Annotated in this window: 49 protein-coding genes (1 of these 49 running past the window's edge); 17 read left to right on the top strand and 32 right to left on the bottom strand. The window is 36.1% G+C overall.

Going from position 1 to position 57,671, the window contains the following annotated elements; genetic code table 11:
* Positions 1 to 285, top strand: partial view of an acetylornithine/succinylornithine family transaminase gene (locus KBF89_04565; GenBank protein ID MBP9115597.1) — the final stretch only. The gene continues 888 nt to the left of window position 1, outside the view; only the last 285 of its 1,173 coding nucleotides appear in the window; its start codon lies off the left edge, out of view; it ends in the stop codon at positions 283 to 285.
* A 43-nt stretch (positions 286 to 328) separates the two neighbouring features.
* Here KBF89_04565 and KBF89_04560 read toward each other — a convergent pair whose 3' ends face one another.
* Positions 329 to 1,204, bottom strand: a complete 876-nt coding sequence (locus KBF89_04560) for an HAD hydrolase family protein (protein ID MBP9115596.1) — start codon at positions 1,202 to 1,204, stop codon at positions 329 to 331.
* Positions 1,183 to 2,103: a nucleoside hydrolase gene (locus KBF89_04555; GenBank protein MBP9115595.1), complete on the bottom strand. Its 921-nt coding sequence runs from the start codon at positions 2,101 to 2,103 to the stop codon at positions 1,183 to 1,185. The genes KBF89_04560 and KBF89_04555 overlap by 22 nt, the downstream gene beginning before the upstream one ends.
* Positions 2,104 to 2,226: 123 nt before the next feature.
* Here KBF89_04555 and KBF89_04550 point away from each other — a divergent pair, with 123 nt between their 5' ends.
* Positions 2,227 to 3,309, top strand: coding sequence for a hypothetical protein (locus tag KBF89_04550; protein MBP9115594.1), 1,083 nt, complete (start codon positions 2,227 to 2,229; stop codon positions 3,307 to 3,309).
* On the opposite strand, the gene argJ is transcribed toward KBF89_04550, so the two are convergent.
* Positions 3,306 to 4,499: a bifunctional glutamate N-acetyltransferase/amino-acid acetyltransferase ArgJ gene (argJ, locus tag KBF89_04545; protein ID MBP9115593.1), complete on the bottom strand. Its 1,194-nt coding sequence runs from the start codon at positions 4,497 to 4,499 to the stop codon at positions 3,306 to 3,308. The two genes, KBF89_04550 and argJ, sit on opposite strands and share 4 nt — an antisense overlap.
* Before the next feature lie 87 nt (positions 4,500 to 4,586).
* On the opposite strand from argJ, the gene KBF89_04540 reads away from it, so the two are divergent.
* Together KBF89_04540 and KBF89_04535 are read left to right on the top strand one after the other, a co-directional pair.
* Complete coding sequence (locus tag KBF89_04540) at positions 4,587 to 5,606, top strand: N-acetyl-gamma-glutamyl-phosphate reductase (protein ID MBP9115592.1); 1,020 nt, start codon at positions 4,587 to 4,589, stop codon at positions 5,604 to 5,606.
* Positions 5,603 to 6,127, top strand: coding sequence for a GNAT family N-acetyltransferase (locus KBF89_04535; protein ID MBP9115591.1), 525 nt, complete (start codon positions 5,603 to 5,605; stop codon positions 6,125 to 6,127). The genes KBF89_04540 and KBF89_04535 overlap by 4 nt, the downstream gene beginning before the upstream one ends.
* Here the strand turns inward: KBF89_04535 and KBF89_04530 are convergent.
* Positions 6,124 to 6,444, bottom strand: coding sequence for a hypothetical protein (locus KBF89_04530; GenBank protein ID MBP9115590.1), 321 nt, complete (start codon positions 6,442 to 6,444; stop codon positions 6,124 to 6,126). The genes KBF89_04535 and KBF89_04530 overlap by 4 nt on opposite strands.
* 108 nt (positions 6,445 to 6,552) lie before the next feature.
* Here KBF89_04530 and xth point away from each other — a divergent pair, with 108 nt between their 5' ends.
* Positions 6,553 to 7,389, top strand: coding sequence for an exodeoxyribonuclease III (gene xth / locus KBF89_04525; GenBank protein ID MBP9115589.1), 837 nt, complete (start codon positions 6,553 to 6,555; stop codon positions 7,387 to 7,389).
* Here the strand turns inward: xth and KBF89_04520 are convergent.
* The 4 genes from KBF89_04520 to lysS form a co-directional block, all read right to left on the bottom strand.
* Positions 7,386 to 8,423 carry an aminotransferase class V-fold PLP-dependent enzyme gene (locus tag KBF89_04520; protein MBP9115588.1) on the bottom strand — a complete coding sequence of 346 codons (1,038 nt, stop codon included), beginning with the start codon at positions 8,421 to 8,423 and terminating at the stop codon, positions 7,386 to 7,388. The genes xth and KBF89_04520 overlap by 4 nt on opposite strands.
* A 4-nt stretch (positions 8,424 to 8,427) precedes the next feature.
* Positions 8,428 to 8,961: a hypothetical protein gene (locus tag KBF89_04515; protein MBP9115587.1), complete on the bottom strand. Its 534-nt coding sequence runs from the start codon at positions 8,959 to 8,961 to the stop codon at positions 8,428 to 8,430.
* 66 nt (positions 8,962 to 9,027) lie between these two features.
* Positions 9,028 to 10,518 (bottom strand): Asp-tRNA(Asn)/Glu-tRNA(Gln) amidotransferase subunit GatB, encoded by a 1,491-nt coding sequence (gene gatB, locus KBF89_04510; GenBank protein MBP9115586.1) that lies wholly within the window; start codon positions 10,516 to 10,518, stop codon positions 9,028 to 9,030.
* 91 nt (positions 10,519 to 10,609) lie between these two features.
* Complete coding sequence (gene lysS / locus KBF89_04505; protein MBP9115585.1) at positions 10,610 to 12,283, bottom strand: lysine--tRNA ligase; 1,674 nt, start codon at positions 12,281 to 12,283, stop codon at positions 10,610 to 10,612.
* Positions 12,284 to 12,569: 286 nt separating this feature from the next.
* On the opposite strand from lysS, the gene KBF89_04500 reads away from it, so the two are divergent.
* Genes KBF89_04500 through KBF89_04485 form a run of 4 tightly spaced genes read left to right on the top strand, consistent with a single transcriptional unit; the run spans position 12,570 to position 17,539 of the window.
* Positions 12,570 to 13,733: a hypothetical protein gene (locus KBF89_04500; GenBank protein MBP9115584.1), complete on the top strand. Its 1,164-nt coding sequence runs from the start codon at positions 12,570 to 12,572 to the stop codon at positions 13,731 to 13,733.
* A 13-nt stretch (positions 13,734 to 13,746) separates the two neighbouring features.
* Positions 13,747 to 15,099 carry a hypothetical protein gene (locus KBF89_04495; GenBank protein ID MBP9115583.1) on the top strand — a complete coding sequence of 451 codons (1,353 nt, stop codon included), beginning with the start codon at positions 13,747 to 13,749 and terminating at the stop codon, positions 15,097 to 15,099.
* Positions 15,080 to 16,114 (top strand): pyridoxal-phosphate dependent enzyme, encoded by a 1,035-nt coding sequence (locus KBF89_04490; GenBank protein MBP9115582.1) that lies wholly within the window; start codon positions 15,080 to 15,082, stop codon positions 16,112 to 16,114. The genes KBF89_04495 and KBF89_04490 overlap by 20 nt, the downstream gene beginning before the upstream one ends.
* On the top strand, positions 16,115 to 17,539 hold the full coding sequence (locus KBF89_04485) for an amidase (GenBank protein ID MBP9115581.1): 1,425 nt from the start codon (positions 16,115 to 16,117) through the stop codon (positions 17,537 to 17,539).
* On the opposite strand, the gene KBF89_04480 is transcribed toward KBF89_04485, so the two are convergent.
* Genes KBF89_04480 through KBF89_04470 form a run of 3 tightly spaced genes read right to left on the bottom strand, consistent with a single transcriptional unit; the run spans position 17,523 to position 20,814 of the window.
* Positions 17,523 to 18,512, bottom strand: coding sequence for an LD-carboxypeptidase (locus KBF89_04480; GenBank protein MBP9115580.1), 990 nt, complete (start codon positions 18,510 to 18,512; stop codon positions 17,523 to 17,525). The two genes, KBF89_04485 and KBF89_04480, sit on opposite strands and share 17 nt — an antisense overlap.
* Positions 18,512 to 19,789 (bottom strand): mandelate racemase/muconate lactonizing enzyme family protein, encoded by a 1,278-nt coding sequence (locus tag KBF89_04475; protein ID MBP9115579.1) that lies wholly within the window; start codon positions 19,787 to 19,789, stop codon positions 18,512 to 18,514. The genes KBF89_04480 and KBF89_04475 overlap by 1 nt, the downstream gene beginning before the upstream one ends.
* 32 nt (positions 19,790 to 19,821) lie before the next feature.
* Positions 19,822 to 20,814, bottom strand: coding sequence for a Gfo/Idh/MocA family oxidoreductase (locus KBF89_04470; protein ID MBP9115578.1), 993 nt, complete (start codon positions 20,812 to 20,814; stop codon positions 19,822 to 19,824).
* A 186-nt stretch (positions 20,815 to 21,000) separates the two neighbouring features.
* On the opposite strand from KBF89_04470, the gene KBF89_04465 reads away from it, so the two are divergent.
* Positions 21,001 to 22,311 carry a nucleotide sugar dehydrogenase gene (locus tag KBF89_04465; protein MBP9115577.1) on the top strand — a complete coding sequence of 437 codons (1,311 nt, stop codon included), beginning with the start codon at positions 21,001 to 21,003 and terminating at the stop codon, positions 22,309 to 22,311.
* On the opposite strand, the gene KBF89_04460 is transcribed toward KBF89_04465, so the two are convergent.
* The 5 genes from KBF89_04460 to gatC form a co-directional block, all read right to left on the bottom strand.
* Entirely contained in the window at positions 22,207 to 22,434 is a 228-nt protein-coding gene (locus KBF89_04460; GenBank protein ID MBP9115576.1) for a hypothetical protein, read from the bottom strand. The genes KBF89_04465 and KBF89_04460 overlap by 105 nt on opposite strands.
* Positions 22,435 to 22,501: 67 nt before the next feature.
* Positions 22,502 to 22,978 (bottom strand): hypothetical protein, encoded by a 477-nt coding sequence (locus KBF89_04455; protein MBP9115575.1) that lies wholly within the window; start codon positions 22,976 to 22,978, stop codon positions 22,502 to 22,504.
* Between the two features lie 52 nt (positions 22,979 to 23,030).
* Complete coding sequence (locus KBF89_04450; GenBank protein MBP9115574.1) at positions 23,031 to 23,465, bottom strand: hypothetical protein; 435 nt, start codon at positions 23,463 to 23,465, stop codon at positions 23,031 to 23,033.
* A gap of 38 nt (positions 23,466 to 23,503) precedes the next feature.
* Positions 23,504 to 24,979 carry an Asp-tRNA(Asn)/Glu-tRNA(Gln) amidotransferase subunit GatA gene (gatA, locus tag KBF89_04445; GenBank protein ID MBP9115573.1) on the bottom strand — a complete coding sequence of 492 codons (1,476 nt, stop codon included), beginning with the start codon at positions 24,977 to 24,979 and terminating at the stop codon, positions 23,504 to 23,506.
* A 1-nt stretch (position 24,980) separates the two neighbouring features.
* Positions 24,981 to 25,283 carry an Asp-tRNA(Asn)/Glu-tRNA(Gln) amidotransferase subunit GatC gene (gene gatC, locus KBF89_04440; GenBank protein ID MBP9115572.1) on the bottom strand — a complete coding sequence of 101 codons (303 nt, stop codon included), beginning with the start codon at positions 25,281 to 25,283 and terminating at the stop codon, positions 24,981 to 24,983.
* A 43-nt stretch (positions 25,284 to 25,326) separates the two neighbouring features.
* Between gatC and KBF89_04435 the strand changes: the two genes are divergently transcribed.
* Positions 25,327 to 25,740, top strand: a complete 414-nt coding sequence (locus KBF89_04435; GenBank protein MBP9115571.1) for an SCP2 sterol-binding domain-containing protein — start codon at positions 25,327 to 25,329, stop codon at positions 25,738 to 25,740.
* A gap of 150 nt (positions 25,741 to 25,890) precedes the next feature.
* Here the strand turns inward: KBF89_04435 and KBF89_04430 are convergent, their stop codons facing one another.
* From KBF89_04430 to KBF89_04420, 3 genes are all read right to left on the bottom strand, one after another.
* Positions 25,891 to 26,169: a hypothetical protein gene (locus KBF89_04430; protein MBP9115570.1), complete on the bottom strand. Its 279-nt coding sequence runs from the start codon at positions 26,167 to 26,169 to the stop codon at positions 25,891 to 25,893.
* Positions 26,170 to 26,384: 215 nt separating this feature from the next.
* Complete coding sequence (locus KBF89_04425) at positions 26,385 to 27,236, bottom strand: SDR family NAD(P)-dependent oxidoreductase (protein ID MBP9115569.1); 852 nt, start codon at positions 27,234 to 27,236, stop codon at positions 26,385 to 26,387.
* Positions 27,237 to 27,249: 13 nt separating this feature from the next.
* Positions 27,250 to 29,136: a PASTA domain-containing protein gene (locus KBF89_04420; GenBank protein ID MBP9115568.1), complete on the bottom strand. Its 1,887-nt coding sequence runs from the start codon at positions 29,134 to 29,136 to the stop codon at positions 27,250 to 27,252.
* A 97-nt stretch (positions 29,137 to 29,233) separates the two neighbouring features.
* Here KBF89_04420 and KBF89_04415 point away from each other — a divergent pair, with 97 nt between their 5' ends.
* Positions 29,234 to 29,677 (top strand): hypothetical protein, encoded by a 444-nt coding sequence (locus KBF89_04415; protein MBP9115567.1) that lies wholly within the window; start codon positions 29,234 to 29,236, stop codon positions 29,675 to 29,677.
* Between the two features lie 5 nt (positions 29,678 to 29,682).
* On the opposite strand, the gene KBF89_04410 is transcribed toward KBF89_04415, so the two are convergent.
* The 3 genes from KBF89_04410 to ligA form a co-directional block, all read right to left on the bottom strand.
* Positions 29,683 to 33,831 carry an SMP-30/gluconolactonase/LRE family protein gene (locus KBF89_04410; protein ID MBP9115566.1) on the bottom strand — a complete coding sequence of 1,383 codons (4,149 nt, stop codon included), beginning with the start codon at positions 33,829 to 33,831 and terminating at the stop codon, positions 29,683 to 29,685.
* 202 nt (positions 33,832 to 34,033) lie between these two features.
* Positions 34,034 to 35,107: a redox-regulated ATPase YchF gene (gene ychF, locus KBF89_04405; protein MBP9115565.1), complete on the bottom strand. Its 1,074-nt coding sequence runs from the start codon at positions 35,105 to 35,107 to the stop codon at positions 34,034 to 34,036.
* 50 nt (positions 35,108 to 35,157) lie between these two features.
* Positions 35,158 to 37,194, bottom strand: a complete 2,037-nt coding sequence (gene ligA / locus KBF89_04400; GenBank protein MBP9115564.1) for an NAD-dependent DNA ligase LigA — start codon at positions 37,192 to 37,194, stop codon at positions 35,158 to 35,160.
* Between the two features lie 88 nt (positions 37,195 to 37,282).
* Between ligA and KBF89_04395 the strand changes: the two genes are divergently transcribed.
* A complete protein-coding gene (locus tag KBF89_04395; GenBank protein MBP9115563.1) occupies positions 37,283 to 38,341 on the top strand; it encodes a hypothetical protein in 1,059 nt (352 codons plus the stop codon).
* 106 nt (positions 38,342 to 38,447) lie between these two features.
* On the opposite strand, the gene KBF89_04390 is transcribed toward KBF89_04395, so the two are convergent.
* The 4 genes from KBF89_04390 to KBF89_04375 all read right to left on the bottom strand — a co-directional run bounded on the left by KBF89_04390 (position 38,448) and on the right by KBF89_04375 (position 43,879).
* Complete coding sequence (locus KBF89_04390) at positions 38,448 to 39,518, bottom strand: asparaginase (protein MBP9115562.1); 1,071 nt, start codon at positions 39,516 to 39,518, stop codon at positions 38,448 to 38,450.
* Between the two features lie 16 nt (positions 39,519 to 39,534).
* Positions 39,535 to 40,587: a tRNA 2-thiouridine(34) synthase MnmA gene (gene mnmA, locus KBF89_04385; GenBank protein ID MBP9115561.1), complete on the bottom strand. Its 1,053-nt coding sequence runs from the start codon at positions 40,585 to 40,587 to the stop codon at positions 39,535 to 39,537.
* A gap of 1 nt (position 40,588) precedes the next feature.
* Positions 40,589 to 41,743 carry an aminotransferase class V-fold PLP-dependent enzyme gene (locus KBF89_04380; GenBank protein ID MBP9115560.1) on the bottom strand — a complete coding sequence of 385 codons (1,155 nt, stop codon included), beginning with the start codon at positions 41,741 to 41,743 and terminating at the stop codon, positions 40,589 to 40,591.
* A gap of 192 nt (positions 41,744 to 41,935) precedes the next feature.
* Positions 41,936 to 43,879 (bottom strand): hypothetical protein, encoded by a 1,944-nt coding sequence (locus KBF89_04375; protein ID MBP9115559.1) that lies wholly within the window; start codon positions 43,877 to 43,879, stop codon positions 41,936 to 41,938.
* An 89-nt stretch (positions 43,880 to 43,968) separates the two neighbouring features.
* Between KBF89_04375 and KBF89_04370 the strand changes: the two genes are divergently transcribed.
* From KBF89_04370 to moeB, 4 genes are all read left to right on the top strand, one after another.
* Positions 43,969 to 44,220: a hypothetical protein gene (locus KBF89_04370; protein MBP9115558.1), complete on the top strand. Its 252-nt coding sequence runs from the start codon at positions 43,969 to 43,971 to the stop codon at positions 44,218 to 44,220.
* Positions 44,221 to 44,346: 126 nt separating this feature from the next.
* Positions 44,347 to 47,439, top strand: coding sequence for an EAL domain-containing protein (locus KBF89_04365; GenBank protein MBP9115557.1), 3,093 nt, complete (start codon positions 44,347 to 44,349; stop codon positions 47,437 to 47,439).
* A 69-nt stretch (positions 47,440 to 47,508) separates the two neighbouring features.
* Positions 47,509 to 48,096 carry a hypothetical protein gene (locus KBF89_04360; protein MBP9115556.1) on the top strand — a complete coding sequence of 196 codons (588 nt, stop codon included), beginning with the start codon at positions 47,509 to 47,511 and terminating at the stop codon, positions 48,094 to 48,096.
* A 21-nt stretch (positions 48,097 to 48,117) separates the two neighbouring features.
* Positions 48,118 to 49,257 (top strand): molybdopterin-synthase adenylyltransferase MoeB, encoded by a 1,140-nt coding sequence (gene moeB, locus KBF89_04355; protein ID MBP9115555.1) that lies wholly within the window; start codon positions 48,118 to 48,120, stop codon positions 49,255 to 49,257.
* Positions 49,258 to 49,260: 3 nt separating this feature from the next.
* On the opposite strand, the gene KBF89_04350 is transcribed toward moeB, so the two are convergent.
* From KBF89_04350 to KBF89_04325, 6 genes are all read right to left on the bottom strand, one after another.
* The gene (locus KBF89_04350; GenBank protein ID MBP9115554.1) at positions 49,261 to 49,692 is read right to left on the bottom strand and encodes a cupredoxin domain-containing protein; all 432 of its coding nucleotides are present in this window, start codon (positions 49,690 to 49,692) and stop codon (positions 49,261 to 49,263) included.
* 20 nt (positions 49,693 to 49,712) lie between these two features.
* Entirely contained in the window at positions 49,713 to 51,161 is a 1,449-nt protein-coding gene (locus tag KBF89_04345; protein MBP9115553.1) for a leucyl aminopeptidase, read from the bottom strand.
* 169 nt (positions 51,162 to 51,330) lie between these two features.
* Positions 51,331 to 52,014 (bottom strand): hypothetical protein, encoded by a 684-nt coding sequence (locus KBF89_04340; GenBank protein MBP9115552.1) that lies wholly within the window; start codon positions 52,012 to 52,014, stop codon positions 51,331 to 51,333.
* Positions 52,015 to 52,111: 97 nt separating this feature from the next.
* A complete protein-coding gene (locus tag KBF89_04335) occupies positions 52,112 to 54,493 on the bottom strand; it encodes an EAL domain-containing protein (protein ID MBP9115551.1) in 2,382 nt (793 codons plus the stop codon).
* Positions 54,494 to 54,616: 123 nt separating this feature from the next.
* Positions 54,617 to 56,392, bottom strand: coding sequence for a lipoyl synthase (gene lipA, locus KBF89_04330; protein MBP9115550.1), 1,776 nt, complete (start codon positions 56,390 to 56,392; stop codon positions 54,617 to 54,619).
* 16 nt (positions 56,393 to 56,408) lie between these two features.
* Positions 56,409 to 57,671, bottom strand: a 1,263-nt coding sequence (locus KBF89_04325; GenBank protein MBP9115549.1) for a 2-oxo acid dehydrogenase subunit E2, incomplete at its 5' end; no start/stop codon positions are given.

Below are 57,671 nucleotides of genomic sequence, written 5' to 3'. Positions count from 1 at the left end.
AGCTTTGCATCGCATACAGATAAAATAGGTAAAATATTTATAGATAGCCTGATTGAGTCTGGTTTATTCTCCGAAGTTCGAGGCCTAGGCCTATTGATTGGTGCAGATATCAATATAGATGTTGTTGGTGTCGACGCCCACCAATATGTTAAAAATGCGTTGAAGAACGGATTGATCATAAATGCAACAAGCGAGAAAACTATCCGTATAGCTCCTCCATTAACATTTAAGGAAGAACATATTTTTAAAACAGTCGAAATTTTAAAGAAATCTGTTGCTAGCTAATAAAGTAAATAGAAAATAGTATTATTTTTTATAACTTAACGCACTAAAGTGAGGCTACAGGTGCTTGTAGAGAAACAACTCCACTAATACCAGCAAGAATATCGTTAACACCTTCCAATGCTGGCAAATCTGAAACTTTAAAAGAACCAACATTTACTTCATCTGTAATTTTTGCTACGCCATTGGGTTCTCCATTAAGAATTTTAGGATCTCCTACAAAACAGGAATGCAAAGATGGATTATCTGTGCCCATCCAATCTGACATTGAGTCGCCTATCATCCAAATACCTTCAGGTTTTAAAGGATCATTTTCCAAAACCCATTGAAGTGCTAAACGTTTGCCAGTTCGAAAATCTGCAATTGGATGTAATCCCAGATAATTATGTTCTGGTGAACAATCTATCCCAAATTCAACACCTGAGTTTGAAAAAATAATTGTTAATTCTTCAGAAACCATTCGAATTAGATCGCGAGAACCAAAGAGCGAGAAGCTGTTTGTTCTATTAGCGCCAATTGCCCATTGAGTATTAGTGTCAATTTCTTCTCCACCAAACTCAGGAGCGACAATATCATTCGCTCGTGTGATTTTTTTCCTATCAGCAAATTTCTGTGCAGTAGTTACAGCAACTTCTAATAAACTTGATGGAAATTCTTTAAGTGAGATTATTTCGCTACCATTGAAATATAGATTTCCGTTTTCAGCCAAAATTGGTGTAGTTGGATCAAGACCTAATCGTTTAGACAATACTTTTAGCTGCTCTAACGGGCTGTCTGAACATAATCCTATTATAACTTTTTTAGATTTAAGTTCATCAACTAATTTTCTAAAATCACTTAAATGTTGTTGGTTAAAGTTTAAATTTTTTTGAGAGTCACCAATTAAAGTTCCATTTAAATCTATGAAAATATAGTGTGCCATATCTTGTCCTCAATCCGTTTTGCATCTTTCAATTCCATTGCTATATTACAATCTGGTCGTGAACTGTCAAAAACAGTTCGTCCTCGCTCTTGACCATCTAAAACGACTCTCACACCAGATTCTTCCCATTTTGCATCTGATTGATTAAATAATAACCATATTGCTAATGGGTCGTGTAAACATAAAGTATCTTCTCGTTGATGGTTATATTTTTCAAACCAGGCATGCATAGCATTTTTGAGCCACCAGGTTGTTGCATCATGAACTTTAATTGCTTCTACTTTTTCGTATCCCCAAGATACTTTTCGTGTTACATCTAATGGCACTAGAATAGTAGTATTTATAGGTTGTTCAAAATATGAATCTGCGCCTACAGGATCAAAAGCAATGTTAGTTTCAGAATAATCTGTTTCATTGCCGGGTTCATTAAATACGCCACCCATGATAGAAATAGTTGATAGGTTAATACGATCTTTAAATATTGGGTGTTTATGAGAAAATGCGCTCAATGTTCCAAGAGAAATTCCGCTATTATATGAAGCCAAATTATTATTATTCGAATTTTCACAATATTGTACTTCGCTAGCAGAATAGGAATTACTATCTATATGAATATTCCACACACCATCTGGTCCGTGGAAATAATCAGGAAAAGGTCGCTCAATATGTCCATTTTCCGGTAATTCCGAATTTGGCGCCATAAGCCAATTTGGAGCACAATATTTTATAAATTCAGCAGCATTTTTTGCTATGAGCTCTACTGGGCCATTACCAAAACAAGGCAATAAAGCATGATTTGCTACTGGGGACAATTTAGATAGAAGTGCGAGAGCGATAATATCATCGATACCAGGATCTGTACTTACTATTAATTTCTCATTAAAAATCTGATTTTCCACGCAAATATAATAACTTATATTAACCAATAGAGCAAAATCAGCATCACTAAACCGATTAGGAAAAATACGTCTAAATAGCATATAATATTTGCCAAAATTTTAGACACCATAAAGAGACAATTCATGCAGACTATAGATATCAGCCAATCCGTAATAAGTACGAAGCCCAATACATTTACGTTCCTACTTAGAGATGACACCGTCGAGGTCGTAGAGGACTTCGAAAAGCGTGCCATTGCGCTAGGTCATAATTTTAGTGATGAAATGCGATCCCAACTTCATCTTGCGTATCAAGAATTTATGGAGGGGCTCATTAAAGTTTATAAGGATAATTCTGATGTTCGTAATACAATAATTGAAGTAGTTGAAGCAAGCGTTGTCAATAAAATCAGAAATCAGAAAATTGCTGATTTCATCAGTACATGTGATGATGAATGTGTTGTGGTGACTATGGATCCACTTTGTAACTTCCCCGACACTATCCCTTTTGCTGTTTCAAGATTGTTTAATAGTACTGGGTCAGTCTCAACTAAATTAACAAATCGTCCGGGTAGCGTTCCTATATTTGAGCAGATCGATGCAATTCGCACTGCGTCTAGAGGTAAAAAAATAATTTTGGTAGAAGACGATCTATTTTCAGGGTCGACAATAAACCGTACAATGGCATTATTTAGAGGTGACGCTGCGAATGGCGGAGAAATCGAAATAGATGTAGCAGCGGTATTCCCAGGTATTCAAGTAATAACAGATGTTCCGTTAGCCTTCGGTGATGAAATCCATGTAGACCCAGTTTATAGCGTTTATATACCTGCGGGATGTAAAATTGATGTTTTAGTTAATGTTGGAGATCCACGAGATTTCTTAGTTGGTGGAGATGGATTAGTCACTGAAGTTGGTCGCATGCCATATGTCCGACCATTTATTTCCCCTAACGCGAGGGCTTCAGTACCTCACGACAGAGAAATTATTTTTTCATTAGAAGTCCTAAGATTAACTAAAAGATTTTATAGTGTAGCTGAGGAAACAACAGGAGTACTTTGGCCAGCAAATATCTGTGAACCTGCAGCTTCAAATGGCCTAATCCATCATGGCTTTGTAGAACAAGATAGAACTCATGATACAAGTATGACAGATGTTATTGAAAAAATACAAAGACATCCTCTTCTTGAACTGAACAATCCTGAACCTGCACTATCCGATTTCTAGGAAGTACCCATATTTTCTTCGATATATCCAAAGGTTAAATCGTTAGTCCATATCCATCCGGTGCCATACCCAACGCCTAAATCTACATTTAATACGATTTCTCGATTTTTCATATATTCACGAATTTTCTCACGCTGTTCGTCGCTATAATTATCAATAATAGACTCACCATTTTTTAACACTATATGATCACCATAAGAAATCGACAATTTCGTAAAATCATAATCGATTGAACTGGCACCTAATTCAGAAGCAACTCTCCCCCAATATGGATCGTTACCAAACCAAGAGCATTTTACTAACTGACAATTAGCAACTCTTCGTGCACCATGGTTTGCCTCATCATCATTTTTTGCACCTATAACATTTATGCATACAGTATGTGTAGAGCCTTCAGCATCATCACACATTTGTTTAGCTAAAGATTGGCATACCTCAAGCATCGCATCCGCAAAATCATCTATGTTTATCTCGTCTGTTTTAGCACTTGAAAAAACAAGTACAGTATCATTTGTCGACTGTGCTCCGTCGACTGTAAGTTTATTAAAACTTCTTCCTACTGCACTAGAAAGACTTGATTGTAAATCGCTTAATTTTACACTTGCATCAGTTGTAATGAATCCAAGCATAGTTGCCATATTTGGTTGAAGCATCGCTGCGCCTTTTGCTATTGCACCAAGAGTGAATTCAGTACCATTTTTATCCGTATATTTTTTCAGGAAAGTTTTTTCTAGCGTATCAGTAGTCATGATTGCTTTACTAGCAAGTTCACCACCATCAACACTTGATTCTTTTATCGCTTGTGGAATTGAATTGACAATATTTTCTATTGGTAATTGATAGCCAATTAATCCTGTTGAACAGACGCCAACTTGCGATACATCAATATTTAAAGTCGAGCTGACAGCTTTAGCCATTTTTGATGCATTTATATATCCAGTTTCGCCAGTTGCAGCATTGGCATTTCCACTATTTATAATCACGCCTACTAAATTCCCACCACTCTTAGCAAGATGTTCACGAGTAAGCGTAACCGGCGCTGCACAAAGTTTGTTGGAAGTAAAAACTCCAGCAGCCATAACAGGTTTATTGTCAAGTGACCCAATATATGTTAGATCGAGTTTGTCTTCGGGTTTGATACCACCATGGATACCAATCGCTTTAAATCCAGCCACACCAGTTACAGTCATTACAGCTCCTTATAAAAAAATCTAATTAATTATACAATTTTGACGCAGTTTATACCGAATATCTTTATATCAAGTTAGACTTTATATATGGAAAAAGTAAATGTTGGTATTATTGGTGGTTCTGGATATACAGGCGTTGAACTTCTTCGCATCCTTTCAACACACCCAAATTTTGATGTGAACTATATAAGTGCAAATTCCTATGCCGGGCAATCCATTGCTAAAACATATCCGGCATTAGCAAGCGCTTATAAAGAGTCTAAATTTGAGACTTTTGACCTAGAACAAGTTAATAAAAATGATCTCCTATTTTTTTGTATGCCACATGGAAAGTCACAAGATATAATTAATCAATGCAAAGATGTTAAATATATTGTTGATTTGAGTAGCGATTTTCGCCATAAAGATAAAGACATCTATGACCAATATTATGGTGCAACCCATTTGTACCCAGAAATGTTAAAAGATTTTATTTATGGATTGCCAGAATTATATAGAGATGATATAAAAGATGCAAAAAAAGTTGCTGCAGCTGGTTGTTATCCGACAGCATCTATACTAGCCATCAAACCGTTTATTGACACAGATTTTATTTCTAAAGATAGAATAATTATCAATGCATTTTCAGGTTTATCCGGTGCAGGAAAAGAACCTACAGAAACAAATATTTTTTGCAATATTAGTGATAATACCTTTGCGTATAAACTCAGCAATCACCGTCATACTCCTGAAATAGAAACACATATTGACTCACAAGTTTTATTCACACCGCATTTAATTCCTACGAGCAGAGGAATATTAACTACATCTTACGGGTCTATCAACAAAAAAGTTAAGCAAAATGATATAAATGAGATGCTTGCTGAAAAATATGATAATGAAAAATTTGTTCATGTTTTAGATGCTCCTCCACAAATTAAATCAGTTTTAGGCACAAATATGGTCCATGTATATGCCCACCTAGATGAGCGAACAGAGCAAATAATAATGATGAGTGCTATAGATAACCTATATAAAGGCTCGAGTGGTCAAGCAGTTCAATGTGCAAATCTGATGTTAAATATTGAAGAAGATACGGGCTTGTTAGTTTCCGGAATGTACCCATGAACAATGGTGCTTTAAGTAAATTTTCTTTACATTCAGTAAACAAAGAAGATATATCTATATGTTGGGATATACTTTCAAAAGATGTTTCGATATTACCAGCGTCTTGGCCAAAGCATAGAAAGCTCTTCACGAATTGGATATTAAACACTGATGATGAATTGTATAATTTCAGAAATACAATATTTAATGACAATAATCACTTAGTTGGCATTATTTGTGCCGAACTTGTTGACGAAAAAAGCGAAAAAAAATTCATGCTTGGAAGACCAGGAGAAGTTAATATCTCTTATGTTACATTTCCTGAATTCGCCAGACAAGGTATAGCCTCATTTGCTTTAGGAGAAATGACGAACCTAGTTTGTAAAGCTGGTTATGCTCCGATATTGCGAATTGCGATTTGGAATAAGGCATCTGCAAAAGTCGCTCAAAAATGTGGTTACAAAAAATCTAACTCAGCAGTTGTGATACAAGATTATTTTGATGAAGAGCCAACAATACTAGATGTTTATAGGTTTGATTAACCAATGACCATTGGCATGCCAGTAGATGTCAATGGGACTTGTTTCGCACTGTAACCAGAGCTAAAGCCGATGGAACTATCTGCAGCTGCAATGGTAAAATAAACATGATTTCCTGTGGTATGGGAATAGAATAAACCACTACCATTAGTTTCTACCGCAGTTAGGTTATCTACATCTTCAGTTTTAGTAACAACTCTTCCAAGCAGGTCTATGATTTCACTATTAGTCATTCTTACTGTATATCCATCATCACCAGCTACTACTGATACAAAATCAGTTATATTTGCTGGGGTATTCGAACTTGGTATTAGTAACAAAATTTACTCCTTTAAATATCGATTTCGATACAATACCAGAATGTTAGATTAAAAGCAAAAAAGCTATCAATTGACGATAATATAAAAGATTATAGCTAGAATTTATATATGGCAAAATCCCAAAAATCATTAAAACTTTATTCATGGAATGTTAACGGAATTCGTGCAGTATCTAAAAAAGGTTCACTTACAGAGTTTTTTGATAGACACGATCCAGATATCTTCTGTTTACAAGAAATTAAGGCAAACGAAGAACAGATAGCTGATGAAGCAACAATATTGGAGACATTTTCAAAATATAATTTTTATTTTAATAGTGCTACCAAAAAAGGATATAGCGGAACTGCAATATTTAGTAAGGTTGAACCAATAAATGTTATTAATGACATTCCACAAAAGATAGCTTCAAAATATAATTTAGAAGATAAATATGGTGACACAAACAAGGAAGGTCGAATAATTGCTTGTGAGTTTGCAGCTTATTACCTCATAACCATGTATACACCAAATGTTAAGAATACTTTAGAACGTTTGGAGTTACGCAAAAATTGGGATAATGCAATTTTAGAATATGTTAAGAAACTAGAAAAAAAGAAACCAGTTTTATTTTGTGGTGATTTAAATGTAGCCCACAATGAGATAGATTTAGCGAGACCAAAACCAAATGTTGGGAAAGCTGGTTTTACAGAATCTGAACGTAGCGCAATGCAAACTTATATTGATAATGGTTATGTCGATACTTTTCGTTTTTTATACCCAGATAAAAAAGATATATATTCTTGGTGGTCTGCACGAGGAGGCGCTAGAGACAAGAACGTTGGCTGGCGTATAGATTATTGGCTTAGTAGTTCATCTCTTAAAAATAAAATTGTTGAAGCTAAAATACACACAGACGTATTTGGTTCGGATCACTGCCCTGTTAGTCTAACTCTCGCTATGGATTAACCCAAGATAGTTTTAACATCTTTTAAAAACTCTTCAATCGCACTTTGTGGAGTTGCCCAAGAAATGACAAGGCGGATCTTTTGTTTATCATTTCCTATTTTCTCGTACCTATAGAAACCATATAACTTTTCTAACTCATCGAGATGTACAGTTTCAAATATTGGAAATATTTGATTTACGAGTGCTTCATTTTCAAACTCTATACCAAGTTCCACTAAGCCGTCATACATTTTTTTTGCACCATCACAAGCATGTTTCGCTACTTTAATAAACAAGTCATCTTCATCAAAAAAACGTGCAAATTGTGCACCTATCGCTCTGGCTTTACCTAAAATTGCGCCGCGTTGTTTCATATGATTTCTAAAATAAGGCTGTAAAAGAGGATTAGTAATCACGATTGCTTCACCGAAGAGACCGCCATTTTTTGTTCCACCAATATAAAACATATCAATACCAAGAGCGCCAAATTCTTCAGGTGTCATATCTGATTTTGCAGACGCAAATGCCATAGGTAAACGAGCACCATCAACAAAAACATATAAACCGTGAAATTTTGCGCGATCAATCACAGACTTTAACTCAGCTTTAGTATATAAGTTTGCAGTTTCAGTAGATTGGGTTAGATATAAAATTCTTGGGATTACTGTATGCTCATCCTCATATGTGAGCATTGCTTTTTCTATATGATCTGGTGTAAGTTTTCCATCTGGTGTATCTAAATAGATTATTTTGTGACCAACAGCTTCTATTGCTCCGGCCTCATGAACATTGATATGTCCGGTGCTAGGCGCGATGATACCTTCAAAAGGTTTTAACATTGAAGAAAGCCCGACAACATTTGCGAGTGTGCCACTTGAAATAAAATGAACTTCTCCATCTTTAATATTGAAACGCTTTAGTATACGTTTACTAGCTAATGCACAATATTTATCATTACCATAGGTTAAATCTTGATCATCATTATGATCAACAAGACACTTAAGTATTTCAGGATGCGCACCTTCTGAATAATCTGCAAAAAAACTATATTTCATAGCTCTATTCTACCAGCACCGTTAAACTTTTTTGTCGCAAGAGAACTACAAGTACGATTATGATGGAAAACGCAACATTAAATGATGTTGGTATGATTAAACCCAAATCTTTTTTTATGATACCAGCACCTAACCACATTGAATTTCCAAAACCTGCAATTATCCATGTAAAAATTGAAATACCTTCTATGTTTTTTGCGAAAAGAGCTTTGTACATCTGAGGGATTCTCAAAAACAATGTCAAAAACATCAAAATAGAAACTCTTATAGTCAATGAACCTAAAAGATAAATTGACAGACTTCCAAACATTGCTACAAAAGCATAAAGCATGATTTTGTAGTTGTTATTGTCTCGTGAAATTGCATAAATGATAATCAAAGAAAAAAATAATGAGATAACATTGCTATAAGTTAGTAATGGTTGACGAGTAAAAATTCCGTGAGGTATCCAAAGTACAGCGATAGAAAATAAACCTATATATGTATTTAGAGATACACCTTTTGTGGAATCAAAATATGCCTTTTTAGCTTGCGGCATTGGAATTGCTATAGAACCTATTGACCCAATTATGGAAAAGTAAAATAGCAACTCAAACCACTATAACTATTTAAGTTTTTCAGAAATGATTTTATTGAAGAGTTGAGGATTACCCTGACCTTTAGAAGCAGCCATAGCTTTACCCATTAAGAAACCCTGCAATTTCTTTTGCTTTACTTCATCAGCATCAGCATAACTTGCAACATCATCAGAAAACTCTGCGAAAACGCTATCTATAATTGATTCAAGTGCACCTGTATCGCTTACTTGTTTCAAACCTAATACATCTGCCAATACTTTTGCATCCCCACCATCACTAGCAAGTTTAGAAATCAAAGTCTTTGCCTGATTACGAGAAATATCGCCATTAGAAATCATTGTACAAACATCAGAAAGATTCGTAGAAGTAATTTTTAGACTATCTAATTCTTCGCCACTCTCATTAAGAATCGAAGCAATTTCTATGATCACAAAATTAGTTGCATCTTTAGCAATAGAAACACCACCAATTTTTATAGCACCATCAACAAGGTCAAACATTTCAACATTAGATATCAAAGTACGAGCATCAGCTTGCGATATTGACCATTCGTTTACTATTCTTTCACGTTTCGCATTTGGTAGTTCAGGCATAGAATCGTGTACAGATTTCCTCATTTCAGCTGTTGGAACAACTGGAACTAAATCTGGTTCTGGGAAATAACGATAGTCATTAGCTTCTTCTTTAGAACGCATAGATGAAGTCTCGCCATCATTCTCATTCCAATGACGCGTTTCTTGAACAATCTTTTCTCCGCTTTTAACACGTTCGATTTGGCGCATAATTTCATAATCAACAGCACGACCAAGTGAACGCAATGAATTCATATTTTTTATTTCAGCACGGGTACCCAATTCTTCTTGACCAATAGGCCGAACAGAAACATTGGCATCAACTCGCATTGAGCCCTCTTCCATTTTCACGTCACTAACACCAATAGTTTTTAAAACAGCACGCAATTCAGAAACATAAGCACGAGCTTCTTCTGAATTTGAAATGTCGGGTCGCGAAACGATTTCCATCAAAGGAACACCAGCACGATTATAATCAACCAAAGAATAATCAGCACCATGGATACGACCTGATTCGCCAATATGAGATGACTTACCAGTATCCTCTTCCATGTGTGCGCGCTCTATACGAATAGTTTTTTCACCAAGCGAAGTAACAATATCTAACTTACCGTCCATACATATTGGTTCGTCGTATTGTGAAGTCTGAAAGTTTTTAGGCATATCGGGATAAAAATAGTTTTTACGATGAAAGATAGAGCGTGTAGGAACATTGAATTCAAGAGCTTCACCAATACGCAATGCATATTCAACAACCTTTTCGTTTAATACCGGCAACGCGCCAGGTAAGGCCAAACAAACAGGACAAGTATTAGTGTTAGGTTCAGAACCAAAATTATTTGCACATGAACAAAAAAGCTTTGTGTTTGTTGCGAGCTCTACGTGGACCTCTAAGCCTATAACAGCTTCATAACCAGTTTCGAGGTGTGCAGTAGCTTGGTTCATTGCTTTTTGTTGTGTTGTTGTCATGGCTATAGTTTAAACGACAAAGTAGCGATAAAGATGAAAGATAGACTGGAACCAGATATTTAACTATCTATAAATGCTGAGCAGAAATAGGAGATATAGTTACAGGACAGCTAACAAGCGACTCCAACTTATTTGTATCTAATGTACTTAACAACGTAGAGAGTCTTGGTCCTCGATCTTTACCTAATATAAGCTGGTATACATCTTTAAAGAATGCTGATTGAGCAACTTTTAGTTCATCTGATTTAGGAGCATCCATAGGAATCTCATTTATTAGTCTTGGTATTGAATAAATAAATAATTCCAGCTCAGCTACAGTATTTCTATGCTCATCAATTCCAGAAACAAGTAATGCTAAACCGACTCTATTAACTTCAGAAATCCCTTCGTAATAATCGTGGTCAAACTCATCCTGAACCACAATTCTCTCACTTGCCGGCAAAATCTCTTCAATAAATCTCAACGCCCTATCGATTCTTATAGCTATCGAATCGATATCTTTTATCTCTGTATCAGGTTTTAGAGATTGCAAAATTATTGATAATGCTCGATCAACATCACCATGTACCATATCTAGAGTTGAAGCAAGTGCAGAAAACCGTAAAGCAGGTATCGAGTAAGGAACATCTCCGGCTGAAGTTTTAACAGATAAATCTATAGCACCATCGTCTGCGCCCGAATTACTTACGCTTTTTCTATTAGCTGCATCCCACCTATCATATTCACCTCGAATTCCGCCAGCTGACAGATCAATTTCGAATGAGCTACTCGGACTTCTTTTGGCATACATCCAACGGAGCATTGCCGGCTCTATATAATTTAAAATTGTATCTGGTGTTATCCCATCGCCACGTGAACTTGACATTTTAGAAGAATAACCTTTTCTTCCGACAAAAGAATACCCAACAAACTCTGGAGGAGTACCTCCAAATATTTCGGCTACTAGACGTTTGCCTACAGAAAAGCTACTACCTGGTGTTGCATGATCCATTCCTCCGGGTTCGAAATCGATACCATACTTAGACCATCTCATCGGCCAGTCTACTTTCCATGATAGTTTGCCTCTTAATGGTGTATCATAGAGCGACATAGTACCATTATGGTTACAATTTGGGCAGCAATAGGTCATTTCAGAAGTGTCATCATTGTAACTAGTTATATCGCTTGCATAATCATCGATTTCACAATAAGGTTTAAATGGGAAATATTCTCCTTCAGGTTGTAAAGGTGCGTCAGCTTTTTGTTTAAAACCAGTCTTACTCTCATCTATAATTCTTGATATTTTTTCTCGTTCAGCCATTGCAAGTCGTACTAATTCAGAATAGGATCCATTCAGGTATTCTTCGGATTGCCTGATTACCCTGATCGGAATTTGTAAATCTTTTATGCCTCTTTCGAACTCTGCAATAAACGAATCTGCATAAGATACATATTGACCATTAGGGTCAGGTATTGAAGTTAAGGGTCTGCCGATATGCTCATGAAGCCAATCTGGTTGTCCTGCAGGAACTTTCCTCAGAGAATCAAAATCATCCCAAAAAAGAACATGTTCAGCATTAAGACCTCTAGCGATTATTGTTTCAGCCACTAAATGTGGGGTCATTAATTCCCTCATATTGCCTAAATGAATGTGACCAGAGGGCGATATGCCCGAAGCACAAATAATTGTCTTTCCTTGAGGGTTAATGTTTGAAATGGTACGATCTGCGATATCTTCAAGCCAGGAAACTTTACCACTCATACATTTAACATCCGTTTTGTCATTTTTCAATTCTATCACAATAGTACGATTGATGTAGAATAGTAGTAATATTGTAGATTCCACGTTTAACGGACATAACTGACAACAATTAGAGTAATTTAGCTAAAAAATAGATTTAATGCAAGACTCCCGATCAAATTGCGGAATACCAGGAATTATATTAATTAATTTAAGGTTATTTTGAATACTGGTTTGCAAATACCAACACTTTGTGGCAATATTTAAGGAGATAACAAGCTATATACGAAAAAAAGGGCAATCTGGCATGAAAAGAATAAATGACCGAATGATGCCCAACTTTGGAGGCCCCTCCTTCCATCCAGCAGTACATGCGAACTGGCATTTAGATACTGCAACGGCTGAAGCTAAGGTAAACACACTTTACGAGAGTTTAGACACAGATAGAAAATCGACCTTTTATTTAAATGAAGAAATCGAAATCAGCTCCAATGACAAATCAAAATTAAAAGAAATAATTGGTAAAAACCGTATACCCGACTACGAGACACGATCAGTCTGGTTCGATTTAGAAAAACCAATAGATATACTTGACGGCAAAGCGATAAACCCCGTAGTTTCTTTACAAGTAAAAGGTGTTGTATTTGATGAAGCTGTACCACCAAAAAGTTATGGCGGTGTGGGTTGGAGATCTGAATACTATTTCGCAGACAAGGACTCTTACCTACGAGGGTTTCAGCTTCCGCAAGAAGCATCTGGATATTGCACTATGTGCGAAGCTGTTAATGAATTCATATTTTGCAGAGAAGCCTCAAAAAGAATGGAAGGCACAAATGTCGAAGTACCGCTTGCAATTGCTTGGGGTGAATTTGAAAATGGCTCATTTGACGGTGATCAATTCGGATATGTCGTTTTAGGACTACCTGAATTGATTCCAGGTAGAGATACTCCTTACTATGAAGCATTAACAGAGCTAAGTTCCAACAAAAATTTTTCGCCAATGAAACAAGTATTGACCAGACGTGCAAACGCGATGAGCACTATGCATAAAAGTGGCCTGGTAGCACCATTCCGTCATTTTGGGAATATGTCACTGACAAGAACAGGAAATACTTTTATGCATGATCTAGGTGATCGTCGAGCATTAACCATAGAGCAAACACTAAATGTAGACCAGTTCATAGCTGAAACATTTGCAAATTTATCATCTGCATTGACACCTGCAGACATCGTGATACCAGGCGCTAAAAGATATGAAGAAGCAAGCAAAGCTATAAAGGAAAATCTAGAGGCATATACAAAAGCAACACTCACCGGTTATTATGGAGAAAATTCAGATCTAATAGACATTCCATTCGATGAAATAGAAAATACATTTTTTTCTGCATTTGAAAAGCCATTAAATTCAAAAGAAAGTATATTTTCACAAGGACATTACAACACACTTAACCAATGGTTAAAGTCGATATAGGAATAAGTACAACATGCAGTATGAAGAAGGTAGTGACGCGAGCAAAAGACTACAGGCATTGGCAGAAGTATCGCCTACCACTGCCGATTTTTTGATCGACAATCCAGAAATGACTCTCGGACAATACGCTGTATCTCTTTATGAAAATGATGGGCATGAACCAACATCTAGAGAAATCGATGCAAGAGAAATGTTCATAACGGTTATGGAAAAATGGGCTATTTTCCAATATGGTGATAAAGCTGCAAAAGTTGCAATGGAACAGTTTCGAGAGACTCCTGTGATGCAGACAGCTGATCACTTACAGCTAATACTTGACCCCGCGACCTTCTCTACAAATCTCATATCACGAATCGGAGCTAAAGGAACTGGCCAAAGATTTACTTTCGTCAATGCTTCAAGCACGGTTACGATGAAAACTCGTTCAGGTGTTGGGCCTGGTTACTTAGATATCGATGGTCAAAAAATAAGTATATTTGGAATTAGTTCAAATAAAATGTCGAAAATGATGGTTGGGTCAACTGCAAGAGCAGTTGAATTTCTGTGGGACGGTGCTCAGAACATTCTCTCTGAAAAAATCCGTACTGAATTTAAAGAAATTCAAGATACAGTAAAAAGCTTTACATCAAGTAAATTTGGAGGACTATTTTCTTCACCAGCAGATGCTTTTATCACAGCAAATACTGCAATTTCAAGAAAATGGGATACAGATAACGAAGTGCTGCCGGTCTATACAGATGATAGATTAGTGGCGGAATTAATCGCACTACATATAGAAACTAACTCACATGAACTTTGCACCCTATTGTTCGATGAAGATACCCGTAGCAGATGGATGAAGCTGCAAGACTCTCACACAGATGCTAATGCGAAGGCGTTACCAAATACTACAGACCATTTTTGGCGTATTCGAGAAGGAAGACTCAGACCATTAAAGTTAATAAACAATGAGTTGATAGAACTTGGTCGTGGAGAAGCGCCTATACCATTTAACAGAGAATGTATAAGCAAGGCATTAAGAGATGGTGAGATAATGCCAAATCTAACTCTTGGATTTTTAGCCATATCTATATTGCCAGGCGTAAAAGTGTTGGGGGGTCCAAGTCAAAATGAGTATCTTCCTATGATTGCACATGATGCTAGCCAAGCACTAGATGATATGACATTAAAGACGCGATCCGGATGGATTGCAGGAGTCTTAGAGCTAGAAAGACCGCCAATAGAACTCGTATCTGAATGTAAACCTGGAGTAAAGCTCGAAGAATTATCTATTCATTTTCAAGAGTTACCTTTAAGTGCTGCTGTAGGAGAGCTTAATTTTTTCGAATACTTAAGAAGTTGGACAAATGATGCACCAGTCTTATAATGGTATTGGGCGCCTTTCTCTGTCGCATGCGCCTACACGCTTGGAAAGAAATGATACCCTATCTGATGAATTAGGGGTAAATATTTGGATAAAATATGAGTCTGAGCTAGATGCATATTCGTCTGGTAATAAAGTAAGAAAACTAGAATATGTATTAGCTGATGTTATAAATACGAATTCTGACACAGTTGTTACAGCCGGCGGATCAAATTCGAACCAATGCAAAGCAGTAGCTATATATGCTCGTAGGCTTGGAATCAAATGTGAACTTATAGTATGCGATTTTGAACCTATGCCTGAAGCAAATGGAAACTACTTAATAGATTTGCTAATGGGAGCTAAAGTCAAAAAACTACCAGGTAGCGAGTGGACAAACATTGAACATCATCTAGATGAATTAGTAGAAAGACTTAAAGTAGAAGGCAAAAAACCATACTTATTACCACCAGGTTCATCAGATTGGCGTGGTAGCTTAGGGTATATTGACATGGCTAAAGAATTAGCCGCTCAAGAAGCTGAAATCGGTACAAACTTTGACCACATAGTTTTTCCTACCGGATCAGGAGGCATGCATACTGGATTATTAGCAGGGACGACCATGTTAAATCGACCATGGAATTTAACAGGCATTTGTGTTTTAGAAGATAATTCTTTTTTCGAATCAAAGTATCTGGCTATTCTTGATGATCTAGAAAAATATGCCGACATTCCCTCTACTGTAAGGAGTCAATCACATTTCGAAACTCATGATGGAGCTGTATGTGGAGGTTATAATCAGTATGATGATCAGGTAGTACAAGCTGTAGTTGATGCTGGTCGCAACCATGGATTACTCATTGATCCTGTTTACATGGGTAAAGCTATGCTTGGGCTAAATCAACTTATTGAAGAAGGAAAGATCGTAAAAGATTCCAATGTGATTTTACTACATACAGGTGGTACATATATACTCTTTGGCAATGAGCAACAACTAAGTCAAAATCTACGCCAACCCCTTACACTAGGTGACATATAAATGTCTATAAACGAAGATTGGATTGCGTATGCATCGATAGATGAATTGTCAAAAGCATACCAGTCCAAAATTCTTTCCCCAGTAGATGTCACTAAAACGTTGCTTGATCGCATTGACCTTTTAAACCCGATCTACAACGCTTATATAAGTGTTTCACATGAACGTGCGCTCGAAGATGCAAAAAAGGCTGAATTACAGATACAGGCTGGTGAAAAAAATATATTATGTGGAATCTCTTTTTCGGTAAAGGATCTCACACCAGTAGAAAATGAATTATTTACTCGTGGTTCATTACTCCATAAAAATGATATAGCTAAAAATAGTGCAGAATTCGTCAAAAGGTTAATAAACCTTGGTGCTATTTTTTTAGGAAAAACGAATACAAGCGAATACGGCTATAAAGGCGACACGAGTAACAGAATTATGCCTTCTTCACTAAACCCATTTGACACTAGGTATTCATCAGGTGGTTCTAGTGGAGGCGCTGCAACTGCAATTGCATTAGGAATGTGTACTATAGCTCATGGTAGCGATGCAGCAGGTTCAATCAGAATTCCATCTTCTATGTCTGGAATATTTGGACTAAAGCCAACCTTTGGAAGAATACCTAACGTTGCAGTACATCCATCACTCAAATATATAGTATCAGCTGGCCCAATGACTAGAAGCGTTAGAGATAGTTCCATAATGTTAGATGCTATGTCAGGTTATAACACTGGAGATACACATACGTATTTGAAAATTAGTGATTCGCTGTCTATTCCTAGAAGCAAAAAGACAAAATACAAGATTGCATATTGTAGTGATCTAGGTTTTGGTACCGCTGAGCCAGAAGTTAAAGATCGAATTGATGCTGCCATCATGTCGCTTACAAAAGATGGTCATGAGGTCGAAATTGTCGAACCAAAACTAGATCTAAAATTTCAAGAAGCATTTAATGTGATATTCAGTCACGCTCATGCAGGCCTACATGAACAAGAAAAAAATATTAGAAAGTGGGACCTAATTGATGAGGGTAGAAAATATTGGATTAACAAAGGAAAAGAAATAACATCTGATATCTTGAAGACTGCTAATGACCTCCGTATAGAATCTTATAGCAAAGTCGAAGATATGTTGTTTGACTACGATTTTCTCATCACTCCGACTTCGCCTATCGCAGCTATTAAACCCCATTCAATTGTTCCTGATCAATATATCAATAGACATAATTCTGTTGACTGGATGATTTTTACGTGGCTTTTCAACCTGAGCGGTCATCCAGCTGCAAATATACCATGTGGATTTTCGAACTCAGGGTTGCCCATTGGTTTACAAGCCATTGCAAGACATGGAGACGAACCGAGTTTATTTCAGTTGTGCAGTAGCATAGAGTTTTATCGACCATGGTTAGATGATCTAAAAAAGATTAATGTTTCACTATAACTATTTTTGGGTTATCATCAAAAGATATTGAGGCAATACCCCCAATAGGAAAAGTGAACATAGGATAAGTGTGCCCAAAATCTACATTAGCTAAAACTGGTATAGAATCTAATACTTGATTACTCTTTACCATGCTCGCTATATCATCACGATCGACATTGCTAGAATTCTGAAATCTACCTATGATCAATGCTTTAACTCCGCTGAAATTACTATGTTGCGTTAACGAGGTTATATCTCGAATGAAAATATCTAATGTAGACTCGTAATCATCTTCGACAAATACAATTGTATCATCTAATTCTGGAAAATAATCAGTTCCCAAAAGTAAGTTTAATGTGGTTAGATTTCCACCAATGATTTTGCCCATAATACTTTCTCCAGAATTTATTACCCACCAAGAAGACGGCAATAATTTTCTATCTTCTTGATCCGACCACCACTCATCATCTGAATAAGTTTCTGAAGCTGAAAGAGTATATGGAGACTCATCAAAAAGACACTGTTTAAACCAATCTATAGTTTGATCATTATGATGTTCCATGCCGAATGTTGATAACATTGGACCAGAATAAGTAACAATATCTAATTTTTGTGTAAACACATTTTGCAGTAAAGTTATGTCAGAAAATCCACAAAATATTTTTGGATTTTGTGAGACTACCTCCCATTTAATATATGGCAATAAATCCTTCGAGTTGTAGCCGCCAATGGCCGCCAAAATGCAATCTACATCTGGATCTAAAAATGCTTCATGCAAATCAGAGGCTCTGAGTATTGGGTCCACTAAACATTCGCTGTTTTGAGAATCTACATATTTACCATAAGTTAGAGTAAGCCCTAATTCTTTTAATACGCGCTCGATAGTCTTTCTTTGTGAAAGATCAACTTGATTAAATGGACTTGATGGGGCAATTACCCTTACTTGAGAACCTTCTTTTAACTTTCGAGGAAATACCATTTTATCCGTCATCAATATATACCTACATTTTCCAATTTATCAAAACGAATAGTTCCGTCTGAAGTATGAATAAAATCAGGCAAAATATTTTCTACAAAATATTTTTCATTTGGTAAATATTGCCTTGAATTACATTCGATATTTTGTGTCGAGAGATATAGATGTGATGCAAGCGATGCTGATTGAAGCAATGAATCATTGACATTTGTTAAATCTTGTAATGTGATAAATTTATTACTAATTTTTGCAAACGAATATGACAACAAAGATTGAGTCATGCCCTTTGCCGTCTTCAAAGCAATACCAGACCAACCTTCATTCATCAATTCTGGAAGATCAGATACATGCGTATAACCTTCATCGGCTATCAACGGTATCCTTTCAGATATAACTTGTAATTGGTCTTTTTCAAACCTCACAGTTCGTAAAAAAGGTTGCTCAATATATTGGATAGAATCATAAATCTCAGGTGAATCTATATTTAATCTATCAATTAGCTCTATAAGGGATTCTATATCTGTATAACTTTCGTTAGGATCTAATGAAAGACACAAAGAACCATCTTGTACAGCGCTCTTTGCTATTTTATATATTTCTTGTATCTGCCTAGCATCACTTAAAGGATCCGAACCCGAGCATTTAATTTTCAAAGATCTAATATTCTCTTTAGTAATCGAGGAATATAGCTCATCTAAATCTGCACCTATATCTACGACATGTTGAATAAGTGAACTTTTATTCTGCTGTTCAAGAAATAAGTCACTCGGATAAATCCCATTACCAATATTTCCTATATAAGCAGAAAGATCTTTATAAAGATATTCTTTCGTATACATTTTGTATACAGATTTACCATGTAACTTTCCCCAAGCATCATGAATTGCAGCATCTAAAGGAGCAACACATATAGCCCCAGCTAATCTAGGAATATTAAGTTCGAATGAAGATAATATATCATCTAGCTGCTCATCAATAGCAATTCCCATTTCTAAAGGATTTAAAAATCTATTATTGCAGTCTATAAATTCAATTATCTTTTTTAGAACCATCCGCAAAGTATCGTCACAAGCTTCGTTAGTTAACTCGGTATCGGGCCAGGCCCAGGGATAGGAAAGCAGTACTGAACCTATACCACTAGCTTGAGAACCATTTTGATCAACTATGTTCACAGTTACGGTTGCTTCGCTAAGTTCAGTAATCTTTCCTTTACTTAAGTTTAATGGTTTAAGGAATACAACTTTTTTAAAGTTAATATCGATGTTTTCGATGATGTAATCTTTATTTTTCATATTTTATTCACTCAATGAGTAGACCCAGCTACTTACGGACAATGTATAGAATTCGATTTTGCCTTTTCTAACATTTTGCATACTTCTAAGTTTAGTTCACCATTGCTGATCAACGCCGCTCCCTCTTCATTAAATGCTCCATACGCCATTGAAATAAATGTTGATAATGTCTCATCTTGGAATGTGATTGAATCTATTAATTCACCATTTGGTGTCCAAGATTGAAATTCAGATATAAAATTGTCATCTCCCCCACTGGGAAAAGTACACATCATTTTACTTTTGTCTTCGAGAGTAATCTCCAATTTTCTGGATCTTTTTTTAGACACTAATGATGTTTCAAGATTTATTATAAAACCTTCTCTTGATACCATTTCTAAAGTAGCCCACCCCATGTTTTTATATGTAATACTTTCATATACCATATCTCCGCATTTAGAAATATTATATTTTAGATCTTTACCAAAAAGATACATTGCAAGAACTACAAGGTGAGGCATCTCAATGTCAAAAATTGACTCTTTGTAAGTATTTGATGTGGTCTTTTCGAAACGTGGTTTTGATTGTTGCATCTTAACTGTGGACACAGCAAGTTTTGTGTCACTCAATTTGTCTCTCAGATGCCAGATCACTTTACTGTACAACCAATTTGCCACGACGAAAATTGTTCCTTGTGAATTCGAATCTATTATCAAAGTATTAATATCAATTGCATCTTTGTAATTGTTTGACATCGGCTTTTCAATAATGATATTCATATAGCCCATCTGAAGTAATTCTTCTATAATTTTTTTATGAGATTGTGGTGGAGTACAAATGTGCACCACTGTTGAATCAGCAGGAAATCCATCAACACTAGACAAATTCTTGAAAATATTTTTTCTATTTATGCCGGGTATACTTTTTATTATATTATTATCAACGAACCCAACCAAAGTGTTAATTTCTAGTTTCTTTAAGGTTTTCAAGTGTAGGTTTTGACCTGCATGACCTGCTCCAATAATAAGTGTTTGTTTCATTTTCATATTTATAATCCTGAACCGATACTATTAGATCTTTTATTATAAGGCACTCTAGAAGAGATTAAGCAGATATACACTAGAAATTCATATTTTTGCTCATAATTTAATATAACATTTGCCAATAGACGGATATATGACTAAAATGGTACTAAATAGCCATTTAAAGGAATTCGGTTGACAAATCAAAAAATTAAATCTAACCATTATCAAGATTTAGCTGGATCATGCGGTCCAAATCTAAAGTCTAAATCTCCAAAGCTACTTATTGTTGGGCAAGGCTATGTTGGTTTGCCACTTACTATTCGTGCAATTGAGGCAGGTTACAATGTTGTAGGTTTCGACATTGATGAGAAAAGGGTTTCGTCGTTAAGATCGGGACAATCATATATAGACGATATATCGAATGGACAGATTAAAGCAGCTCTAAAGACAGGGCTATTTACTCCTAGCAAAGACGAGCAAGATTGTATAAATTTCGATGTTGCAGTTATAACCGTACCTACACCTCTTAAAGACGGAAAACCTAATGTTAGCTTTATAGAAGATGCATCAAATTTAATATCTAAATATCTAACTACAGGATCATTAGTCATTCTAGAATCAACATCATACCCTGGCACAGTTGAAAGTGTAGTCGCACCAATCTTAGAGACTTCAGGTTTAACATCAGGAGTAGATTTCCATTTAGCTTTTAGCTCAGAAAGAATAGACCCTGTTAACAAATTATGGGATATAGTTAACACGCCAAAAGTTATAGGTGGGGTAGGTAATCTATCATTGAAGGAAGCACAAAAATTTTGGGAAACAATTATTGATACCACTGTACCTGTTTCAAATCCAAAAGTAGCAGAGTTCTCTAAACTGTTAGAAAATACTTTTAGATATGTAAATATAAGTTTAATTAATGAATTAGCAATGTATGCTAACTCATTAGATATTGACATTTGGGAAGCCATCGAAGCCGCTTCAACAAAACCTTACGGCTTCATGCCTTTTAAACCAGGCGCAGGCGCAGGTGGACATTGTTTACCTATTGATCCTCATTACCTTTCTTGGGCAATCGAGCAAAATGGTCACAATTTTAGATTTGCTAATCTTGCAAGTGAGATAAACAAAGAGATGCCCCCACACGTTGTTGGCAGAATAACAAAATCTTTAAAAAAGCAAGAGCTCTGTATCAGTGATTCTGATATTTTAGTTATAGGTAATTCATACAAGGCAAACTGTGGTGATAATCGCGAATCACCCGCCGAAGAGGTAACAAAGCTATTAGTAGATACAGGAGCAAATGTAAATGTTCATGACCCACTTGTTGATAAGAGATATCGTAATCCAGATTATAATTGGGTTGAGCTAAATGAATCTCAAATTCAATCTGCTGACCTAGTGGTAGTACTAGTAAATCATGATTGCATAGATGGTCAACTTATAACAGAATATTCGAATCAAGTATTCGATATATGTCACTGCCTCATAGGCGAAAACGTAGAATATCTTTAATATTAAAGCGTTTACTTTTGGTACTTTACAAAAAAGTTTTGTGTTGTTAGAAAGCTCACAGTGAACTTCCAAGCCTATAACAGCTTCATAGCCAGTTTCGAGGTGAGCGGTTGCGACATTCATAGCTTTTTATTTAATTGTTGTCATAGTTAGAGTTTAACCGACTTGATGCTTAAGTTTATGAAAAAGGTTATCTGGTGACTGATTGAACTTGCTCTGGTAGCAAAGATTGTAAAATATCTATTTGGCGAGAAAATTGGAACTCTTGTTCTTTTGTAATAGCACTAAAAATTTTTCTTACTTCAATTTCAACTGCTGACCCTTCTATGCTGCTAAGTTTTTTTGCATCTGAATCTATTTTCAATACGAGCTCTTTGCCGAGTATTGCTTCTATACCAGCAAATCTTTTAGTCTTTCCATTTTGACCTTCTGGTAAAATTGCTCTAAAACCAGAGAAATCAGATATTAAATCCTTAAAAGAATGAGGCTTAAATTCTTCTTCATTTCCAATACCATCGTGTTTTCTATAGGCTTCGAGAAGTTTTATGACTGCTTTTACTTTTTTTAAAGTTCCACGAAATTTTGGACTATTTTCTTTCAAATTCTTCTTTAATTGAATAACTCTCTGATCATCAATATAACCTAATGTTCTCGGTTCCAAACTCATGAAACTATTTTAAGACATAAACCACTATTACGTCAAACGAGCAATATTGTGTTCAGCCAATACCGAGGGCACTACTTAGTTCATCACCTTGTCTTCGTGTTATATCTTTTTTCTCTATTGCTAGGGCTATCCTTTTCTTCATACCCTCTAGCATCTTGTTTTTAAATAATGGGGGCACCTTTGATTGCACATCAGCGACTTTTGCTTTATCTAAAGATCCATCGCTCTTAAAATAATATTCCATATCGAGCATTTCGTCGATACCACTTGCTTTTTTTGCTTGTGCTTTTACTTTTGAAACAGTAGATCCAACTTTTGCGACCGGGTCCAATAAATATATCGACAACGCGCCCAATGACAAAATAACAATTATTATTACAGCAGCAATAAACCGTTTTTTCTTTTTTTGTTTGCCATTTTGAATTGGACTATTTTCTTTTTGTTCAGTTTCTAAATTTTCTTTATCTATTACTTTTTCATCCGACACGATTTCTCCTCGGTATAGTTTATATTTTAGAAATTAGTTCAAGATGCATACACTTGTGGTTTTGTTGAGTAATTAGAAGTTCTCTCGATAGCTTTCGCAACATCAAAAATAACTTCTTCATCCAGTGGCGGAGCACATACTTGGATACCTATTGGCAAAGAGTTTTCGTCAACCCCGACCGGTACACTTATAGCACAAGCACCAACTAAATTAGTTGGAATTGTACAAAGATCATTCAGATACATTTGCATTGGATCATCATCATTAGCACCAACGCTAAATGCTGTTGTTGGTGTAGTAGGACATAACAGCACATCAAAGTTCTCATAAGCTTTTGCGAATTCAGCCATCATAACAGTGCGAACTTTTTGTGCTTGCGCGTAAAAAGCATCATAATAACCAGCACTTAAAGCATAAGTACCTAACATGATGCGACGTTTTACTTCTTCGCCAAATCCTTCTTCACGAGTTGCTTCATTTGTTTTTGCTGATGTCGATTCTTCAACACGCAATCCATAACGCATACCATCAAAACGAGCTAAATTAGATGAAGCTTCAGCAGGAGCAATTATATAATAAGCACTAATACCGAAAGCTGCCGATGGGATAGAAACACTATCTACTTTTGCGCCCTGGTTTTCTAATTCTCGTACAGTTTTATTAAAAGCATCAAGAACTTCTTTTTGAAAACCTTCTGGGCCTGCAAGTTCAGAAATAATTCCTACCCTTAAACCAGAAATACCTTTAGAATCTTTAACTTTATCAACTAGCGCATCATAGTTTTGTTGGATTGATGTTGAATCACGATCATCATAACCACTTATAACATCTAGCAATAATGCAGCATCACTCACGTTACGAGCAAATGGTCCTATCTGGTCAAGTGAAGAGCCAAAGGCAACCAGACCATAGCGAGATACTCGACCATAGGTTGGCTTGACCCCAACTAAACCAGTAAATGATGCAGGTTGACGTATGGAGCCACCGGTATCTGAACCCAATGAGAAATCGACAACTCCAGCTGCGACTACCGCAGCTGATCCACCAGATGAACCGCCGGGAACGCGCGAAGTATCATGAGGGTTCTTTGTAATTTTGAATGCGGAGTTTTCTGTTGAAGAACCCATAGCGAATTCATCCATATTTGTTTTACCAATAATAATTGCATCCGCATTTTTCAATTTTGTAACAACGCTCGCATCATAAGGAGAAATCCAGTTTTCCAAAATTTTTGAACCACAGGTAGTTTTAATGTCAAGGCTTGCCATATTGTCTTTGATAGCAATGACAGTTCCAGCCAATGCGCCGAGTCTTTCACCAGTTGCTTTACGCGAATCAATATCTAATGCCTGCGCTTTAGCCTCATTGGTCATTACTGTTAAGAAAGCATCTAGTTGTGATTCTGTTTTTTCTATAGCGTCTAAAGCATGTTCAACTATTTGAATTGCAGTTATATCATTTGTTTTGAATTCTTCTATTTTTTCACTTGCTGTTAAATTAAAATAATTGACCATATTAATTCTCTTCTGCATCTAAAATTTGAGGAACCATAAATCGACCTTCTTGTGCATTAGGTGCGCCACTTAAAGCTTGTTCTTGAGTTAGGGATAGTCCAACTACGTCTTCGCGTAATACATTTTCCATCTTTAGCGGATGTGAAGTTGGCACAACACCTTGAGTATCTATCTTGCTCACTTCACTGGCATGTTCCAAAATTGCGCTCATCTGCTTTCCAAATTTCTCAATTTCTTCATCAGTCAAACTCAATCGCGCCAAATTTGCCACATGGACAACCTCTTCTTTAGTAATTTGTGTCATATAAACATTCTAGGAGCTAACACGCACTAGACTCATATTTACTATGAGCGAAAAATTTGAATTCTTATCACCCGAATGGGAAAAAGCAGCAGACGAAATAGTTGGAGATCGTGAAGTCGATAACCCAACTGACGTGCAGCTAACTATTAACATCACTGTTACACCTACGCCATATGGAGACAAGCAAGTCTCTATAGTAGCGCGAGAAAACAGCGTTGCATTAATTGAATCTCATCAAGAAACATCTGATGTGACAGTAAAATCTGATTATGACACGGCAAAAGCGCTTTTCCTTGAGGGCACTATGGCTATAGTTATGAACGCTATGATGCAAGGCAAAGTTGTAGTTCAAGGCAATATGGCCAAATTGATGTCAATGGCTTCAAATCCTGGTGCGAGTGGGGCTATGCCTTTTCTTGAAGATATAAGTACGAAATTGAAAGAAATCACTCTTTAGCTTAAAATTTTAGATACGACCTCAGCACGGATACAAGAAAAGCACTACTAATATACCTAATCTTTTCGTATCGTTTTATCGAGATTCCATATCGTGATCTTGAAAATACCGGGAAAGTTCGTACTATTATGAATTTTGATTCTTACCAGCTTAATGAAATTCGCGAAGATCGATAATAGTTTTTGATTTAATTTTTTCTAGTTCCGGAGAATCTATTTTTACTTTATTATTACTATCTTGGCGATTATCGATAAAATAGGTTTGCTGCAATGGCTGTTCACTGTTTTCAATAAACATTTCTGGAACAATGTCTAAACAAGGTTTTATTTGTCTTGTTGGACCAGGTGCGCCAGAACAATATTGTCCATAAGCTATACCTGGTCGTTTAAAAACTGGTCGTTGTGTTGCACCATTTCTAAATCGCCTCATCGAAACCCCTAATAAAGTAAGTACCAACACTATACGCGTTGGTAACTTATCCGCCTTTAATAGTTATATCGTACATAACTGGGTGGATATTTACAAGCAATTTCAGTATTTTCAATTATAAATTAAGAATTACATTTTCACTCTAAGTGGCTTTATACCTTTTGTCTATATTTTGCAAGGACGGACCTTGTAAGGCCTCGTCAAGATGTAGTGTATTAAGAAAAGGCAGCAGAGATTTCGTCTAGAGTCCAACGCGCATCTTTAGAAAGCTTGTCCCCTTCGACATCGCTCATAGCCCAAGGAATAAATTTCTGTATTAAACCACCAGTAACAAAATATGTTTCACCGTTAAATTTACAATCCTCACTAACTAGATAAGCAACCATTGGAGAAACATTACCAGGATGCCAAGCATCGAAAGCATTAGGATCTTCTGGAACCTTTACCATATCTTCAAAACCAGGTGTATGTTCTGTCATCCGAGTTCTTGCAGCTGGAGCAATAGCATTAGATCGAACACCATAACGAGTTAATTCCATAGCGCAGATTTGACTAAAAGAAGCAATACCAGCTTTAGCAGCACCATAATTAGTCTGGCCAACATTGCCTAGTAAACCAGAAGTTGAAGTTGTGTGAACCAATGCTGCTTTTACGGAATCTTCGCCAGATTCTTTTGCTTTGTTTCTCCAATATTGAGCAGCTGCCTGAGTAGGACAAAAATGTCCGCGTAAATGAACATTGATAACGCTGTCCCAGTCGGACTCATCCATTGTAACCAACATTTTATCACGAAGGATACCAGCATTATTTACAAGTGCATGCAGATCACCAAATTCGTTTATTGCAGTTCCAACAAGATTTTTTGCACCATCAACAGTAGTGATGTCATCCGTATTACCAGCCGCTTTACCGCCGGCTGCAATAATCTCATCAACAACTTCGCTGACATCGCCAAGATCATTGACAACAACACTTGCTCCTTGACTCGCCATATATAGTGCATGTTCACGACCGATACCACGGCCAGCACCAGTAATCATTACTACTCTACCTTCTAATTTTCCCATTTTATTTTTCTTTCTATTTTAAAAACAGTGTGACTGATGAACCACGTTTAATTTTTGAACCTGCAACAGGATCCATTGCAGCAACTGTCGGTTTTGGTTTGTATTTTCCTTGAACTTCTGGAACTAAACCTATTGCTGTTAATTTTGCTGATGCATCATCGACTGCAGAACCAACCAGCGAAGGAACAGTTATAAGATCAGGTCCTTTAGAAACAATAATAGTAATAGTAGAACCTTTTTGCGCTTTCTCACCATTACCAGGAGAAGTACTAATTACAGTTCCTGAAGCTACAGTATCAGAAAATTCATCTTTACGAGCAGGCGTGAATTTAGACCCAGTTAAAATGTTCGCTGCTTCATCATAAGTCTTGCCAGCAACATTAGGGATCGCTATAGGCGTTGGACCGTCGCTGATCACCAGAGTAATAACCGTCTCTGGTGGAAGCTTTCCTGAAGTACCAGGGTCTGTAGAAATCAAATTATCTTTGAGGATAGTTTCATTAAATTCACGTCGTTCAACAACTATAAAACCTAAAGCTTCCAAAGCTGTTTTCGCATCAGCAGGAGACATTGCTTCCTTCATAACATCAACTGCATCAATAGGTTTAGGTCCTCTTGAAAGAACCAAAGTGACTGTGCCTGAACTATCAGCATATGAGCCAGCATTTGGGGTGGTACTGATAACAGAACTTACTGGATCATCAGAAAAAACTTGTTGAAACTTAACACGCAAACCAGTAGTGGCGATTTTTGCTGATGCAACATCTTTTTGCAATCCAGCAACATTAGGAACAATTACTGACGCTTGACTCGATGTAATAAAACTAAACATACCAGCAATTAAAATTGCGAGAATAACAGTAAAAATACCAGCCCCGATTAATTGACGAGGACCAAAGTGTCTATCTAATTTTTCTTGTTTATGAAATTGTTCAGAAACTTGCTCGGGTGAAAGTTCGCTACCAGCTCCATTAGCTTCTTGATCAAAAAGATTTGTAGGAGTAATAACAATATTTGTTGGATTCGGGTCAATTACTTGACCATCCTCAGGAACCAAAGTTAATGGGCCTGGCTTTGGTAAAACTTGTGCAATATCACTCAATGCTTTAAACATAGTTTTAGCATCAGGATAACGCTGATCGGGGTCAGCACAACCAGCACGTTCCACAACGCTACCTAAAACACCAAGTTTTTTATTAGCAACAATATCGTTTTTAATACGAGCTGCCAAAGTTGAAGTAATGGTATCACCCGCGAATGGAACTTCCCCAGTTACTGCTTCATGTAAAACTAAAGCCAAAGAATACAAATCACTACGACCATCTAACCCAACACCGCTAGCCTGTTCAGGTGACGCATAACGAGCAGTACCAATAACAGCACCGCTAGGTTCAGTAAAACTAGCTTCGGCTAAGGCACGCGCTAAACCAAAATCTGCAACACGAATAACACCATGTTCATCAAAAAGTAAATTTGCAGGTTTAATATCGCGATGTACAATTGATCGTGTATGAGAATATTCAAGCGCTGCACAAACCTGCATACCAACATGGCATGCTTGTGCAGGAGTCAGTCGGACACCCTCATCAAGCATTGACCGCAATGAGCCACCCTCTAAAAGTTCCAAAACCAAATACGGAACCTCGTCTTCACCCCAGTCAAAAACAGAAACAATATTATGATGATGTAAATTCGCAGCAAGTTGTGCTTCTGCCCTGAACCTACGCAAAAAAGCTAAATCTGCATTGTAACCACGATGCAAGACTTTTACAGCAACTTGGCGTTTAAGATTAACATCAGTAGCTGCGTATACAACGCCAGAAGAACCCATACCGACGCCACTGATTAGCCGATATCGGTTTGATAATACTCGCCCTGTTAGATCCATCGTGTTTGGCATATAGTTTTAGTTTAGTAGCGATTTTGCTGGTTTTTGTGCATGTTAGATTTGTTTGCCCAACTTAGGCAATATTAGTTCCCTAAGTTATAATATTGAAGTGACAACTAATAAGAAAACAATAATTGCTAGCAGGACAAAGATTATAAGAGTTTCTGTTGTTGCTGCACTAGTAGCACTAGCTGGTATCTTTTTTGTCATCTCTGTTTCTTCATCTGATACAAATACTATTGCTGTTAGCGATGTCAATGTGCAAAAAGTCGACCCAACACCTGGAGGCTTATTAAGACCAACTTCTGAAGTAAGCGTTAATTTAGCGGATGGTTTTACTGGGAGATTACTAATCGATGGTAAAGCTATACCAGATGATCAAGTTATTGTTGTTAAATCTTTAGGTCAAATAACATATCAACCAAGCGCAGGTAAAGTATTTCCATTTTTTGAAGCAGGTCCTCATAATGCGCAAGTTATTTATTGGAAAGTAGATGAGTCAGAAAATATTAATCCACAAACTTACACTTGGGATTTTAGAGTCACTGTTTAGTTTTTCTAAACTTGACTTATTATTTCTTTCTTACGCTTAACAAAGTAAATATATGCACCTGCTAAAAGCGAGATGATCGAGATACCTAACATTGACCAAAGAAAAGTATTTGATTTTTCAGTGGCTATTGATGCAGCTTTATTATTTTGAGCTGACTTCTTTTCAACTTCACCTAAAACGTTTGCTATATCTGACATCTTTGGAATTTTTGGTAGCGCAATTGTTGACTCTTGAGCTTTCTTAATTTCTTCATTTTTATTGTCCGATACCGCTACTTCTTTTGTAGTCGGGTTAAATAACTCTGAAGGTGTTATTGTAACTAAGGAGTCTTGTTTGCTGACGTTTCCGTTTCCATTTTCTGGTGTTGGATCTGGAGTCAATAAAGGATCAGGCACTACTGGTGCAAGCACGCCTAGTTGTGGTAGCTTACCTTGTTCTATATGCCAAATACTTGTGAAATCCCATTCACTCAAAGGATGAACAGTATTATTATTTTTAAAATAATCATTCTGTGTACCATCAATGTTTACTGCTTTACAATTGCTTTCATTAAGTTCTAGTATTTCTTCGGTATGAGGATCCATTATCATAGCTACGCATCCATCAATAACAGAAGTATGCGCATCGTAGTGATTATTAGATATGTCCTCAGTGGACATCCCTAAGACACCAGCAAGTGAACCAATAGCTACAAATCTTTCTTCCATTGTATTATTTGTTCCAGTATTAGCTACGGGTTGAATAATATTAATTGTGCCTGTACTAAAGTTATTTTTTAGCGAGCCATCTATTTGGTAACCTAATAAACCTCCAACAACATACATTTCCTCATTGCCACTAGAAGCAGGAACTGAAATATTACCACTATAATAAGAATTAGAAATGTTGCCTTGATCTTCAGATGAACTACTCGAAGATCCTTCCCTAAGAGGCATAACTTGAGCGAATAAGCCACCAACTACTAAGGCTGTTCCTGGCGAGTCTATTGTAATATCGCTTGTCGAAAATGAATTACTACTATCGCCGGAATACATGCTACCCAAACCACCAACGACATAACCGTTTGATCCACTTAAAGCAATATCGCCACTAGAAGAACTATTTTTGATATCTGCAATTCCATAACCGACGATTCCAGCCACTGATACAAGATCGACAGTATTACCTGGGTCATCAAACGTTATGTTTAAATTTACTTTCGAATTACTAATAGTAGCACCATTACGTTCATCAAATATACCGGATGCACCAATCATCCCACCAAAAATACTCATTTCTTTAGTTCGATCACCATAGGAACCAATCTGAGTACCGCTAGAGTCGTATTCCCTTATCATATTACGATAGCTATCAGTTATCAAAATATGACCTAACGTTGTAACTGCAACTCCACAAGGATATGTAAGTTGATTGTTATCATAATTCCCACCAGGTATAAGCAATATAAAGTTGCCAGTTGAATCAAATTTCTGAACTCTTTGACTAGATACTACGTAGATATTACCTGTGCTATCAATAGTTAATTTAAAAGGATATTGCATTTGGCCTGGATCATTGCCACTAGTACCAAATTTAGAAATATAGTTACCATCAGAATCAAATTTTTGAATTCGATTATTATTGGTATCTGCCACAAAAATATTGCCTGAGGAATCGACTGCTACACCTTGTGGATTGTCTAGTTCACCATTAGCATTACCATTACTGCCAATATTCATTGTATGGTTACCTGACGAATCAAACTTTTGTATACGACTATTATGAGTATCAGCAACATAGATATTGCCTGCAGAATCTGTTGTTAAACCATTTGCGTATGAAAGGTCATTGCCATCATCATTATGATTTCCAATTTCATCTAATAGGGTACCGTTGGCATCAAACTTATCAACTTGATTTCCATAATGATCTAAAGCATATATATTTCCGGAAGTATCAACTGCTACATCAACTGGACTAGATTCTCGATCGCCATATGAACTACTTGGTACATTAATATTCTTCTCAACTTCAAAACTAGAATTAAGTACTTGTATATTTTGTCTATATCTATCTGCTACAAATATCCTACCATCAGAAGAAGTAGTAATACCTGTGATGCCATCAAATACTGGTTGTTTCCCAGCATCATTTTGAACTGTTTGCACATCACCATTAATGGTCACATTGTCTATAGTTGTATTGCCAGACGAAACCGCTGCAAGACCACCAGAGTATATGGACATAGAAGTAATAGAAGCCTGGTAGTTATCAAAATTTATATTCTTGATCGTAGCATTTTGAAGAATAGCAAAAATACCAGTAAAACCAGAAGAAACTTGAGTAATATTTGAAATACTATGACCGTCACCATCTAATGTGCCTCTAAATCCACTGAAACTCTCTAGATTTACATCATCTAATATCGGGAAGAAACCTTGTACATCAATAACTGGTGCTTCGCCACCGTCACTAGTAGCTATAGGATCCCATGTCCAACTAGCAGATTCTGTACAATCGATATTGTTCGCCAAAACATAATTACCTTCTAAATCACCATGTTCATGTGTTACTGGATCAACTCCTATGGCTTGAAATTGACGACAGTTTGTAACTTGATAGACCTCTTGCGTGTTAGTTTTAAACACGACAGTATTAGAATATGCACTTTGCTCATCACTATTTATGAAGGCTGCGACCCTAACTGCATATTCAGTATCAGGATCTAAACTAGTTAATACATCGGCAAGTGATACACGATTATTTTTCCCTGCATATATCCAAGTAGTATCTGTTGTTTTTCTATAGAAAATACCGAAATAATCTGGGTTGCTATTTGTTGTATCTTCCCATGTTAAATTTGCGCTTAGAGCATTAGGCGTCACGGTTAAGTTCGTAGGGCCAGGACTACAACCCTCGGTAGTAAATGTTGCATCTTCGCCATATGTCGTACCACCACTATTTGTTGCGAAAGAACGATAGTGATATGTTGTACCACAATCTAAATTCGATATTGATATTGCATATTCTCCAACGAGTGTTGTTTTAACAAACTTTTGAACACGATTATTAGCCCTATCTACAACCAGAAAGTTTCCGTTAATATCAATAGCAATACCTTGTGGTTGATCAAACTGGCCTTTCTGAGTGCCCCCTTGACCTGACATATTGCCATAGTAATCTAAACCAAGTTTTCCCCACTGTGCTACAAAGCTATTTGCACTATCAAACTCTTGAACACGATTATTATATTGATCTGAAACGAAAATATTTCCAGAAGAATCAACAGCAATACCACTAGGCGAATTGAATTCACCTTCGCGGGAACCATAACTGCCAAATTTATGAATAAAGTTACCTGTAGAATCAAATTTTTGTATACGGTTATTACCAGTATCAGCTACATAAATGTTCCCAATAGTATCTATGGCAATACCACTAGGATTATCGAAATGTCCATCACTATCACCTTGAGAGCCAAATTGTAATATTGGTATTCCAGAAGAATCGAACTTCTGTATTCGATGATTATAATTTTCAGTTGTATAAATGTTGCCAGACGGATCAAGAGCTATTGAACTCAATCCATAAAATTTCCCGGGATCTTGTCCATACGTCCCGAATTCAGACAGAAAATTTCCTGAGGGTCCATATTTTATAACTTTGCCATACCCGTTATCTGCAACAAAAAGATTTCCACTGGCATCAACAACTACTGCTATAGGTTGTGACATATAACCAGTTCCATAGCCAGCATTTGAACCAATATAAGAAACGAAATTTCCCAGAGCATCATATTTTACAACTCTGGAGTTGTAAGTGTCTGCTACATAAGTATTACCATCAATATCAATAGCAATACCGTTTGGATAGTATAATTGACCATCGCTACTGCCATCATTTCCTATTTCTGAATCAAAGTAATACCCAGGTCTAGGAGCTAAGCCAGAATTATCTTTTATCGTTATTCCATAAGATGTAGTTTCACCTATTTCAAAACCAAAGTTAGAAATATTTTCACCAGTTGCAACACCTACTAAACTTGCACCTTTTTTACCAATACCAGCAACAATACCAGTATTTGATTCTGGAGCTGTATTATCTGCGAATGCATAAAGTGGGAAAGACAACAAAGAAATCATAATTAGTAAAACTAATAGGCGTTGTCTATACATATTTATTTTTCGTCACAAATGCTATAAATCTTTAATAATTAATGAGTATAAGATCGTTGTTAAATTATTATTCTGGCTGATTGAACATATATTTGCAGAAAAGTCCGATTAAATCAAGCATTTATGGCAATTGCTTTACATTATACGATTTACCCAATTCTTGACAAACGGGTTTGGCTTCGTGGGTAGAACCTTGGGAAAGTTAAACGTTGAACCTGAATTCGGTCACATCACCATCTTGGAATATGTAATCTTTTCCTTCAATTCGCAGTTTTCCAGCATCACGAGATTTAGACCAGCTACCGGCTGCAATCAGATCTTCGTAAGAAACTACTTCTGCTTTAATAAACCCTCGTTCAAAATCTCCGTGAATAACACCAGCACATTGAGGAGCGGTGGCGCCAGCTTTAAAAGTCCAAGCACGTGTTTCTTTTTCTCCAGTTGTAAAATATGTTCGAAGGCCCAACATTGTAAATGCGCTATGTATAAATTTAGGCATTGCACCCTCGCCAAGACCGAACATTTCTAGCATCTCGCCACGCTCATCTTTATCAGAAATTTGTGCTGCTTCTGCTTCAAGCTGAACACAAAGCGGAACGATTTCAACGCCAGGTAATTCTTGGGATACTTTATTTGCAAGTTCAGTTGCCTGATCGAGTTGATCATCCGCAATATTTAACACAGCCATAAAAGGCTTGTTCGTCAAAAGAAAATAATCTTTAATAGCTTCACGATCTTCTTTGCTCATAGTTGAACGATAAAGTGGTGTACCCTCTTTTAAATGCTGCAACGCTTTAGAAGCAATCTCATTTTGTGTAGCGATATCTTTATCTGTTCTTGCCTGTTTAATTTTTTTCTCTAATTGCTTTTCACAACTTTCATAATCGGCATAAACAAGTTCGAGCTCGACAACACGCAAATGCTCTAAGGGATCAGTTGGACCAGGTACGCCAGCATCAAATGCACGAAGCACATAAACAACACCATCAACTTCACGAATATGACTCAAGAATTTATTCCCCAAACCTTCGCCACTATGTGCGCCTTCAACAAGTCCGCCAATATCAACAAATTGTACGGAAGCATAAATGGTTTCTTTGGTCTGGCTCATTTGCGCCAATGCATCTAGACGTGAATCTGGAACTTTTGCATTACCTACATTAGGTTCAATAGTTGCAAATGCATAAGGGGCAGCATATGCACCACCACCAGCTAGAGCATTAAATAATGTTGATTTACCAGCGTTGGGAAGACCAACAAACCCGAATTTTTCCATTCATATAGGTTATTCGTTTAGATATAGAACAATCGAAAGATGACCAGAAATTATTTTTTCAATAATTCTGTAAATTCCTGCTCATTAAGCAAGCCAACACCGAGTTTTTCAGCTTTGTCTAATTTCGATCCAGCCTTATCACCATAAACAACATAATTGGTCTTTGCACTAACGCTGGAGCTGACTTTACCACCACGTTTAAATATCTCTTCTCCAGCTTGTTCACGAGCCATTGTTTCTAAGGAACCAGTTAAAACAAATGTCATACCAGCAAATGTTTGAGATTCTTCATGCCCTAGAACTTGACCCGACGAAGAAGTGAGGACAGAAGAGCCAGTACCTTTCACATTTACCCCAGCTTTAACAAGACGATTTATCATTTCAATATTTTTAGAATCCGAAAAATAATCTTTCACACTTTGAGCAATGATATCTCCGAGCCCTTCGAGCTCAGCTATTTGTTCTACACGCGCTTTTTCAATAGCAAAAATATCCTCATAATGTTTTGCTAATTCTCTAGCTGCACTCGGCCCAACGTGTCGGATACCTAAAGCTATCAACAATCTATTTAAAGGTTGTCTTTTCGAATTTTCTATTGACTCTAGAAGATTATCAACACTTTTTTGTGCCATGCGTTCAAGATTTTCTAAATCCTCACGCTTCAAATAATAAATATCAGCAATATTTTTTATTAATCCAGAATCTATAAATTGATTTACTTTGGCAATTCCAAGTCCTTCAATTTCCATACCTGAGCGCGACGCAAAATATTCAATCGATGTTGAACGTCGAGCCGGACATTCATTATTCACACAACGATGTTGTACTTCGCCTTCAGGTTTGGAAAGCTTATGACCGCAAGTCGGACAATTTTCTGGAAACTTCCAAGGCTTTGAACCCTTAGGGCGAAGTGAAATTATCGGTCCTACAACTTCTGGAATTACATCACCAGCTTTACGTACAATGACCGTATCACCAGGTCGAACATTACGTTTTTCTAGATCATCGCCATTGTGCAATGTTGCCATTGCCACAGTTGAACCACCAACAAATATTGGTTCTAAAACAGCAAAAGGAGTCGCACGACCTGTTCGACCTACACTAACTTGAATATCAATTAGTTTAGTTGTTTTTTCTTCAGGGGCAAACTTGACAGCTATTGCCCATCGTGGTGCACGCGCAGTAAAGCCCATTTGTTCACGAATCGAAAAGTCGTCAACTTTAATTACTGCACCATCGATTTCATAATCAAAACTGTGACGGATTTCCTCGAGTTTTGATGCACGTATTTGTGCTTGCGTGATATCACTTAAAACTTTTATTTCATTATTAACAGGAATACCCAATTTAGAAAAATATTGTAGTGTTTGTATATGTGTATTTAATTTTGGTGTACCTATATTCTCACCAAGTTGATAAGCTACAAAATCTAGATCTCTACTTTGTGTAATAGAAGTATCTTTAACACGCAATGAGCCAGCAGCAGCATTACGTGGATTTGCGAATATTTTTTCACCTAATTTTCTTTGTCGCTCATTTAGATCTTCAAAACTTTTTAATGGCATAAAAACTTCACCACGAACTTCTAACAATTTTGGCTTATCTTTTAATAGATGCGGTATAGATTTTATCTGCTTAATATTTTCAGTAACATCTTCGCCAGTATAGCCATCGCCTCTCGTACCTGCTTTAACTAATTTTCCATCTTCGTATACAATTGAAATTGCTAAGCCATCCATTTTTGGTTCGACTACTAATTTCGTATTTGATAAGTCTGCCAACTTTGAAACTTTTAATCCCCAAGCAGTTAATTCTTCGGGTGAAAATACATTGTCAAGACTTAACATTGGTTCAATATGGTTAAATGGCGCAAAACTAGATTGCAAAAATGTATTTGGTGCTTGTGTAGGAGATTTTTTTGATACGAAATGTGGGTATTCTGACTCTAAATTTTTTAATTCTAGGTAAAGCTCGTCATATTGTGCATCAGAAATCTCAGGCTCATCTTGGCCATAATACCTTTCGTTATGGTATTTTATTGTTTCTATTAGTTCATTAATTCGACTTTTAGCATCATATTTCACCACTCTTATAGATTAGCTTAATAATGTGTTTGTCTATTAAAAAACAAAGATATTTAACAGATTTTAAATCAAGTTTTACTAGATTGTTGTTGTGAAAATACGATTTATCCTACTGGCCTACATATTGATACTTCTAGGGGTTAATTCTTGGGTATTAAATAAAAATATTGATTCAAATATTTCAATAAAAATAACTTTTGGTATAAGCATATTTTGTCTTAGCGCTGTTGGTTTGTCGTTGGCGCTACAGAGCTTGAGCGGTATAGGGGCAATTAAAATATTTGCATATGCCACTGCGCTTGTTTACGTCCAAAGTTTTCTTAATTCAGAAAATATTGGATCTTTCACAGTTTTCTTTATTAACACAATAACTATGGCTTTACTACTTCTACCAAGAGTTACTGAATTTCTCACTCGTGACATAGGTGTGAACAATGAAAGAATTTTTATTTTACAAACTCCGGGCAATATAGCTGGGTTTACGGCATTGGTGTGGTCTTTTTTTTGGACACTAATTTATTTTCTTATATTAAATATTAGTAATTCTAATTGGTTAATGAGTTCTATTTTTTTCATCTTCGCAATAATCATTTTATTGTTTTTTAGTGCAACAACAACCAACCTTATTCGTCGCAGAGTTATAGTCGTTCCAAATGGTATTGTTTTATGTGATCCTATAACACTTAGCGATACTGTGTTATTGCCACTATCTAAGTTAAAAGATATAAAAACTCTGAGTATAAAAGAATTTCGTAAATCACACGCTAGAAAAGACAAAGCGCCCGATAATGAATATATTGGGAATATTAAATCAAAAAATATTACACAACTAAGGCTTAGTGAAAGAACAGATTCATTTATGGTGAGGAACAATCACATGAGCACTGAACGTAAAGATATAGAAGAACTCTTTGTATCTTTAGTAAACCCAGTTAAATTTGAGAAATATTTTAGAGCACGGTTCCATAAGGCTAGCGAAGATCTAAATGTTAATTCTGGACAAGCAGATTCATCAAGCGATCAAGTTGTGCAGAGCAAAACATCGAAGAAGCTGGAAATGTTAAAAATGGAAAAAGAACTTGGTATAGAAACTGCACCTAAATCTGATGCGAAACTTCCACAATGGCGTGATAAGAAGATCGACAAATAGTAAAGTTTAATTCATTTAGCAGTATAGATAAAAATGAATGTTATACAAGCAAATATCTGAGCTATAAAACGATATATCGTTTAAGACGCCAGACACCTAGATACGCCTAAATGGTTATTCCTGCAAGTTCGCCACAACGATCTGTAATCATTTCGGCAATAATTTCTTTTTTTGTTAATTTTGTATCAAGCATTTGTAATTTTGCTAGTGCAACATCATGGTCCATTGATTCGAGAGAAATCATACCAGCTTTGCCTAATTTTACTGTTGAATCGTATTGTGTAAAATCTATAGATTCTCCATTTTCAGTTACACCAAATACTAAGATTCCAAGTTCATTTAGCTTTTCAACTAAATCAGGAATTGCAGCGTGTGATGAATTTCCATTTACACACGTCGTATGATAAGTAGTCATTAACACCGCAGTCGGTTTTACTAAAGCAATATCTTCAATAAGCTTACTGTGGTTAGCTCGAATTACGTTTACAGGGTAGTCAATGATATCGCTACGTTGTAATATTGGAGAATAATATTCTGTAAGTTTATCTATTAGTTCTTTTCTTTTAATATTCAATTTTTCAATTTTTGCTAAATATTCAGGAGAAACTTCTGAAGCATATTCCATATCCATACCGTTGAAAGGTTCTTTGACAATTTCATTGGCTGGAACAATCTGATCATGAAATGCAATATAAACACCGGGCTTCATACCCGCGCCCGCTCTACTTATAGCAAAATTAAAATTATCCCATGCGTCAGTATTGTTATCAGTAGTTATATCATTTGATCCAGTTAAAATAATTACACATTTATTCTTCAACAATACGTTTGCATATTCTTTTTGGATTGCACGAGCTGTCTGTTCCATTGCATCTGTACCATGGGTAATTACAATTCCATCAGGGTCATTAAGCATCGACTGATTGATTGTTGTCAAAATATCTTGTAGATCATTTTCCGTAATGTTTTCGCTCATACCTGTATAAGCAATTTGAGTTAAGCCAATAATTTGTTGTTCTTTAACGTCTGGATATTTTTCAACTAACATTTCGAGTAGATCAAGCATATGGCCACCTTCACGATAACCATCTGGATGCATCAATGATGAAATTGTGCCACCCGCATATAAAATATTAACTACTGGAATTTTTGTTTGGTTCTCGTTCATATTTGACATCAGTATATTTTAACAGCTAAACAATAATTCCTGAACCAATACATTCATCATCGAGATAACATGCAGCAGTTTGACCAGGTGATATACGCATTACAGGTTCAATGAATTCTAGTTGATTAGGTTCTAGCCAAATAGCTTCGAAACTTTTACCGTGAGCACGCGGTTGAACAGTAACATTTATCGGAAATTCAATTTTACGAGTTAATGAAACTTGACGCAGCTCGTGAGAACTTGTGAACAAATGTTCTCTATCGCCAACTGTTATTTGTTTAGTATCAAAATCACGATTGAGGATATATTGCCTCTCTCCAACTAACTCGCCAACAGCATTACCAGTACCACGACGTTGACCCAGTGTAAATAGTTCCGCACCATCATGATGACCAACAACATTACCTGCGATATCTACGATTTCACCTTCATGTAAAGTTATACGATTTCGCAAGAAATCTTCTCTCCCCTTTTTCTGGATAAAACAAACGTCCATCGACTCTGCTTTAGATGCTGTGCGCATTCCGAATTCATGAGCCAGCTCACGCACTCGTGTTTTCGTCATCTCACCCACGGGAAAAAGTGTGTGTGCGAGAACATCTTGCGCAACCATTGACAAAACATAACTTTGATCTTTTGCTTCATCGATTCCGCGCAATAATTTATAAACATTTTCCGCGCTATCAAATTCAACACGAGCATGATGACCAGTAGCAACAAAATCATAGCCCATAGCCATAGCACGGTCATGAAGACCTGCAAATTTAATATGACGATTACATTCAATACATGGATTCGGTGTTAACATTTTTTCGTGAGCAGTTAGATACGGGTCAACTACATGCTCATTAAATTCTTCTCCTAGATTAAATATATAATGAGGAATATCAAGTTGCGCAGCAACGCGACGAGCATCTTCAACGTCAGCTAGAGAACAACATCCTGAATCAGTTTCACCACCCCAAAGTTTCAAAGTCACTCCTGCTAATTCATAGCCTTGTTGTTTTAAAATTAATGCTGCAACAGTTGAATCGACTCCACCGCTCATAGCCACTAATACTTTTTTCTTATTTTTCATATTAAATACTTACCGAATCCTTTTTTGAAAATGATCTTAATGTTTTTATACATTCACTAATAATATTCACAGCTTCAACAAGTTCTTCTTCTGTATTTTTCGATGATAAGGATATACGAATAGTCGACAGTGCATCTTTCTGATCCATACCCATTGATGTTAAAACCCTAGAAGGAGTTGATGCACCTGATGCACATGCTGAACCTTTAGAAACACAAATTCCTTTATCATCAAGCATGGTAACCAACATTTGTGCTTCGATATCTGAAAAACGAACAGAATTTATATGTGGTGATTTTTTTGCGCAACATGAATTAAATTCAATATTCTCTATTGACAATGAAAGCAATTTTGTGAGTATTTCATTTAGCTTATTTACAATCGATATCTCATACTCTCTGTTTACTTGAGCATATTTACTAACAAATGTTTTAGAAAATGAATCACATAAAAAAGATGGCGTTGTGCCTGGACGTAATTCCCATTCTTGTGAGCCACCAAACATTAAAGAGGAGATAGATTTACGATCTTTAATTACTAATAGGCCAATACCTTGTAAACCACCAAGTTTGTGTCCACTAAAAACAGCATAATCGCCATATTCACAGATCTGGGAGGCGTTAAAAGAATAATAGGATTGAACGGCATCTATTAAAAGGAAGGCTTCTTTTTCGTGAATAATCTTCGATGCAGATTCAATATCTTGAGCAACGCCAGTTTCATTATTGGTGGCCATCAAACATACGAGGTCGCCTTTATCGACTTGATCTAAATCATCAATATTGATTTGTCCTTGACTGTCGACTTTCAAATATATAACATTTTCTTTTTCTTCATTAACAAAATCACAAGTCTTTTTAACAGCATCATGTTCCGTCATTGAACAAAATATTTTTGCATCTTTATGTTTGCGATCAAAACCTTGTATAACTATATTTAATGCATCGCTTGCACCTGAAGTAAAAACTATATTATCTGGAGAAACACCACAAGTTTTCGCAACATTCTCGCGAGCGACTTCTAGCCCAGATTTAGCCATGCGTGAAATACTGTGAGATCCAGATACATTGCCCCAAGAATGGTCTAAATATGTTTTTGCTTGCGCGATAAGATCCTTATTGGGTTCTAAAGTTGTAGCAGCATCTAAATATATCACTACTCTATTCTAGTTTTATTAAATCAAATGAAACTAATTGCCTTTTTAGATGCTATATCCTTCGGTTTATCTCGGTATTACATCGTTAAAGCCTTGCAAGAATGCAAGGACGGACCCTGCACTTGCAAGGACGGACCCTGCATTTGCAAGGACGGACCTTGTAATCTTGTATTCTTCTTGTAATTTTTTGTCTTACAGGCCTTTCGTAGGGAAACCACCGAGATAAGAATATACCCGACCTAAAACATAACCTTTCCAATAATGGCGCAATCCACGAATAGCACTTCCAGGATCATCGGTATTTTCTATGTTACCTAGCTCATTTTCGTCAACTATTGTATAGGAGTTATAACCAAGTCGAGAAAGAACGGTATAAACACCGGCTAGTTGTTCTTTCGCGAGCTGTGCAGTTTTTTGATATGCCTTAATTGAACGAAATTGATTAATTTGTATTTCGCCATCCACTAAATCAGGAGCACCTAGCGAATAATATTTAGCCATTAACTCACTTGAACGCGCAAAGAGTTCTACCGCTGAACCCAATTGTGCATATGCAAGATTATCGCCATTACCAAAAACTTCAGCAGCATTTTGTTCAACCTCATGAGAATTAAAAATAATTTCTACACTTGGATCAACTTTGGCAAGGATATCAAAAGCACCGTCTTCATCAACCTTTGCAGAATCCATAATTTCTTGTATGATTATTGTTTTAAATGCTTCTAAATTCGAATCAGCACCTTGTTTAAAAAACTTTGCAACTGATGCAACATTAAGTTTCTTATCAATATTTAAATCATTACTTTCATCAATACCTTTTATTACATCTTTTTGGATTTCTAATCCTGCAATTCCTATAGCAAAATTAGCTGCAGCGTTTCCTAGAGCATATCCATATTCATTTTGAGTAACAATTGGATCATCATTTGAGTCGAGCACTTTTGAGAGAGTTGAATTTCCAGAATATTCGAACGATTTAACAACTGTTAAAATGGAATAAGAATCTATTAATAGTTCAGCATCATTTAATGTTTTAACACTAATGTTTGATAACTGATCATTAAAATCATCGAATTTTGAATTAACAAGTGCATCTAGATCATCGACAACTTTTAGTCCAACAGAATTTCCGCCTTCATTTAATGCATTAATGACTTTTAAACCCCAATCAACAGTTGATGCTTGTCCATAAGAATCCCTGATGTATGATAACGCAGAAGCATATTTATTTTCTTTAATATAATCTTGAGCTTTATCTTTACTAGTTTGAATACTGGCTAAAATATTGTCGAAACCATTTGTAGATAATATCTGTTCATTTGCTGGAATACTAAAACTTGTTTGGAGTTTTGTAATTTTGTCATCATACTTATTTACAACTTCTTTCAAATGATTACTCTGAGGCTTATTTAATTTTATTTTTGATAAACCTTTAAATTTTGGCAATATTTTTCCAGTGAACTCTTTATATGCTTCATATATATTGGTTACTTCAATAACTTCTAGTCCCATATCAGACCCTAATTTTTTTAAATTAACAATATCGCCGTTTTCATCTGCTTCTTTTAATTGCCCTGAAGGAATTAGTACTTTTGATTTTCCGGATTTTTTCGCACCAGATAGTTTGTATTCAATACCTCCAACTGGCCCAACTGTTCCATCAGGATTAATTGTTCCTGTCATTGTTACATCGCTATCAATTTTATCTCCCCTAATCAATGAGATTGCACCAACCGTCATTAATGCTCCAGCACTTGGTCCATCAATGAACCCTGTTGTACTAACTTGAAATTGTCTTTTGTCTAGCGATGCACCTGTTATTAGAGTTGATACTGTCATTGCGTTCCATGCAGAAGCTATCCATTGATCTCCTGATCCTTTTACTTCATCATTTGATATTGCAACAGTTATGTTTTTTGATTTTGTCTCGCGCAATTCAATTGCCATTTCGCTAGATCCACCACTTGGGCCATCTGCTCCATCTGTATAAAATAATGGTTCTAATGTCACTGTTCCGCCAACAGTTTTCGTCGGGGTTTGATCAGATTTTTTTACCGAGCTACTTGGTGTACATGCACCTAAAATTAAGGATATTGAAATTAGTGTGATAAATAAGGATTTAGATAGATTTTTCATTTCCCCAGATTAATACACAAAAAGTGAATTTTCTGCATTAATGTGTCATTCACACAATAATTGTCACACCCTCATGGTTTAATAGAACTATGAATAAGCAATTACAACTCCTAGAGCAAAATAGCATTAAAAGAGATGCAGACACCAAAGTCAAGTCAACAACTAAGAAGCCTAATTCTAGGCGAAAAACAAAACTAGCAAGTGTTGAAAAGCCATGGAAATTAAGTGAGTCCGAAAGAAATCAAGGGTTAGCTGGTATTGCAATGATTAAACAAATATTGGCAAGTATGCCTAATAATTTCGACTTAGTATTTGAAAGTGATTACGCAAAAGCAAGCTAGTTATAGATTATGCGTATAAAGCGAATAGATTTTCATATTGCGAAATTATTGTAATATTTCAAATATCACTCTTGCTCAAAAACATTGAATCTATCAAGGAGTTAGTTTAAATGCCGATAATATAATGTGAGAGATAATTCGACTGGTCCGCCACTGTCAAGTATTCAATATACTTTTTTTGGAAAAATCAGACAGTCATGGATCACGCCTATTTTCGCATTGTTAATAATTCTTTCGATCACATTTGGAGTGTACTTTTCACAGTTAGCAACAGCAAACGAACAAAATGATAAGGCATCAGCATTTGCTAAATCGGATGCCGAAAAATCAATATCAGATTACATGGCTAAGATTACCGCACTAGCTAGTGGCTCAAGCAATATTTTTAGATCGAATTTTGATACAAGTTCAGAATTGCTTGAACAATATGTTCAAAATTCCCAGGTAACAACTAGATATAAAGGTATTTACGAAATGGGTTTCGCGGTCCCTAATGTGATTGGAAATCCGACTATAGAGACTATAGCGCCTAAAAGCATAACTGAAAGTTCGGGGTTCACCGTTGATTCTCTCACTGGTATTCCCTTGAGTGCAATAGTCGATAGCAATGACGAATTTAATGAAGCAAGAGACAGCGGTGAGAATCAAATTACAAATATATTTATCTCTCAAGCATTAACAAATTCAAATACCAAAAAACATGCTTTACTTCTTATACCTGTATTTAAGGCTGGAACTGTCTCAAGAACTGTCTCTGAACGAAGAGCAAACTTTATAGGAACAATATTTGTACCAATAGATATAAGTTCATTTTTAGAAGGTGCAAAGGATGAAGCAAATACGTTTGACTATTTTGGAATAACTATTGGTGATGACGAGACAATATCTGGAACAACAATTATCAACAGTAAAAGAACAATTACAGATTTGAGAAAACAAAATATAAGATTATTAAACAAAACAATGGTCTTAGATTATAACGATTATTCTATAAAAAAACGCGCATCGAATATTGGCCGTCAAACAACACTATATTCAGGTATTGGTTTGGCCATCATGATCTATCTAGTCTTAATGATCATGCAACTCGGCGAAAAACGAGCGAATCTCGCATCACTAAATGCAGAAAGAGAAATATATCAAAGTGAAGCTAGATTCTCAGCGTTAATAAAACAATCGAGTGATATTACATTAGTAATCGATAGTAATGGTTTAGTAATATTTGCTTCGCCTTCATTAAAAAATAATCTTGGCTATAGTACAGCGGACTTAATAGGAAGACCATTCTTAAAATTCTTAAGTTTAAAAAATACAAAACTACAAGCTATCTCCGTTTTAAAGAAATTGAATAAGGGCATAGTACCAGAACCATTTGAAACAAAAGTAGTAACAAAAAATGGTGTCGAATGCACATTCGAATGCGTTATAAACGATTTAAGAAATGATCCTGCAGTTGGAGGTATTGTATGTAACAGTCGTGATATCTCTGAAAGAAAGACCTCCGAATTAGAAGTCAAAAAGGCTATGGCGCTTTATGAAAATGCGCTTTCTAATGCACCAATTGGCGTTGCGTTGGTACATAAAAATGGTCAATGCTTTTGGACGAATGATGCTTTGACGGAATTTCTTGGTATTGATAATTCAGAGATCATTAAAAAAGAGTTAAAAGATAATATTTTAAAAGATGATCGAACACTATTTATAAAACTCTGGTCAAAACTAGATTCTGTTAAAGAAAATAAAGTTGTTGAAGAAATGAGATTTGAACATCCAGATGGTGTTGCTAGATGGGGGCTAATTTCAGCCCAGCCAGTTTTCGACGAAAAAGTTTTCCAATACTATGTTATTCAAATAGAGGACACAACAGAGCGTAGACGAATTGCAGAGCGACTTGAATACCAAGCAATACATGACCCTTTGACGGGTATGCCCAATAGATTATTACTGGTTGATCGTTTATCACTTGCAATAGAAAAATCAAAAAGAACTGGTTTAAGTCTTGCGGTACTTTTTATTGACCTTGATAGATTTAAAATTATTAATGACTCATTAGGACATGCTGCTGGTGATCAATTACTTATGACAGTAGCAGATAGAATAAAAGATTCAGTTAGACCCAACGATACCACTGCAAGATTTGGTGGAGATGAATTCGTAATTTTATGTGAAGATATTTCTAGTGACGAGCAGACCAACGAGATATCAAATCGACTTCTAGAAAATATCCAAATGCCGATTATGTTAGATGAAGGTGAAGTATATGTGACTGCAAGTATAGGTATAGCAAGATCTACTGGCGTAATAGATACGTCTGAAACTATATTGCGTGATGCAGACTTAGCAATGTATCGGGCTAAAGAAGGTGGTAGAAACCGTGTCGAAGAATTCGATGAGACTACCCATGTACGCGCTGTTGCCGATCTACAAACAGGTAATGGAATGTTTAGAGCATTAGCAAAGCAAGAATTTCATACCCATTATCAACCATCGGTTGATATTAGAACTGGAAAGCTATCTGGCTTTGAAGCACTTGTCTACTGGGAGCATCCGACACAAGGCCATATCTCGCCAAAAGAATTTATTTCACTTGCAGAACAAACTGGAATTATTGTCCCAATCGGTATGAGAGTTTTTGAAACAGCATGTGAACAGTTAAAGCAATGGCACTCTTTAAGTGAAGAATCCAAAGTATTAACAATGAGTATAAATCTCTCCCCAAGACAATTATCTGAGCCATCTCTATATGGTGAGGTACTTCGTATTATAGAAAGAACTGGTGTAGATGCCGATAAAATTTGGTTTGAAATAACTGAAACTGCACTTATGACTGACGTGGAATCAACCATTATCATGCTAGATAAATTGAAAACTATAGGTATTCATTTTGCTGTAGATGACTTCGGAACTGGCTATTCTTCCTTATCGTACTTAAAGAAGTTTCCAGTTGAAGCATTAAAAGTTGATCAAAGTTTTGTCGAAGGTTTAGGCACAGATACAGAAGATACAGCCATCGTTTCAGCTGTTATATCACTGGCACATTCTTTAGGTCTAAAAGCCATAGCCGAAGGTGTAGAACAGCCACATCACTTGGCTGAACTAAAAACTTTGGGTTGCGAATATGCCCAAGGATACTTATATTCAAAAGCAAAATCAGCAGATAATTGGGATTCTTATGTTATATCTAAGGGTATTTTTGAATTTTCTAGCGAGAAGATATAATTTAAAAAATATTTGAACATGCGCATTATTGTGTAGTATTGTTCTATCATGTTATAACAAGGAGGAAACATGACATCAATAATATTCATTCCAATACAGCCCGTAAATAATTCAACATCATCATTCTTAGCAAACGATCCATATATCAATACGTTCTGGTTACCCATACTTGGGCCAACAGCAACATTATTACTAAATTCATTACTGACTAGAGCTTTATGCGAAACAGAGCCATGGGAACAAGAAGTAAACGATCTATCTAAATCAATAGGTGTAGGAAATAGAGAAGGAAACTCTAGTCCTATAGTTAAGAATTTAAAAAGATTATGTTATTTCGGGTTAATTTCGAAATATCAGGATAAATATTATGTTCCTACGAATATCCCTAACATCGAGCAGAACAATCTAAGAAAGCTCAATATATCCCTACAAAGTGAACATAGTTTGTGGATTAACAACTTAAATAGCGACCCTATGACTACCCAAAGACAAAAAGCCCTATTTATTTGTGCAAACTTCAAATTAAAATCAACTAAAACAAATAAAATATTTACTGCATTGTCAAGAAGTGGCCTTCATCCAAGTATTATAGGTGAAACAATATTAAGTTATCAGAAAATTCAAACGCAACATGAGCCAAATTATGTCGTCGATTGAAATTTACATTAGGAAAATTCAATGAAATCAAAAGATCTAATATCTCAAATTAAATCAGAGATAACAGAAATAGAAATAGATGCCGTAAATTCTGAATCAGTTACATTTCTTGATGTTAGAGAGCCAGTAGAAATTGAAGGCGGAATAATAGCTAATTCTATTCATATCCCTCGAGGTACACTTGAGACTAACATAGAAAATAAAATTCCAAACCAAGATGAGAATATTATTATTTATTGTGCCTCTGGAATTCGCTCTGCTTTTGCAGCAAAAACACTTATGGATTTGGGTTACAAAAACGTAAAATCATTAATCGGTGGATTCAATGGATGGAAAGATAAAGGGAATGACTTTGAAATTCCAAAACTTCTAAGCTCAAGTCAGATGTCAAGATATGCAAGACATCTATTGTTACCAGAAGTGGGCGAAGTCGGACAACAAAAACTTATAGATGCAAAAGTATTATTACTTGGCGCTGGTGGCTTGGGCTCGCCTGCTGGTATGTATTTAGCAGCTTCTGGAGTTGGCAATATTGGAATTATAGATATGGATGTTGTTGATGCTTCTAATCTACAACGCCAGATAATACATTCAATTGCAACTATGGGAATGGACAAAACTGAGTCTGCGAAAATGCGAATACTTGGTTTGAATCCTGATTGCAAAGTTACAACATACAACACAAGATTAAATGCAGAAAATGTTATTGATATAGTTTCGCAATATGACATTGTTCTAGATGGTACAGATAATTTTCCTACAAGATTTTTACTAAATGATGCATCTGTTTTATTAAATGTACCTGTAGTGCACGGTTCAATTTTTAGATTCGAAGGTCAGGTGAGTGTTTTTGATCCAGCGCATGGCCCTTGTTATCGCTGTTTTTTGCCAGAGCCTCCCCCACCAGAATTAGCGCCAAGTTGCGCTGAAGCTGGAGTACTTGGAGTATTACCAGGCATTGTTGGTTCACTTCAGGCTCTTGAAACAATAAAATATATTTTGGGTATTGGCGATTCATTAGTTGGAAGATTGCTATCTTTTGATTCACTCGAAATGACATTTAAGAACTTCAAAATTAGAAAAAATGACGAATGTAAAATTTGTGGCAACGATGTCAAAGAAATAGTAATTAAAGAATACGATCAATACTGTAGGGTTTAGTTACTATTTCTTTGCTTTTACAATAATTGTTCCGTATTGACCAAATTTTGGTCCTCCATGAAAATGACAATGATAGCCATATTCACCTTCTTTGGTAAATAGCGCAACATAGATATTCTTCGATTTAAGTACTTCACTATTTAGAATGTTCGTTTTAACTTTATCGTCTTTAACATCATGTAAAGAGAAACCTTCATTTGTGAATATAACAATAGTGTTAGGTTCAATCGTTAAAGATTTAGGAGAGAAGTAATTATCTCCAATAGTTATCTTTTTCTCTTTATATAATTTTGTTGCACGTAATTTACTTAGTTTTGCTTTTGCCGCACTTTGATCAGATGATTTCGTTGTTGAACAGGAAGAAAAAATAATACCAATACTGAGCAATAAGAATATTATTAAAATTAGTCTTGATATATATTTTGTTTTAAACATTCAGAGTATTTTATCTAATTTTAAAATGTTTCAACTAACTCAACAAGAGTTCTGATACCAAAACCAGTACCACCCTCTGTGTTTTCACCATCATTAGCTCTAATAAATGCAGGTCCAGCAATATCTAGATGAACCCATGGTATATCACCAACAAATTCTTGTAGAAATAGACCAGCAGTCAATGAGCTTCCATAGCGTTCACCAGTATTAATCACATTGGCTACAGGGGTATCAATTGCCTTTCGGTAATCTTTTGGAAGTGGCATTGGCCACATTCTTTCGCCAACTCGTTCAGAAGCTTCGATAACTTTCGTACGTAATTTATCGTTATTAGACATAGCTCCAGCAATTTTTTCCCCTAATGCAATAACAATTGCACCAGTTAACGTTGCTAAATCAATTATTGCATCTGGTTTATTTTCAGAAGCAGAGATGAGCCCATCCGCAAGAATCAATCTTCCTTCTGCATCAGTATTACCAATTTCTACAGTAACGCCATTTCGATATTTAAGAATGTCACACACACGGTATGCATTACCACCAGGCATATTTTCAACTATAGGTATATATGCTTCAACATTAACTTTTGGTTTAATACCACTGATCGCTTTCATAGCTCCTACAACAGCTGCACTACCACCCATGTCGCATTTCATTGTGCCCATACCATCGCCAACTTTTATAGACAAACCACCTGAATCAAAAATTACACCTTTACCAACTAGAGCAACGGTCTTTTTTGCACCTGGTGATTTATATGTTAAATGTACAAATGCTGGTTTATTTGCTGATCCTTGACCGACTGCTACAACTCCGACCATTTTCTTTCTTTTCAAGCTGGCTTCATCAAGAATTTCAACTTTGACTGTTGTGCCTTTGAACAATGCGGCAATTTCGTTCGCATAAACTTTTGGTGCTTGATCATTTGGAGGTGTATTAACAGCATCTCGTGCCCATAAGACAGCATTAGAGATTTTTGCAACCTTTTGAAGCGTCTTTATTGTTGAAGCTTTTGTTACGTCAGAAATAACAACAGATTTAACTTTAGCTTCGTTAGAAGATTTGTATTTCGAATATCCATAAAGACCTAAGCAAAAACCTTCATAAATTGCTCTCGCGCTAATGTCTGAATCAAGTACCGTAGTTGTTGTTGTACCTAAATCTACAACAACAGTCCCAAAGCTAGATGCTTCACGAGCTGCAGATGCACATGCTCTGCGTAAAGTATCTAAAGTCAATTCTTTTGCTGAGCCTAAACCTACAACCATTAAAACATTTGAGTGGCTTTGTGTTAACAATGTATTGCCAAGTGTTGGTTTAAAATTTAATCGCTTTAAATTATCTTTGTATTTAGCACCAAGGTGTTCAATAATTGAATCATTTGATCCAGAACCATCAAAAATACCTACAACAGTAATATCAGCTTTTATAGCTTTGCTTTTCTTATTTGACCAAGTTACTTTAACCATTACATTCCTTTTTATATTTTTCTTATACTATTCATTCTATACGCATTTAAGAGCCATTATGCTTAATTGAAGACATAAACAATCTCTAGCGACAGTCTGATATTAGGTTCGGCTCGTCCGAAATGGCGCGAAACCTTTTATGGATTCAATTAGGTATAATGAATCCATTTTAAGAAAATATCGAACGCGGTATTAACTCAACACCTGCGACCATAAGAATAACTAAATACAACAACCCAGTAGTAGCCATAACTGCACTATAACTCTTCTCACTTAATGCTTTTCTCGCCATTAATAAGATAACTAAAGAGGTAATGCTAGAGCCCAACCACATATTTGCCAGCATACCATTCCATCCATCATTGATATCCCCACTAAAAACTTGCAGCATTGAAGGTTTTATTAACCATCCAAGTGTGACTATCAAAAGTACAAATATCAAAAAATTACAAATCTTTTTTATTGGCATACGATTTAAACCAGGTTGAACTAGATACCAATGGCCTAATAACATTGCGTTTAGAGAACCGCCTAACAATAATGCTCCAATTAAGATTCTAAATATTTCTAATATTTCATTTCTTATATTTTTCACATTATGAACTTCTAATATTAAGGCCAAAATTAATAAGAAAGATATAAAAATAGAAAATACCAATTGTAATTGCATATTATTTATTTTTAATAAAATAAATTCTTTATATAAAGCAAGCAGAAATAACAAACTGATCAATACAACCAAAATTGAAAATATTATTACAACATTGATTGAAGTTGCGAGTATGGCCAATATCACAAAACCTATCAATATTGAATGCATTAATAAAAAGAAGCCTTTTCCTAAAGTCTTCATCGTCGAAATATATATAAGCGATATAATTATGCCTAAGGCAAAACTGAGAACAACTGAAGATACTGTAAAGACCACGTGAAAAAGTATAGTTTTAGTATTAAGAAGATTGCTTATCCAAAATTGAACTAACACCATTGTCGTCAGTATTGTCAGTATTTGTTACCTTAGATTTAACACCTAGCGGCAATTGCCATACAAAATTGGGGCTAACATCAACTAACGCTTCGATTTCTTGTGGTTTTGAGAACACATAACCTTGTACAAAATCACAACCAGCATTAATGATTTTTTGTAATGCTTCAGGTGTCTCGACACCAGTGGCAACAACCTTTGTATCAGATGCTTTAGCTAACTGAATGACTGCTGGGATTATAGAAGTTGAAGGATTAGTAATAAAATCATTTATTAGATTTCTACCAAGCTTTATCACATCGTAATCATATTTTTTCAATGCTTGAAGAGAAGCTTCTTCAGCACCAAAATCGTCCAAACCTACAGGGATCCCCAAATCTCTTAACTGATTTAGGAAAGGATATAAAAGACCACTGTCTACTTTAAATACGCTTTCTTCTATTTCTACACCAATCATGTCAGCTTTAGCGGAAGAATTTTTCAAGACATCTAATACGTGCTTGTAGAAATCACCTTGTAGTAAATGTCTTACAGAAAGGTTCACCCAAACTCGACAAGGAACTCCGGTAATTTCAGATATTTCTAATGCATTTGTAAATGCTTTATCAACCATCCAACTGTCGATTCTTATAATTTCACCAGTAACCTTTGCAGCATCTAGAAATTGATCAGGACCTAAGACACCAAAATTAGGATTATTCCACCTGCATAATGCTTCATAGCCTGCAGTCTCGCCGGTTTTAACATTAACTATAGGTTGTAATACATCAATGATTTCTCCACGTTCAGTTGCATGCAATATTGAGGTTTCAACTTCGTGTTTACCTTCCACAATGGATTTTAATTTATTATCAAATACTCGTATTCGATTATGTATATCTTGTTTAGCTGCATACATAGCAGAATCAGCGAAACGAATTATAGAATCAGGATCTATTCCAACTTCGAGAGTTGAAATAGCTATACCAATACTTGCACTTACACATACTGGCCCAGAATCTAACACTACAGGGAATCTAACTACTTCAAGCAAACGTTCTGCAATGCGTATAGCCTGAATTTCTTGGTCAACGCTATCGAGCACAACAATAAATTCATCGCCACCAAGTCTTGCCAAAATATCATTTCCGCGAATTTCATTGGACAATCTCTGCGACACTGAAATCAAAAATCTGTCACCGGCTTGATGCCCGAGTGTATCGTTTATTGCTTTGAATCCATCTAAATCTAAAAATAGTACAGCTATACGATCATTATTTTTATTACGTGGTGAATTGGTAATATTCGAAATCCTATTATTCATCCAATTTTCAAGAAACAATCTATTAGGTAATCCCGTTAAAGTGTCATGCGTAATTTGATGACCTAAAGATGTTTCATTTGATTTTTTGCTTTTTTGCATAAATAGTATAAGGATTAAAAGAATAATAGCAATCTCAGCATTAAGTACAAAGAGAGTATATTTCCTTGCCTTTGCTTCAGGGCTAACACTTTCTATAAATGATTTACTTGCAGTTGCTTTAAAGTCTAATTTTCTCCCACCAACATCTATAGAATAATTTGTCGAATAATTTGATGGATTGTCGATCTTTATTTCACTCTTTAATTGTGGATCGTTATGATCAGTTATTTCTAATGAAAAGTCTCTTCCCAAGGGAGTATCAAAAAGCAGACTCGAATCAATAAAAGAAAGAATCCATCCAGTATTTGGTGATGATTTCATAGAATCTAGATGTATTGGTGCTCCACCCTTAACAGGGTAAATTAGTGCAAAACCTGTAGTTGGTTTTGAATCGATAACGTATTTAAGAGGTGGTGATGCTCCAGCACTATTTGAATTAATACTATACTGAAAACCTTCTTTTCCTCCTGGTATAAGATTTGCATCTAAACCTGTCGGTACTTGCTCATCATCTGCTGGAATCACATAATATAAAATTGCTTTTTCTGTACCATCTAATGTTATTGGACTTTTTAATGGGCTGCCAATCTCTGCCGATTTGTCATTTACTTCTTGAGCATCATTGCTGCCCACTTTGAGTACATAAACTAATCCTTTAATACCAGGGTATGAATTTCCAAGGTTTAATCCGTTTGTAAAGGCGGTAAATTGATCTTTAGTGACGGTATCGCTTGAGTTAAAAAGAGTTGCCATTGTAGAAATAACTGTTTCATATCTATAAATTTCACGCTTTGCATCTATTGCCATCTGATCTGATCTTTGATCTAAAGCTTTGCGTATTGTTATTTCTTCATCTGAGGTAATATAGTTATGGGTGAAAATACCAGAAAGAGTTACGAAAACCATAATAAATATAAGTATTACAACCTTCTTAATTATTTTCATATTTACTCTAAATAGTCTCTTCACTTAATATTTATCGACATTTAAAGTATATTATTAAGATAGTATTCAAAAAAAAGCTATATTTATGTCCGAAATCAGTGCGTTAACCCGTTTTATCGCTAGTTAAGATTTAATCTTTTCAGTTAAATTATCCACAGCCTCTGCTGCATGATAGCTACTTCTTACAAGTGGCCCTGATTCTACGTGAGGAATTCCTATACTTTCCCCGTACCTTTTGAACTCATCAAATTCTGCTGGCGTAACAAATCTGTCAACTGGGAGATGTGTGGGTGTAGGTTGTAAATATTGCCCAATTGTTACTATATCGATGTTTGCATTTTTCAGATCACGCAATGTTTGTAATATTTCAGTATTCGTTTCACCCATGCCCACAATAATTCCGCTTTTAGTTTTCAAACCTTGTTCTTTAGCTCGTGTTAAAACTCCAAGCGAACGTGCATAGTTCGCGCTTGGTCGCACTGCTCTTTGTATACGAATTGGTGTTTCAATATTATGATTCAAAATATCTGGTCGTGAGTTAAATATTTTATCTAGTGAATTTTCATGACCACGATTATCAGAAATCAGTAATTCAATTTGTGTACCAGGTGAAGCTTTTCTAACCTCATTTACAGTATTGACAAATTGCGTTGAACCATCATCTTCTAAATCATCTCTAGCAACACATGTTATTACTGCATGTTTTATACCTAAAGTCTTTATAGCTATTGCAACATTTTTTGGTTCATTAGTATCAGGTGGAGCTGGTTTATTTGTACCTACTAAACAAAAAGAACAAGCACGTGTACAATTTTCTCCAAGAATCATATATGTTGCTGTTTTAGATTCCCAACATTCATAAATATTAGGACAACCAGCTTCTTCGCAAACACTGACTAGGTTCAGATCTTTTGAGAGTTCTTTTAATTCTTTAAAACCTTCAGTTTGTTTAATAGTGTTCTTCATCCAGTCGGGTCGTTTTCTACGATCCTTCTCCAAATCTACCCGCACACCAGCCTTCGACAACCTTCCTAATAATCTCAGTGAAGGTTGAATAGCACTTACGCTTTCGACCGAAAAACGAGACAAGTCACCTTGATCGGGTGTTGATGAAGATGCTACAGGTTCAAATGCGAGTGCACTTCGCGAAGCGGGGAACGAGCGTTTAGAAGCTGTGGTCTCTTCGTCTTCTGAATCAGTGTTATATTCTTTTTCGTCGAAAGAATGCGAAGCGATATCGATTTCGTTGTAGTTAAATTCGTTGAGAAATGTTTTTGTGACGGTATCAATCACTTGATCAAATGTTATGTTTGTATGACCGAGCTCATGTAGTGATGTGACACCAAATTGTTCAATTCCACAAGGAATTATTTTGTCAAAGTAACTAAGATCGGTAGAAACATTGAGTGCAAAACCATGTTTGGTTCGTCCTCTGGAAACTTTAGAACCAATGGCAGCTATCTTCTTATAACGATCGTTGTATTTATACTCTGGACCAAGATCTATCCATACGCCTGTATATTTTTCGAAACGAATTGCTTGGATACCAAGTATTTTTAAGGCTTCTATTATTACTTCTTCTAAAGATCGTAAAAAAGCAATTGTGTTTCTTAAATCGCCACGAGTCTCGCCTAATGTGATAATTGGGTAGCCAATTAATTGTCCTGGACCATGAAAAGTTACATCTCCCCCACGATCAATATCAACAACTTTGATTCCACTATTTTTTACATCGAGCAGATTTTCTTCTTGTATACCAGAGCCACAAGTAAAGATAGGATTATGTTCAAGCAAAAGTAGATAATCATCATCGTTAGAATGAAATGCATTTTGTATAGATAAAGCTTCATGGAAATCAACAACACCTAGTGATCTCACATAAAGTTTATCTTTTAACATAGCACTCTATTCAGAATTATACTTCTGCAACCCAATCGCGTGTTTGTAGAATTTCACGAACACGAGCAAGGAATGCAGCTGCATATCCACCATCGAATGCACGATGGTCCCAACCGAGTGTCAAAATACCAACGTGGTGAATAGCAATTAGATCTGCACCAGTTGAATCTTGCACAACTACTGGTTTTTTAGCAATACCATCTGTTGCTAATATCGCAACCTGAGGCTGGTTGATAATAGGCATAGTCATGAATGTTCCGAGTGGTCCTGGGTTTGAAATGGTAAATGTAGAACCAATTACTTCGTCGGGACGAAGTTGTTTGCTTTTTGCACGAACAGCTAAGTCACGAATTTCTTGAGCAATCAATCTTAATTTTTTGCCTTGGGCATTTCTAACAGCTGGAACTAATAAACCTTTGAAATCAAGATCGACTGCGATACCAACATGGAAATCTGGATGTACAACCAAATTATCTCCATCTACTGAAGCATTTACATTTGGAAAATCTGGCAATGCTTCACTTAATGCGCGAACAATAAATGGTAAGTAAGTAAGAGAGAAGCCTTCTTTTTCTTTAAAAGCTTTACCTTCAGCTTTTCTAGCGTTGGCAACGTTTTCAAAATCTACTTCAACAGAAGTATAAACGTGTGCGCTAATTGCTTTTGAACGGATCATGTGTTCAGCAGTACGTCTACGCAAGTTATCAAATGGGATGACTATATCTTGGCCTGCTGGACCTTGTGGTGCTTGTGTAGCTGGTGCTTGAGCAGGAGCAGCCGGTGTCTGTGCTTGAGGAGCAGGAGTCTGTGCCTGTGCCGGAGCTTCTGGTGCTGGAGCTGGTGTTGAACTCTTTTGCGCTATAGCTTTTTCAACGTCTTCTTTTGTTATACGTCCACCAACGCCTGTACCGGCAATAGAATTAACGTTAATTGAGTTATCGTTCGCCATTTTTCGCACGATAGGCGAAAGTAAAATACCTTGAGTATTAGAACCATCTGTTTCGCTCAAAGTTACTGGAGCAGGTGCAGATGCCTGTGCTGGTTCGGGGGCTGGAGCCTGTACGGGTGGTGCAAAAGATGATGGTGCCTGTTCGCTAACAGGTGCTGGAGCTGGAGCTGCTTGTTCAGTAGGTGCAGGTGCTTGTGCTGGTACCTCAGCTGGAGCTGGTGTTTCAGCAACAGGTGCTGAGCCTGCGTCAGAAATTCTTGCAAGCACATCGCCTACTTGAGCAAGGTCGCCTTCGTTAACAACTATCTCGCTAAGTACGCCAGCACTTGG

The organism is Acidimicrobiia bacterium, from assembly GCA_018057765.1.
In the GTDB taxonomy this organism is placed as follows: Bacteria; Actinomycetota; Acidimicrobiia; order IMCC26256; family JAGPDB01; genus JAGPDB01.
This window is presented reverse-complemented; position numbering and strand designations above follow the sequence as displayed.

What these genes read in the sequence shown, in the direction of transcription:
- gatB (MBP9115586.1), bottom strand. Translation starts at nt 10,518, where the DNA reads ATGAACCAAGCTACTGCACACCTCGAAACTGGTTATGAAGCTGTTATA.
- mnmA (MBP9115561.1), bottom strand. Translation starts at nt 40,587, where the DNA reads ATGAAAAATAAGAAAAAAGTATTAGTGGCTATGAGCGGTGGAGTCGAT.
- KBF89_04360 (MBP9115556.1), top strand. Translation starts at nt 47,509, where the DNA reads ATGACATCAATAATATTCATTCCAATACAGCCCGTAAATAATTCAACA.
- xth (MBP9115589.1), top strand. Translation starts at nt 6,553, where the DNA reads ATGGCAAAATCCCAAAAATCATTAAAACTTTATTCATGGAATGTTAAC.
- KBF89_04425 (MBP9115569.1), bottom strand. Translation starts at nt 27,236, where the DNA reads ATGGGAAAATTAGAAGGTAGAGTAGTAATGATTACTGGTGCTGGCCGT.
- KBF89_04480 (MBP9115580.1), bottom strand. Translation starts at nt 18,512, where the DNA reads ATGACGGATAAAATGGTATTTCCTCGAAAGTTAAAAGAAGGTTCTCAA.
- KBF89_04350 (MBP9115554.1), bottom strand. Translation starts at nt 49,692, where the DNA reads ATGTTTAAAACAAAATATATATCAAGACTAATTTTAATAATATTCTTA.
- lipA (MBP9115550.1), bottom strand. Translation starts at nt 56,392, where the DNA reads ATGTTAAAAGATAAACTTTATGTGAGATCACTAGGTGTTGTTGATTTC.
- KBF89_04490 (MBP9115582.1), top strand. Translation starts at nt 15,080, where the DNA reads ATGATGCACCAGTCTTATAATGGTATTGGGCGCCTTTCTCTGTCGCAT.
- gatA (MBP9115573.1), bottom strand. Translation starts at nt 24,979, where the DNA reads ATGGTCAATTATTTTAATTTAACAGCAAGTGAAAAAATAGAAGAATTC.
- KBF89_04515 (MBP9115587.1), bottom strand. Translation starts at nt 8,961, where the DNA reads ATGCCGCAAGCTAAAAAGGCATATTTTGATTCCACAAAAGGTGTATCT.
- KBF89_04520 (MBP9115588.1), bottom strand. Translation starts at nt 8,423, where the DNA reads ATGAAATATAGTTTTTTTGCAGATTATTCAGAAGGTGCGCATCCTGAA.
- KBF89_04335 (MBP9115551.1), bottom strand. Translation starts at nt 54,493, where the DNA reads ATGAAAATAATTAAGAAGGTTGTAATACTTATATTTATTATGGTTTTC.
- ychF (MBP9115565.1), bottom strand. Translation starts at nt 35,107, where the DNA reads ATGGAAAAATTCGGGTTTGTTGGTCTTCCCAACGCTGGTAAATCAACA.
- KBF89_04370 (MBP9115558.1), top strand. Translation starts at nt 43,969, where the DNA reads ATGAATAAGCAATTACAACTCCTAGAGCAAAATAGCATTAAAAGAGAT.
- KBF89_04460 (MBP9115576.1), bottom strand. Translation starts at nt 22,434, where the DNA reads ATGAATGTCGCAACCGCTCACCTCGAAACTGGCTATGAAGCTGTTATA.
- KBF89_04560 (MBP9115596.1), bottom strand. Translation starts at nt 1,204, where the DNA reads ATGGCACACTATATTTTCATAGATTTAAATGGAACTTTAATTGGTGAC.
- KBF89_04500 (MBP9115584.1), top strand. Translation starts at nt 12,570, where the DNA reads ATGAAAAGAATAAATGACCGAATGATGCCCAACTTTGGAGGCCCCTCC.
- KBF89_04535 (MBP9115591.1), top strand. Translation starts at nt 5,603, where the DNA reads ATGAACAATGGTGCTTTAAGTAAATTTTCTTTACATTCAGTAAACAAA.
- KBF89_04410 (MBP9115566.1), bottom strand. Translation starts at nt 33,831, where the DNA reads ATGTATAGACAACGCCTATTAGTTTTACTAATTATGATTTCTTTGTTG.
- KBF89_04390 (MBP9115562.1), bottom strand. Translation starts at nt 39,518, where the DNA reads ATGTCAAATATGAACGAGAACCAAACAAAAATTCCAGTAGTTAATATT.
- KBF89_04475 (MBP9115579.1), bottom strand. Translation starts at nt 19,789, where the DNA reads ATGAAAAATAAAGATTACATCATCGAAAACATCGATATTAACTTTAAA.
- KBF89_04550 (MBP9115594.1), top strand. Translation starts at nt 2,227, where the DNA reads ATGCAGACTATAGATATCAGCCAATCCGTAATAAGTACGAAGCCCAAT.
- lysS (MBP9115585.1), bottom strand. Translation starts at nt 12,283, where the DNA reads ATGAGTGGTAAAGTTTCCTGGCTTGAAGATATCGCAGATCGTACCATT.
- KBF89_04420 (MBP9115568.1), bottom strand. Translation starts at nt 29,136, where the DNA reads ATGCCAAACACGATGGATCTAACAGGGCGAGTATTATCAAACCGATAT.
- KBF89_04345 (MBP9115553.1), bottom strand. Translation starts at nt 51,161, where the DNA reads ATGGTTAAAGTAACTTGGTCAAATAAGAAAAGCAAAGCTATAAAAGCT.
- KBF89_04455 (MBP9115575.1), bottom strand. Translation starts at nt 22,978, where the DNA reads ATGAGTTTGGAACCGAGAACATTAGGTTATATTGATGATCAGAGAGTT.
- moeB (MBP9115555.1), top strand. Translation starts at nt 48,118, where the DNA reads ATGAAATCAAAAGATCTAATATCTCAAATTAAATCAGAGATAACAGAA.
- KBF89_04430 (MBP9115570.1), bottom strand. Translation starts at nt 26,169, where the DNA reads ATGAGGCGATTTAGAAATGGTGCAACACAACGACCAGTTTTTAAACGA.
- KBF89_04340 (MBP9115552.1), bottom strand. Translation starts at nt 52,014, where the DNA reads ATGAAGACTTTAGGAAAAGGCTTCTTTTTATTAATGCATTCAATATTG.
- KBF89_04470 (MBP9115578.1), bottom strand. Translation starts at nt 20,814, where the DNA reads ATGAAAATGAAACAAACACTTATTATTGGAGCAGGTCATGCAGGTCAA.
- KBF89_04485 (MBP9115581.1), top strand. Translation starts at nt 16,115, where the DNA reads ATGTCTATAAACGAAGATTGGATTGCGTATGCATCGATAGATGAATTG.
- KBF89_04375 (MBP9115559.1), bottom strand. Translation starts at nt 43,879, where the DNA reads ATGAAAAATCTATCTAAATCCTTATTTATCACACTAATTTCAATATCC.
- KBF89_04540 (MBP9115592.1), top strand. Translation starts at nt 4,587, where the DNA reads ATGGAAAAAGTAAATGTTGGTATTATTGGTGGTTCTGGATATACAGGC.
- gatC (MBP9115572.1), bottom strand. Translation starts at nt 25,283, where the DNA reads ATGACACAAATTACTAAAGAAGAGGTTGTCCATGTGGCAAATTTGGCG.
- KBF89_04495 (MBP9115583.1), top strand. Translation starts at nt 13,747, where the DNA reads ATGCAGTATGAAGAAGGTAGTGACGCGAGCAAAAGACTACAGGCATTG.
- KBF89_04435 (MBP9115571.1), top strand. Translation starts at nt 25,327, where the DNA reads ATGAGCGAAAAATTTGAATTCTTATCACCCGAATGGGAAAAAGCAGCA.
- argJ (MBP9115593.1), bottom strand. Translation starts at nt 4,499, where the DNA reads ATGACTGTAACTGGTGTGGCTGGATTTAAAGCGATTGGTATCCATGGT.